At 50.9% G+C, this 57,671-nt stretch carries 46 protein-coding genes, 1 tRNA gene and 1 pseudogene (1 of these 48 cut by a window edge); 10 read left to right on the top strand and 38 right to left on the bottom strand.

Annotated features, from left to right (window positions below; all coding sequences use genetic code 11):
* Nucleotides 1-24 precede the first annotated feature (24 nt).
* From menH to BZG74_RS04055, 3 genes are read right to left on the bottom strand one after another with little or no spacing between them, the layout of a single operon-like run.
* The gene (gene menH, locus BZG74_RS04045) at nt 25-804 is read right to left on the bottom strand and encodes a 2-succinyl-6-hydroxy-2,4-cyclohexadiene-1-carboxylate synthase (protein WP_077771457.1); all 780 of its coding nucleotides are present in this window, start codon (nt 802-804) and stop codon (nt 25-27) included.
* Nucleotides 797-2,563: a 2-succinyl-5-enolpyruvyl-6-hydroxy-3-cyclohexene-1-carboxylic-acid synthase gene (menD, locus tag BZG74_RS04050; RefSeq protein WP_077771458.1), complete on the bottom strand. Its 1,767-nt coding sequence runs from the start codon at nt 2,561-2,563 to the stop codon at nt 797-799. The genes menH and menD overlap by 8 nt, the downstream gene beginning before the upstream one ends.
* Nucleotides 2,563-3,861 carry an isochorismate synthase gene (locus BZG74_RS04055; RefSeq protein ID WP_101494654.1) on the bottom strand — a complete coding sequence of 433 codons (1,299 nt, stop codon included), beginning with the start codon at nt 3,859-3,861 and terminating at the stop codon, nt 2,563-2,565. Before BZG74_RS04055 ends, menD begins: the two co-directional genes overlap by 1 nt.
* Before the next feature lie 271 nt (nt 3,862-4,132).
* Between BZG74_RS04055 and BZG74_RS04060 the strand changes: the two genes are divergently transcribed.
* Together BZG74_RS04060 and BZG74_RS04065 are read left to right on the top strand one after the other, a co-directional pair.
* Nucleotides 4,133-5,353 (top strand): pyridoxal phosphate-dependent aminotransferase, encoded by a 1,221-nt coding sequence (locus BZG74_RS04060; protein WP_077771459.1) that lies wholly within the window; start codon nt 4,133-4,135, stop codon nt 5,351-5,353.
* 46 nt (nt 5,354-5,399) lie between these two features.
* A complete protein-coding gene (locus BZG74_RS04065) occupies nt 5,400-6,041 on the top strand; it encodes a tRNA-uridine aminocarboxypropyltransferase (protein WP_235605704.1) in 642 nt (213 codons plus the stop codon).
* A gap of 66 nt (nt 6,042-6,107) precedes the next feature.
* Here BZG74_RS04065 and BZG74_RS04070 read toward each other — a convergent pair whose 3' ends face one another.
* From BZG74_RS04070 to BZG74_RS04115, 10 genes are all read right to left on the bottom strand, one after another.
* Nucleotides 6,108-7,466: an anti-phage deoxyguanosine triphosphatase gene (locus BZG74_RS04070; RefSeq protein WP_077771460.1), complete on the bottom strand. Its 1,359-nt coding sequence runs from the start codon at nt 7,464-7,466 to the stop codon at nt 6,108-6,110.
* Complete coding sequence (gene yfbR, locus BZG74_RS04075; protein WP_077771461.1) at nt 7,453-8,055, bottom strand: 5'-deoxynucleotidase; 603 nt, start codon at nt 8,053-8,055, stop codon at nt 7,453-7,455. Before yfbR ends, BZG74_RS04070 begins: the two co-directional genes overlap by 14 nt.
* A gap of 107 nt (nt 8,056-8,162) precedes the next feature.
* Nucleotides 8,163-8,465: a ComEA family DNA-binding protein gene (locus BZG74_RS04080; protein WP_077771462.1), complete on the bottom strand. Its 303-nt coding sequence runs from the start codon at nt 8,463-8,465 to the stop codon at nt 8,163-8,165.
* A gap of 161 nt (nt 8,466-8,626) precedes the next feature.
* Entirely contained in the window at nt 8,627-10,507 is a 1,881-nt protein-coding gene (gene ppiD, locus BZG74_RS04085) for a peptidylprolyl isomerase (RefSeq protein WP_077771463.1), read from the bottom strand.
* 169 nt (nt 10,508-10,676) lie between these two features.
* Entirely contained in the window at nt 10,677-10,952 is a 276-nt protein-coding gene (locus tag BZG74_RS04090; RefSeq protein ID WP_077771464.1) for an HU family DNA-binding protein, read from the bottom strand.
* Between the two features lie 188 nt (nt 10,953-11,140).
* Nucleotides 11,141-13,513, bottom strand: coding sequence for an endopeptidase La (gene lon, locus BZG74_RS04095; protein WP_077771465.1), 2,373 nt, complete (start codon nt 13,511-13,513; stop codon nt 11,141-11,143).
* Between the two features lie 138 nt (nt 13,514-13,651).
* Nucleotides 13,652-14,929 carry an ATP-dependent protease ATP-binding subunit ClpX gene (gene clpX / locus BZG74_RS04100; protein ID WP_069362055.1) on the bottom strand — a complete coding sequence of 426 codons (1,278 nt, stop codon included), beginning with the start codon at nt 14,927-14,929 and terminating at the stop codon, nt 13,652-13,654.
* Nucleotides 14,930-15,074: 145 nt separating this feature from the next.
* Nucleotides 15,075-15,698, bottom strand: a complete 624-nt coding sequence (gene clpP / locus BZG74_RS04105) for an ATP-dependent Clp endopeptidase proteolytic subunit ClpP (protein WP_077771466.1) — start codon at nt 15,696-15,698, stop codon at nt 15,075-15,077.
* A gap of 278 nt (nt 15,699-15,976) precedes the next feature.
* Entirely contained in the window at nt 15,977-17,281 is a 1,305-nt protein-coding gene (gene tig, locus BZG74_RS04110) for a trigger factor (protein WP_077771467.1), read from the bottom strand.
* A 337-nt stretch (nt 17,282-17,618) separates the two neighbouring features.
* A tRNA-Arg gene (locus BZG74_RS04115) sits at nt 17,619-17,695 on the bottom strand.
* 312 nt (nt 17,696-18,007) lie between these two features.
* On the opposite strand from BZG74_RS04115, the gene folD reads away from it, so the two are divergent.
* Nucleotides 18,008-18,868, top strand: a complete 861-nt coding sequence (gene folD / locus BZG74_RS04120) for a bifunctional methylenetetrahydrofolate dehydrogenase/methenyltetrahydrofolate cyclohydrolase FolD (RefSeq protein WP_077771468.1) — start codon at nt 18,008-18,010, stop codon at nt 18,866-18,868.
* Nucleotides 18,869-18,899: 31 nt separating this feature from the next.
* Here folD and BZG74_RS04125 read toward each other — a convergent pair whose 3' ends face one another.
* The 4 genes from BZG74_RS04125 to BZG74_RS04140 all read right to left on the bottom strand — a co-directional run bounded on the left by BZG74_RS04125 (nt 18,900) and on the right by BZG74_RS04140 (nt 23,371).
* Nucleotides 18,900-20,141 (bottom strand): response regulator, encoded by a 1,242-nt coding sequence (locus tag BZG74_RS04125; RefSeq protein WP_077771469.1) that lies wholly within the window; start codon nt 20,139-20,141, stop codon nt 18,900-18,902.
* A gap of 216 nt (nt 20,142-20,357) precedes the next feature.
* Nucleotides 20,358-21,581, bottom strand: coding sequence for a GGDEF domain-containing response regulator (locus BZG74_RS04130; RefSeq protein WP_235605705.1), 1,224 nt, complete (start codon nt 21,579-21,581; stop codon nt 20,358-20,360).
* Nucleotides 21,582-21,660: 79 nt separating this feature from the next.
* The gene (gene rfaH / locus BZG74_RS04135; RefSeq protein ID WP_077771471.1) at nt 21,661-22,161 is read right to left on the bottom strand and encodes a transcription/translation regulatory transformer protein RfaH; all 501 of its coding nucleotides are present in this window, start codon (nt 22,159-22,161) and stop codon (nt 21,661-21,663) included.
* Between the two features lie 154 nt (nt 22,162-22,315).
* A complete protein-coding gene (locus BZG74_RS04140) occupies nt 22,316-23,371 on the bottom strand; it encodes a response regulator (RefSeq protein ID WP_077771472.1) in 1,056 nt (351 codons plus the stop codon).
* 511 nt (nt 23,372-23,882) lie between these two features.
* Between BZG74_RS04140 and BZG74_RS04145 the strand changes: the two genes are divergently transcribed.
* Complete coding sequence (locus BZG74_RS04145; protein WP_046075248.1) at nt 23,883-24,482, top strand: Yip1 family protein; 600 nt, start codon at nt 23,883-23,885, stop codon at nt 24,480-24,482.
* Nucleotides 24,483-24,544: 62 nt separating this feature from the next.
* On the opposite strand, the gene purF is transcribed toward BZG74_RS04145, so the two are convergent.
* The 10 genes from purF to fabB form a co-directional block, all read right to left on the bottom strand.
* Nucleotides 24,545-26,059 (bottom strand): amidophosphoribosyltransferase, encoded by a 1,515-nt coding sequence (gene purF, locus BZG74_RS04150; protein WP_046075247.1) that lies wholly within the window; start codon nt 26,057-26,059, stop codon nt 24,545-24,547.
* A 31-nt stretch (nt 26,060-26,090) separates the two neighbouring features.
* The gene (locus BZG74_RS04155) at nt 26,091-26,588 is read right to left on the bottom strand and encodes a CvpA family protein (RefSeq protein WP_046075246.1); all 498 of its coding nucleotides are present in this window, start codon (nt 26,586-26,588) and stop codon (nt 26,091-26,093) included.
* Between the two features lie 61 nt (nt 26,589-26,649).
* Nucleotides 26,650-27,198, bottom strand: coding sequence for an SPOR domain-containing protein (locus BZG74_RS04160; protein ID WP_077771473.1), 549 nt, complete (start codon nt 27,196-27,198; stop codon nt 26,650-26,652).
* A gap of 12 nt (nt 27,199-27,210) precedes the next feature.
* A complete protein-coding gene (gene folC, locus BZG74_RS04165) occupies nt 27,211-28,461 on the bottom strand; it encodes a bifunctional tetrahydrofolate synthase/dihydrofolate synthase (RefSeq protein WP_077771474.1) in 1,251 nt (416 codons plus the stop codon).
* 65 nt (nt 28,462-28,526) lie between these two features.
* Entirely contained in the window at nt 28,527-29,453 is a 927-nt protein-coding gene (gene accD, locus BZG74_RS04170) for an acetyl-CoA carboxylase, carboxyltransferase subunit beta (protein WP_077771475.1), read from the bottom strand.
* A gap of 167 nt (nt 29,454-29,620) precedes the next feature.
* The gene (truA, locus tag BZG74_RS04175) at nt 29,621-30,406 is read right to left on the bottom strand and encodes a tRNA pseudouridine(38-40) synthase TruA (RefSeq protein ID WP_077771476.1); all 786 of its coding nucleotides are present in this window, start codon (nt 30,404-30,406) and stop codon (nt 29,621-29,623) included.
* Nucleotides 30,407-30,542: 136 nt separating this feature from the next.
* Nucleotides 30,543-34,580, bottom strand: a complete 4,038-nt coding sequence (locus BZG74_RS04180; protein ID WP_077771477.1) for a FimV/HubP family polar landmark protein — start codon at nt 34,578-34,580, stop codon at nt 30,543-30,545.
* Between the two features lie 283 nt (nt 34,581-34,863).
* The gene (locus BZG74_RS04185; RefSeq protein ID WP_077771478.1) at nt 34,864-35,877 is read right to left on the bottom strand and encodes an aspartate-semialdehyde dehydrogenase; all 1,014 of its coding nucleotides are present in this window, start codon (nt 35,875-35,877) and stop codon (nt 34,864-34,866) included.
* Nucleotides 35,874-37,028 carry a 4-phosphoerythronate dehydrogenase gene (locus BZG74_RS04190; protein WP_077771479.1) on the bottom strand — a complete coding sequence of 385 codons (1,155 nt, stop codon included), beginning with the start codon at nt 37,026-37,028 and terminating at the stop codon, nt 35,874-35,876. Before BZG74_RS04190 ends, BZG74_RS04185 begins: the two co-directional genes overlap by 4 nt.
* 257 nt (nt 37,029-37,285) lie before the next feature.
* A complete protein-coding gene (fabB, locus tag BZG74_RS04195) occupies nt 37,286-38,500 on the bottom strand; it encodes a beta-ketoacyl-ACP synthase I (protein ID WP_077771480.1) in 1,215 nt (404 codons plus the stop codon).
* A gap of 118 nt (nt 38,501-38,618) precedes the next feature.
* On the opposite strand from fabB, the gene mnmC reads away from it, so the two are divergent.
* Nucleotides 38,619-40,619, top strand: coding sequence for a bifunctional tRNA (5-methylaminomethyl-2-thiouridine)(34)-methyltransferase MnmD/FAD-dependent 5-carboxymethylaminomethyl-2-thiouridine(34) oxidoreductase MnmC (gene mnmC / locus BZG74_RS04200; RefSeq protein WP_077771481.1), 2,001 nt, complete (start codon nt 38,619-38,621; stop codon nt 40,617-40,619).
* 109 nt (nt 40,620-40,728) lie between these two features.
* Here mnmC and BZG74_RS04205 read toward each other — a convergent pair whose 3' ends face one another.
* The 4 genes from BZG74_RS04205 to prmB form a co-directional block, all read right to left on the bottom strand.
* On the bottom strand, nt 40,729-41,007 hold the full coding sequence (locus tag BZG74_RS04205; RefSeq protein WP_077771482.1) for a YfcL family protein: 279 nt from the start codon (nt 41,005-41,007) through the stop codon (nt 40,729-40,731).
* A 4-nt stretch (nt 41,008-41,011) separates the two neighbouring features.
* A complete protein-coding gene (locus tag BZG74_RS04210; RefSeq protein WP_077771483.1) occupies nt 41,012-41,563 on the bottom strand; it encodes an elongation factor P hydroxylase in 552 nt (183 codons plus the stop codon).
* A 77-nt stretch (nt 41,564-41,640) separates the two neighbouring features.
* Nucleotides 41,641-42,702, bottom strand: coding sequence for a chorismate synthase (aroC, locus tag BZG74_RS04215; protein ID WP_077771484.1), 1,062 nt, complete (start codon nt 42,700-42,702; stop codon nt 41,641-41,643).
* A gap of 178 nt (nt 42,703-42,880) precedes the next feature.
* Nucleotides 42,881-43,813, bottom strand: coding sequence for a 50S ribosomal protein L3 N(5)-glutamine methyltransferase (prmB, locus tag BZG74_RS04220; RefSeq protein WP_077771596.1), 933 nt, complete (start codon nt 43,811-43,813; stop codon nt 42,881-42,883).
* A 120-nt stretch (nt 43,814-43,933) separates the two neighbouring features.
* Here prmB and smrB point away from each other — a divergent pair, with 120 nt between their 5' ends.
* Entirely contained in the window at nt 43,934-44,464 is a 531-nt protein-coding gene (smrB, locus tag BZG74_RS04225; RefSeq protein ID WP_077771485.1) for an endonuclease SmrB, read from the top strand.
* A 38-nt stretch (nt 44,465-44,502) separates the two neighbouring features.
* Here the strand turns inward: smrB and sixA are convergent, their stop codons facing one another.
* On the bottom strand, nt 44,503-44,982 hold the full coding sequence (gene sixA, locus BZG74_RS04230; RefSeq protein ID WP_077771486.1) for a phosphohistidine phosphatase SixA: 480 nt from the start codon (nt 44,980-44,982) through the stop codon (nt 44,503-44,505).
* Nucleotides 44,983-45,124: 142 nt separating this feature from the next.
* On the opposite strand from sixA, the gene BZG74_RS04235 reads away from it, so the two are divergent.
* Nucleotides 45,125-47,902, top strand: a complete 2,778-nt coding sequence (locus BZG74_RS04235) for an insulinase family protein (protein WP_077771597.1) — start codon at nt 45,125-45,127, stop codon at nt 47,900-47,902.
* 66 nt (nt 47,903-47,968) lie between these two features.
* Here the strand turns inward: BZG74_RS04235 and fadJ are convergent, their stop codons facing one another.
* Together fadJ and fadI are read right to left on the bottom strand one after the other, a co-directional pair.
* Complete coding sequence (gene fadJ / locus BZG74_RS04240; RefSeq protein WP_077771487.1) at nt 47,969-50,104, bottom strand: fatty acid oxidation complex subunit alpha FadJ; 2,136 nt, start codon at nt 50,102-50,104, stop codon at nt 47,969-47,971.
* A complete protein-coding gene (fadI, locus tag BZG74_RS04245; RefSeq protein ID WP_077771488.1) occupies nt 50,104-51,414 on the bottom strand; it encodes an acetyl-CoA C-acyltransferase FadI in 1,311 nt (436 codons plus the stop codon). Before fadI ends, fadJ begins: the two co-directional genes overlap by 1 nt.
* 463 nt (nt 51,415-51,877) lie before the next feature.
* On the opposite strand from fadI, the gene BZG74_RS04255 reads away from it, so the two are divergent.
* The 3 genes from BZG74_RS04255 to BZG74_RS04265 all read left to right on the top strand — a co-directional run bounded on the left by BZG74_RS04255 (nt 51,878) and on the right by BZG74_RS04265 (nt 54,735).
* Entirely contained in the window at nt 51,878-52,417 is a 540-nt protein-coding gene (locus tag BZG74_RS04255) for a sigma-70 family RNA polymerase sigma factor (RefSeq protein ID WP_077771490.1), read from the top strand.
* Nucleotides 52,404-53,108 (top strand): DUF3379 family protein, encoded by a 705-nt coding sequence (locus tag BZG74_RS04260; RefSeq protein WP_077771491.1) that lies wholly within the window; start codon nt 52,404-52,406, stop codon nt 53,106-53,108. The genes BZG74_RS04255 and BZG74_RS04260 overlap by 14 nt, the downstream gene beginning before the upstream one ends.
* Before the next feature lie 274 nt (nt 53,109-53,382).
* Nucleotides 53,383-54,735: an outer membrane protein transport protein gene (locus tag BZG74_RS04265; RefSeq protein ID WP_077771492.1), complete on the top strand. Its 1,353-nt coding sequence runs from the start codon at nt 53,383-53,385 to the stop codon at nt 54,733-54,735.
* A gap of 83 nt (nt 54,736-54,818) precedes the next feature.
* Here the strand turns inward: BZG74_RS04265 and BZG74_RS04270 are convergent, their stop codons facing one another.
* The 4 genes and pseudogenes from BZG74_RS04270 to BZG74_RS04285 form a co-directional block, all read right to left on the bottom strand.
* Nucleotides 54,819-55,577, bottom strand: a complete 759-nt coding sequence (locus tag BZG74_RS04270) for an MlaA family lipoprotein (RefSeq protein WP_077771493.1) — start codon at nt 55,575-55,577, stop codon at nt 54,819-54,821.
* A 75-nt stretch (nt 55,578-55,652) separates the two neighbouring features.
* Nucleotides 55,653-56,864, bottom strand: coding sequence for a c-type cytochrome biogenesis protein CcmI (gene ccmI / locus BZG74_RS04275; RefSeq protein ID WP_077771494.1), 1,212 nt, complete (start codon nt 56,862-56,864; stop codon nt 55,653-55,655).
* A gap of 98 nt (nt 56,865-56,962) precedes the next feature.
* Nucleotides 56,963-57,427 (bottom strand): annotated as a pseudogene (locus BZG74_RS04280) (cytochrome c-type biogenesis protein); the annotation flags it as partial.
* Nucleotides 57,424-57,671: the final stretch of a DsbE family thiol:disulfide interchange protein gene (locus BZG74_RS04285; RefSeq protein WP_077771496.1), read on the bottom strand. The gene runs 304 nt beyond the window's last position; only the last 248 of its 552 coding nucleotides appear in the window; the start codon falls outside the window, past its right edge; it ends in the stop codon at nt 57,424-57,426. The pseudogene BZG74_RS04280 and the gene BZG74_RS04285, both read right to left, overlap by 4 nt.

Genomic DNA, 57,671 nt, shown 5'->3' on the forward strand with positions numbered 1-57,671 from the left:
AAGGCCCGTCATAAAGATAAAAAGTCAGGCGAGCGCGTGACTTTGCGTCAGTACCTGCACAAATCTATCTGGGTTTTCAACATGGCTGTTGTGCCCCGCTCCTTCTATCGACGTGGCGGGGATGCCAGTGTGTTGCCATAGTGAATGTGCAAGTGAGGTAAATTTGTTGTCGTGCTCTCCACAAAGGTAGTCAATCGTGACGCCTTGTCGAAAGGCTTCACCCAACCCCGCGCGTAAATTGGCCTGGCGACCCAAGGAGGTCGCCATCAGCATTTTCGCCACGGCAGGGCCATGATTATCACGACGCGCCGCGACAAGATTGGCCCGCTGCGCATCGGTTAATGAATGAAACACCGGTTGTCGATACCATTCGGCTAATACCACATCCATTGCTTGATGAGCGAAACGTTCCGCCCAGTTTCTATCGTGCTCAAGCCGCTGCTTACATTGGTTGGAATCCATCAAACCTGGGTGACCTGCCTCCAAGAAGACCGCGCGCCAGATGCTGGGTTGGGTGCAGACAAGATGCATGGCAAGGCGCGCGCCGAGCGAGTATCCAACTAAACACGCCCTTTGGTGCCCCCACACCTGATGACACGTTTGCCGTATTGCTGCCACAGCAGTGGCAAAGTTAACGGCTTGATAGTTCACACTGCCACCATGACCAGGCAGATCAATGCACAGCCAATGACAATGGCACATTTTATCCGTCACCGTGCGCCAATCTTCTCCGCTGCCTAAAAAGCCATGGAGAAACACCACTTTCTTTCCATGCCGATCGCCGCCTTGCTGGTAACTAAGCATGTGTCCCCCTGGCTGCCATGGCAGCTAAGCACTCGCTGAGTGCCTGTCCCGCTTCTCCGGCCGGTGTCACCACTTCAATCACATCGGCGCCGGGGGTGGTGAGTGCCTGATTCACGCTTCGCACGAGATCATGGGCGGTAGCGGGTCGATGGAAACCCAAAGAGAATTGTGCCGCGATGTGTTCAAACCCGAGATCATGCGGCATCCGGTAGTAGGTATCACAAAGGGTTTGATCAACCGGCAGCGCATCAAAAATGCCACCGCCATTGTTATTCAGGATAAGGATGGCGGCCGGCGCAGACGTCTCCCGCCATAATGCAAGGCTATTAAGATCGTAAAGTGCACTGGTATCACCCAGCACCACCAACATCGGATGAGCACGACCTCGCTGCACCCCAGCAGCGCAGGCGAGTAAACCATCAATGCCCGACGCTCCCCGATTGGCAAACACTCGATGGCCGGAAAGATCAGACCATATATCGGCTAAGCGGATCGCTAGGCTATTACCGATAAAAATATCTGCATGTTTGGGAAGCAAAGCAGGGAGCTGTTGAAACACGCTATGCTCCGACAATGCCTTGTGGGAAAAGGTTGTGGCAGCCTGCTGCATCTGATAGTTGGCTTCTCGTATCAAAGTCTGCTGCCATGTCTTGACGCTATCAATACCCTCGCCAGGTGCCGAGTAAGCGTTAGCCACTGACTCAGCCAACTCCTGGAGCCAAAGCAACCAATGAGGGGGCGGCACAACAAATTGCTCTAAAGACAGATGGTTAGGGTCAAGTGCCTGCGAGTGTTCGGTCAGCAACCAATAATGGGCAGTGCTTTGCGCGAGCCATTGGCTAAGACGCTTAGATACTAAGCGCCCACCCAGCTGAATCACCCATTGGGCTTGATTCAACTGCTGGAAAAGATCCGAATGATTAAGCCAAAGATCGTAACCGGGCGCGCTACTTGCCACCCCTGATTGGGGATCGGCCAGAACAATGGCATGAAGAGACTGTGCCACTTGCTCTACCACAGAAGCAACGCCCTCCGGTACCGCACCTAGGACAATCACGGTTCGTGGATATCCATCAACTTTCTGCCCAAAAGACGGTAAATCCGGTACAGAAACACGATGCCCATGATGATGGTGGTGGATATAAGGCTTATCACTTTGCCACCAGCGCGCGATAGGTGCTCGCACTCTTTCCTCTTCGACCATATCGCGTTCGCCATAAAAGGGCTCTCGAAATGGGCAATTAATATGCACGCTTCCGCCCTGCTCTGCTTGGCGAGCAAGTAGCTGATCCACTCTGGTGAGTAACGCCGGCAAAGGGAGCTCAGCGGTCGGTGCCGGAAGCGCCAATTCCGCGGTCACATGGGACGAAAACAGGCCTGATTGGGTAATCGCTTGATTCGCGCCACAATCGATTAATTCAAACGGGCGGTCAGCAGAAAGAATCACTAACGGTTCACCGGTTAAACCACTTTCCACCACAGCAGGCAGCAAGTTTGCCACCGCGGTCCCTGAGGTCACGATCACAGCGATAGGCTCTCGGACACTCTTGGCCAAACCAAGGGCAAGGTAACCTAGCCCGCGCTCATCAAAGTGACGGTGGATTGTCACCGAACGTTGGGGATGCTGACTTTGTTTCACCGCGGCCAGCGTCAACGGTGTGGAACGTGAACCGGGCGCGACACAAATATGCCTGATGCCTAGGCGCGATAGTTCTTCTATCACAACCTCTGCCCAGGTGTGTGTGAGAGAAAGCGACATTAGCAGGCTCCGAGTCTGATGGCGTCTTTTTCAGGCACCGTGCAAGCAGGCAAACACTGACGGAGAGTCGTGAGCTTATTGTCCAGCTCTTGCCACTCAGCATCCGGATCCGACCCAGGGACAATACCGGCGCCGGCATATAAGTCCACGGTATTCTCGGTCACTTGGGCACTGCGTATCGCCACACAAAATTGGCTTTCACGCTGAGACAGATAACCGACCGCACCGCTATAACGGCCACGTGCGATGCCTTGCTCGGCTAAAAAGGTGCGCGCGTTTTCACGCGGCAAACCGGCCACCGCGGCGGTGGGCTGTAAGGCACTGAGCAGCACAGCATCATCGACACCTGGCCCGATGATGGCGCTGATACGACGACGTAAATGCTGAAGATGGCGAAGTACAATCAGATGCGGTTCAGGGTCAACCGTAATGGTTAAGGCATGACGGCGAAGCCCGGCGAAAATATCGTCCACCACCAGCTGATTCTCGTGCACGTTTTTCGTGTCACTTAATAGCCACTCGCCAAGATGGTGATCTTCACTAAAGCTTGCGCCACGACGAACTGTCCCTGCCACCGCTTCTGTGGTCACACGACAATCGCGGCGGCGGTATAGCCGCTCTGGGGTTGAACCAACAAACGCGTCATCAGGACTCGTCGAAAAAAGAAAGTGAAAACTCTCGACATTGTGTTGTTGGCTGTGATTTAAAAGCTGTCCTGCGCTCAACGGTGCATCAAGCGTTAGCCGCGTTTGGCGCGCCAGTACGACTTTTTTGAGCGGCGTCTGCGCCATTTGTGTTAATGCACAGCGCACTGATTGACACCATTGGTGATGGTTGGGGGTGTGCGTTTCATCGCGCACTACCGTTTGCCCTGCCGCCAAAGGACGGCCTTGCCAAATCACCTGATTAAGTACCGCTTGACTGTCGCACTCTGCAGTAAGGTTGATGCTCAATTGCCACTGATGATCACGCCTAATTAGCTCCACCACCGGCAAGAAAAAATCTCCTCTTCCGGGGGCATCATCAAAGGCCACACAGCCCCAAATGCGCTGGTCAGGCAACAGACTGGCTTGGGCCGCTTGTAGCTGAGAAAACTGACGGCCAGCGCCCAGTACCAATACTTCTTCACGACCATCGCGTGATTGCCAATAAGTCTTCGGGTAAACAGGCTGTGCATCCAACCAAGCAACGGGCGACAAATCACCTGGCCAAGTAAACGCCATGGTCAATTGTGCAGGCGCTTGACTGATCGCTACTTGGCTTTGTAAATGATTAGCCGCTTGAATCAAGGTAGTCACGACATCCTCCAACCGCCTAGGCGGCAGTGCTCTTTGCAAGTCAATCCGTACTCTTTTTATGTAGCACGTTATTCTTGCTTGTCAGTCTACCTGTGAGCGTCTTTTGCGAATATGCGCTAGATCAGTTATCTGTCAAACTTGGTCGATTTTTTTGTTCCATTCCTGGCAGTGAAACTTTATCTGCCCAAGTCTTTCGAATTGGCAAACAAATAGTGTAAGTTACCAAAAAAGCCTAATAACAATTTTCACCTTTTTATTTACAGGAACGTTAATGCAACCTATTGGAATGTCCGCCAAGCTGGATGATGTCTGCTACGACATTCGCGGTCCAGTGATGAAAGAAGCGAAACGCCTCGAAGAAGAGGGCCACCGCATTCTTAAACTGAATATCGGTAACCCTGCTCCGTTTGGCTTTGATGCCCCTGATGAGATCTTGGTGGATGTGATCCGAAACCTCCCCACCTCGCAAGGATATTGCGATTCAAAAGGGCTCTATTCCGCCCGTAAAGCCGTGGTGCAGCACTACCAAAAGCGCGGCTTGATGGACTTAGACGTTGAAGACGTCTATTTGGGCAACGGTGCCTCCGAGCTTATCGTGATGGCCATGCAAGCGCTGCTTAATAATGGCGACGAGTTACTGGTGCCCTCACCCGACTATCCACTTTGGACGGCAGCAGCATCTTTATCTGGTGGCAAGCCTGTCCATTACCTTTGCGATGAAGAGTCGGACTGGTATCCAGACTTAGACGATATCAAACGTAAAATCACCCCCAGCACCCGGGGGATTGTCCTGATTAATCCCAATAACCCGACAGGGGCTGTCTATAGCCGCGACTTTTTGTTGCAAGTGGTGGAGATCGCGCGCCAGCATAATCTGATCATTTTTGCGGACGAAATCTACGACAAAATTCTCTATGATGGCGCGCAACACTACTCCATCGCCACCTTGGCGCCAGATGTGCTGTGTCTGACCTTCAACGGTTTATCCAAAGCCTACCGGGTTTGCGGGTTTCGCGCCGGTTGGATGCTGGTAACCGGCCCCAAACAACACGCACGCGGTTACATAGAAGGCCTTGAGATGCTGGCATCAATGCGGCTTTGTGCCAATGTCCCGATGCAGCATGCGATTCAAACCGCCTTGGGGGGATACCAGAGCATCAATGAGCTTATCTTACCCGGCGGTCGGTTGCTGGAGCAGCGCGACAAAGCCTATGAGCTTATCAACCAAATTCCTGGGGTGAGTTGTAAAAAGCCGAAAGGGGCGCTCTATCTCTTCCCGAAAATCGACACCAAGCGCTACAACATCCATAACGATGAAAAGCTCATGCTCGATTTCCTGTTGCAAGAGAAAGTGCTTATGGTCCATGGCACTGGCTTTAATTGGCACCAACCTGATCACTTCCGGCTTGTCACTTTGCCACGCGTCGATGACTTGGAGATGGCTATCAGTCGCTTTGAACGCTTTCTAAGCGGATACAGCCAAGAGGGCTAATCACGTACCTTTAGATAACGCAAGCACGTGCGACACGGCTTGCGTTATGTTATTGATCACCGTATTCGGTTATAGCGCCTTTATTCGTATGTCTCGATACTGCTCTTACTGCCATAAAGCCCATGCCATTTGCATTTGCGATGCCATCACCAAGATTGATAATCCCAATCCCGTGATCCTGCTTCAGCACCCTGATGAAGTCTCGCACCCAAAGAACAGTGCCTGCCTGCTGAGCCTTTCGCTACAACATTGCGTCACCTTAGTCGGAGAAGATTTTAGCCAGCATCCTCAGCTGAATGCGTTATTGGCGGACCCTGACATCACGTATGCCGTGCTCTACCCCGGTGAAAACGCGATGGCACTCAGTGAAATGACGGCCCGAGATGCAAATGCCAAGCAAGGGATTATTTTGCTGGATGGGACCTGGAAAAAAGCCTACAAAATATATCAGTTATCTACCAATTTACAGGTACTTCCGAGTATCAGTATTGACGCCTGTGCGCCAAGCCACTATCAGATCCGTAAAAGCCGAAAGCCCGGGGCGCTTTCCACCCTCGAGGCCGGCTATATGGCACTGAGTCAGCTGGAGGGCAATGCCAAACGCTATCAGCCTTTGCTCGATAGCTTCGACACCATGATTGCCCGCCAACTCGCCTTCCTGCCCGATGCGCGCAAACGCTGCGACTGAGCACGCAAGGTACTTGTTATCTTGCTCGTGGGGGCTAAACCATCAACCTTTTCGCTCTGCCCATGGCTAACGAATCGCGTACAGCGGGCCATTACTGGCAGCGGTAAACATGGTGCTGTGGAGCTTTTGCGCAAAGCTGTCGGTCATCGACGACAGGTAATCAGCAATCACTCGCATCCCTGATTGGCCGTTTGCTCGAGCGGCCAGCCAATCGCGTCGATAGTCGGTTGGCAACAAACGCTCGGGATCAGACGCAAAGGCATCAAACAACTCCATCACCAACTGCTGGCCTTTGTACTCCACCACCTGTAACTCCGGCTGTTTAACCACAAACTCACTGACAAAGCGCTTTAGCACCTCCAAAACACCGGCCATTACCTCGGTTAAATAGGCATTCCACGCCAATAGCGGAGAGATAAAACTGTGGGTGCCATCTTGATTGGTTGGCGCGATCTCCACGGAGGTCAATAACGTATTGACGAGGGCGCCAATCGCGTCTTTACGCTCGTACGGGGGGCCGAACATTTGCTCACTCAATTCACCAATATTGGCCTCGAGCCATGGGTCACCACACTCTGCCAAATGGCTTGCAACTGACTCTTGCCATTGCTCACGGGTGACCAAGCCCATCACGATGGCGTCCTCCAGATCATGGACGCCATAAGCAATATCATCGGCCAGTTCCATGATGGAGCAATCGATTGATTTATAGCGTGTTTTACGGTGTTGGTCCGCTGACGTATTCTCTCGGAACGCTAAAAACAGCGCGCGATCTGCCTCACTTAACGGACTCAGAACCCAGTCTCGCCGACCTTTATCATCATCATAGATCCCTTTAGCAGGCTGCCAATCTCGCGCTTTAAGATGACGAAAATCATTAACGGGTGCTGGCTGGCTTCCCTTGTGTGCAGTATTGATTAATGCCGGATACTTCATCACACCCAGTAAGGTACGGCGTGCCAAATTCATCCCATGATGCTGCGTGTAAGGCTCAAGCAGCGTGACAATGCGAAAGGTTTGCGCATTCCCCTCAAACCCACCTTCATTGCGCATCATGTAATTCAATGCGATTTCACCGCCATGCCCATAAGGCGGATGGCCAATATCATGTGCCAAGCACAAGCTTTCCATCAAGCCGGTCGACGGAAGCAGAGGGCGAAATGCTGGTTGTTTCTCTTTGAGCTGCGCGACAATGCCGGTACCAATTTGCGAGACCTCAAGCGAGTGGGTTAACCGAGTCCGATAAAAGTCGCTGTGCTCGGCACCGAGCACCTGGGTTTTTGCTTGCAAGCGTCGAAAGGCAGCTGAGTGCAGAATCCGCGCACGATCGCGTTGGTACGCCGTGCGTTTATCATGACGACGCTTTTTCTGCTCGTTTGTCATCTGGCGAATTTGCCAGGCGTCAGACAGGTCAAAATCCATCATCACTGATCTCATCCAACGACAGTGTAAAACTATCCACAAAAGTGGCCATAAAGTAATCGCTCGCCGGGGAACGCCTTTTTTCTAACGATGCTTCCAGCCGCTTCTTGGCTTGCTCAAACTCATGGTTACCTGCAGCAATCTCTTCCAAGCATTTCAAATAGGCACACAGGGTGTCGGCCTGTTTAACCAGTTGGTAATCATCCGGCGCGATGTGGTCGGAGTCAATCAGTCCGATATATTCTTCTTGCAGCTCAGGGGGAAGCATGGCGATCAGTTTTTTCTCGGCCATCTTCTCAATTTTTTTGTACTCGCCAGCAATCGAAGGATTGAAGTACTTGACTGGGGTAGGCAAATCACCCGTGATCACCTCACTGCAATCATGAAACATGGCTAACACCGCGATACGTTCCGGTTGGTAGTTGCCATTGAAACGCTTGTTATTGATTAACGCTAACGCATGCGCCACAAAGGCAACCTGTAAGCTGTGTTCAGAGATGTTTTCGGCGGAAACATTGCGCATCAGCGGCCAACGGTAAATTAGCTTCATTCGCGCAAGGTGGGCAAAAAAGTGGCTTTGTTTTTGAGTCATCGCATCCTGCTACCTTACTACACGTCGTTTTCATTGTGTGCATTCAAGCCAGCAGACACAAGTATTATTCGCGCAAAGCACAATGAGCGGCTTTGCGCGAGCATCCTTTACACTTTGATGCGATCCCGGTTTTTATCTAAAGTCGACGCACCAATGCCCTTCACCTCCATCAAGGCCTCTGGCGAGCTAAACTCACCATGATCTTGGCGATATTCAATAATGGCCTTTGCTTTTGCAGGACCAATCCCACTCAATTGTTCTGACAGCTGCTGCTCACTTGCGGTGTTGATATTCACTGAAAGACGCTCAACTTGCTCCGCCGCTTGCGCGGTGTTTTCGTCAGCACTCCACGCCACCGGGGCGGTGATTAGCACCATGGTGAATAACAGACAGGATAAAAGGTATTTCATGGTTGACTCCTTGTAGAAATGTCAGCCTTACCCTAAGTCCACGCGCCCCTATTTGCATGTAAGCTATAAAAGAAAAACGACGCAGGACAAAGTCCTAGCGCCGTTTTTCTTACTCAAGCAAAGAGGGTGCGAGAGAGATCGAACTCCTGCTACGCACTTGCTTACTGGTTATCTGACTCCGCGTAAGTCACATCCACCTCTTCGCGCAACGCTTGTAAGGTTGCAGACAATGACATGTTACTCATCGCGCGTTGAACACGCGCCGCCATCTGGCTTTGCGGGCTAATGTCAGGCACTTCAGGCTCAATAACCTTATCTAGTGCCACCACGACCACATCACCCTCGCGGTTTTGCGTAACGCCATAACTTGCCGCATCAGATTCAGGCTGTGGCAGAGAGAACGCCAATTCGGCTACTGCTTGTTGCTGAGACACACGGTTGAGTGTGATCGGCGCACTGAAGGTGTAATCACTGCCTGCCAACTCACCTGTTTGCTCAAGCTGGGCAATCAAGTCTCCAGCGGTTTGTTTTGCTTGCTCTTGGCCTTTCTCGGCGGCGAGTGTTTCACGAACTTGGTCTTTCACTTCCGCAAAGCTAAGCTGTTTTTCCGGCTTCACATCATCAAGGCGTACAACAATCGCATGCTCACCAGACAATTCAATCAACTCTGAGTTGAGCCCGTTTTCACGAACGTCATAGCTGTCAAGTGCTTGCTGAATTTGAGGGCGGGCCATTAACCCCGTTGCAGCATCCAAGGCAAAGTAGTCAGTGTATTGCACGTCACTGTTTATCGCGGCCGCGGCTGGCCCAAGGCCATTGGCTTCCTCAAAAGCGACTTCAGCCAGTGTGGTAGACTGCGCGTAGAAACGATCCGCCGCACGCGCTTGTTGCAGTTCAGTACGAATATCGTCTTTTACCTCTGCAAGTGGTGTCACATCCGCCAGATCAATATCATCCAAACGAATAATATGATAACCAAAGTCAGATTGAACCAGCCCAGAAATATCACCTTTCTCTGACAGCGCATACGCGGCTTTCTCGAACGCCGGATCCATCACATCAGGTTCAATCCAATCGAGTGATCCGCCCTGCTCAGCACTGAAGGTATCATCAGACACCTCTTTCGCCAGCGCAGTAAATGCTTCGCCTTGGTTCAGGCGCTCTAGCACTTGCTCAGCTTTGGCTTTGGCCTCTTCACCGGTCCCTTCGATCAAGATATGGCTGACTTTGCGACGCTCTTGCGAGCCATATTGGGATTGGTTCTCTTGATAATACGCTTCGATGTCTTGATCAGAGATTTGAATGTCACTGGCCAGCCCTTCGCCTGTGAGCTCCACATAAGCGACTTTGACCATGCGAGGCTGGATATAATCGTCTCGGTTAGCTTGATAGTATGCTTCCAGCTCATCGTCCGTTAGCGATACCTGCTCGGCAAAATCATCCACTGGGAGCGTGATGGTGCGCACTTGGCGGCTTTGCGCCTCTAGGCGATACAAATTCTCTAACTCACTGGGCAAGACAAAGCCTGAGCCTTGTAGGCCATTAACCAGCTGCTGACGCATTAAGTCTGTGCGCATATAATTGGCAAATTCATCGGCACTCATACCCGTCTGGCGCAGAGCGGCCTGATAACGATCGTTATTAAACTGCCCGCCTTGACGAAACTGTGGCATCGCACGAATAGCCGCTTTGACCTGCGCATCACTCACGCGCAAACCGAGTTCGCTAGCCGCCTGCTCTAACAGCAAGTCATTGATCATTCGATCTAAGATGTTTTGACGAAAACGCTTCACATACTCTGGGTTGCCCAGCAGTTGGTTAAACTGCTCTCCGGCTTGTTGCTGCATACGAGCACGTTCGTTTTGATAAGCTCGATCGAGCTCTGCACGGCTGATTTCTTTATCACCGACGGTTGCAGCGGGCGGGTTGGAACCGCCTGCCAGATAGCTGCCGACACCGGCAAAAGCAAAGGAAAAGATGATAAGGCTTAAAATGATCTTCACCGCAAGACTATTGGTGCCTTCGCGTATACGTTCCATCATAACTGGCCGGTACTCCAACTGGTTTGGGCTGGTTGTCTTTCAACTAAAAAGGCGCATCATGTGATGCGCCTTTACGCTCTTGTGTGCCGAATTATACGCGGTTGTTAGTGGCTTTGCAGCTCCAACGCCCCGTCAAACGCGAATAATTCGGCAGCGAGTCACGTGATCATTACTCGTTAACGGCGTCTTTTAACGCTTTACCTGCTTTAAAGCCAGGCACTTTGGCCGCTGCGATATCGATTTCAGCGCCCGTTTGTGGGTTACGGCCCTTGCGTGCGGCGCGTTCGCGTACAGAGAAGGTGCCAAAGCCCACTAGCGCGACCTGGTCACCTGACTTCAATGTGTTAGACACCGCCTCGACGAAGGCATCCAATGCACGGTTTGCTGAGGCCTTAGAAATATCCGCACCTTCTGCAATATGATCAATCAGTTCCGACTTATTCACTTTTTCATCCCCTTAGATTACATCTCCGCAAACCTATCAATGTTGCGGTATTCAATAACAGACGCTTTGTCGACGAAAGACGTTGAAAGCGCGCTTGCCCGCCCCATGCAGGCAATGCGTCAGAGCAACGTTAGCGAGCAAAAAAAACGCTGACAAGCCTTTTACTGCCTGTCAGCGTTTTACGTTGCTTAATTTTGCTGCATGTCACTCTTTTCGGCGTTAACCAGCTCAATACCGAGCGGATTATTCTCTAACGCAATGGTTAAAACTTCATCAATCCAACGCACTGGGTGAATCGATAAGTCCTCTTTGACGTTGGCAGGAATATCCTCCAAATCACGCTCGTTTTCTTTTGGGATAACGACTGTTTTTATGCCACCGCGACGTGCCGCGAGTAGCTTTTCTTTCAAGCCACCAATCGGGAGCACTTCACCACGTAGGGTGATCTCACCAGTCATTGCCACATCAGAGCGGACAGAGTTACCGGTTAAGCTTGAGACCAAGGCAGTACACATCGCGATGCCCGCACTTGGGCCATCTTTGGGCGTTGCGCCTTCTGGGACGTGGACATGAATATCACGCTTCTCGTAAAAGTCGCTATTGATACCCAGCTTCTCAGCACGGCTACGCACCACGGTCATCGCCGCTTGCACTGATTCTTGCATCACATCGCCCAGCGAGCCTGTGTGCGTCAGTTTGCCTTTACCTGGCATTGCTTCAGTCTCGATAGTGAGCAAATCGCCACCCACTTCGGTCCAGGCAAGCCCAGTCACTTGACCCACTCGGTTTTGCTCATCCGCTTTACCATAATCAAAGCGGCGGACGCCTAAGTAATCTTGCAGGTTCTCATCCGTCACCGTCACTTGCTTGAGCTCGCTATTAAGCAGAATTTCTTTGACCGTCTTGCGACACAGCTTAGAAATTTCTCGCTCAAGGTTACGTACGCCCGCTTCGCGTGTGTAATAACGAATAATGCCGATGATTGCCGAATCTTCTATCGTGATCTCATGCGGTTTCAAGCCATTGCGCGCCACTTGCTTGTCAATCAAATGTTGCTTAGCAATGTTGAGCTTCTCGTCCTCGGTATAACCAGAAAGGCGGATCACTTCCATCCGATCCAGCAATGGGCCAGGGATATTCATCGAGTTAGACGTGGCCACGAACATCACATCTGAAAGATCGTAGTCAACCTCTAGATAGTGGTCGTTAAACGCATTGTTTTGCTCAGGGTCAAGAACCTCAAGCAACGCCGATGAAGGGTCACCGCGCATGTCAGACGACACCTTATCGATTTCATCGAGAAGGAACAGTGGGTTTCGCACTCCCACTTTAGACATCTTCTGAATCAGCTTGCCGGGCAATGAGCCGATATAAGTCCGTCGATGACCACGGATTTCCGCTTCATCACGCACACCACCCAATGCCATACGGGTATATTTACGCCCGGTGGCACGCGCAATAGACTGGCCTAGCGAGGTTTTACCCACCCCTGGCGGCCCCACTAAGCAAAGAATCGGACCTTTCAGCTTCTTCATCCGGTTCTGTACCGCGAGGTATTCCAAGATGCGGTCTTTGACACGCTCAAGCCCGTAGTGATCGGCGTTCAAGACTTCTTCCGCCCGGGCTAAGTTTTTCTTCACTTTTGAGCGCTTCGCCCACGGCACGCTGATCATCCAATCGATATAGCTGCGAACCACGGTGGCTTCCGCCGACATCGGAGACATCATTTTTAGCTTCTGCAGCTCTTGCTCGGTTTTTTCCCGAGCTTCCTGCGGCATTTTTGACTCTTCGATTTTTTGCTTCAGCGCTTCAAACTCATCCGGCGCATCATCCAGCTCACCCAGCTCTTTCTGAATGGCTTTCATTTGCTCGTTGAGATAATACTCGCGCTGGCTTTTTTCCATTTGCTTTTTGACGCGTCCACGAATGCGCTTCTCGACCTGGAGTAAGTCAATCTCAGACTCCATCATGGTCATCAAGTATTCAAGACGCTCGGAAATATCGACGATTTCCAACACATTTTGCTTGTCTTCAAGCTTGAGCGGCATGTGGGCGGCAATGGTATCAGCAAGGCGCGCAGCCTCTTCAATGCCGTTTAACGACGTCAGCACTTCCGGCGGGATTTTTTTGTTTAGCTTGATAAAGCCTTCAAACTGACTGATCGCAGTACGGACGAGGACTTCTTGTTCACGCTCATCCAAGCTCGGCGTGGTCAAATACTCCGCTTGAGCGGTAAAGAAATCATCTTCACTAAACTGATCGATGCGCGCACGCTGCATCCCTTCAACCAGGACTTTAACCGTACCGTCTGGAAGTTTAAGAAGCTGGAGGATGGTTGCCACCGTACCAACGGTGTATAAATCTGAGATACTTGGATCATCAGTTGCCGCATCTTTTTGCGCAACCAGTAGAATCTGTTTGTCATTGTCCATCGCCGCTTCAAGGCAGCGTATCGACTTTTCCCTTCCCACGAAAAGCGGGATCACCATGTGAGGATAAACCACCACATCCCGAAGTGGCAGCACCGGAATGTCAATGCGCTCGGAACGCTCCAAGTTCATATGCTTCTCTCTTCCGTTCAATCTGATTATGAGTATATGGGGTCTGTTGGACAGGTTTCAACGGCTCAACCGTCAGAAAATAAAAAAGGGAGTTGTCACTCCCTTTTTCTATCTCGCTGATAACCTTATGTAACGATCTTACTCGCCACCGGCTGCTTGATTATCAGTGTGTTCATACATCAGTAGAGGTGCAGACTCGCCTCGGATCACTGAATCATCGATCACCACTTTGCTCACGTCTTTCATCGACGGCAGATCGTACATGGTATCCAACAACACAGCTTCAACAATCGAGCGTAGACCTCGTGCACCGGTTTTCCGTTCCATCGCTTTTTTGGCGATAGCCCTCAGTGCGTCGTCTCGGAACTCAAGCTCAACACCGTCTAGCTCAAGCAAGGCACCATACTGCTTCGTGAGTGCGTTCTTAGGTTCACGTAGAATTTGCACCAAGGCGTCTTCGTCAAGCTCTCTCAACACCGCGGTGACGGGTAGACGCCCGATAAATTCAGGGATCAAGCCGTACTTCACCATGTCTTCAGGCTCAACTTTGCCAAAGAACTCGTCGGCTGAGCGATCGGTCGCCCCTTTGACCTGCGCACCAAAGCCAATGCCAGAGCCTGTGTCGACACGCTGCTCAACCACTTTATCGAGCCCAGCAAACGCACCACCGCAGATGAACAGAATTTTCGATGTGTCCACTTGCAAGAATTCTTGCTGTGGATGCTTACGTCCCCCTTGGGGTGGAATCGAAGCCACTGTCCCTTCTACCAGCTTCAGCAACGCTTGCTGCACCCCTTCCCCGGAGACGTCTCGGGTAATGGATGGGTTATCGGATTTACGAGAGACCTTATCAATCTCATCGATGTACACGATACCGCGTTCTGCTTTGGCAACATCGTAATCGCACTTTTGCAGCAGCTTCTGGATGATATTTTCGACGTCTTCACCCACATAACCGGCCTCGGTCAAGGTGGTGGCATCCGCCATAGTAAATGGCACATCCAAAAAGCGCGCTAACGTCTCAGCCAGCAATGTCTTACCACTACCTGTAGGGCCAATAAGCAGGATGTTACTCTTGCCTAGCTCCACGCCATCTGCGCTTTTGTCGCCGTTTCGCAAGCGTTTGTAGTGGTTGTATACTGCAACCGAGAGCACTTTTTTCGCTTGCTCTTGGCCAATGACATAATCGTCAAGGTGTGCACGAATTTCACTTGGCGCGGGCAAGGTATCTCCCTCGCGCTTCGGCATCACTTCTTTGATTTCTTCGCGGATAATGTCATTACACAGGTCAACACACTCATCACAAATGTAGACCGATGGCCCGGCAATTAACTTACGAACTTCGTGTTGGCTCTTACCACAGAATGAGCAGTAAAGCAGCTTTCCGCTTCCACCGTCTTTTCGCTTGTCTGTCATTCGCTAACCTCTTTGGGGCATTTGCCCGTCGTTGCCTTATGTTGAGTTTACAACAAATCGGCCACTTTTTCCGACCCAACAACCAACAAGCTTTGCGTTTGTCCACAAAGCTCGCTCGATTTCGATGTCCTACGACATCGTGGGTTTAGTCTCGTTGACTCAATACGGCGTCAACCAAGCCATAGTCCACCGCTTCTTGTGCCGCCATGAAGTTATCACGGTCGGTGTCACGCTCAATCACTTCCATTGGTTGGCCTGTGTGTTCAGCCAACAGGGTGTTGAGGCGGTGTTTGGTTTTAATCATTTCTTGGGCATGAATTTCAATATCAGACGCCTGGCCTTGGAAGCCTCCCAGCGGTTGGTGAATCATCACCCGTGAATTCGGTAGGCAATAACGTTTGCCTTTCGCGCCACCTGCCAACAGGAACGACCCCATTGAGCACGCCTGGCCAGTACACAGGGTGCTGACATCCGGCTTGATAAACTGCATGGTGTCATAAATTGCCATCCCCGCAGTCACCACACCACCTGGCGAGTTGATGTACAGGTAAATGTCTTTTTCTGGATTCTCTGACTCTAAGAACAGCATCTGCGCCACAATCAAATTTGCCATTTGATCTTCCACTTGCCCAGTGAGGAAGATGATGCGTTCTTTTAGCAGGCGAGAGTAAATATCGTAAGAGCGCTCACCGCGCGAGGTTTGTTCCACCACCATAGGGACAAGGGCGTCCATAATTGGCGGCATGGCATTATTGTGTTGATGGCTCATAGCGTAATATCCCTAATCGAATTCGTTATAACTCTTGCCTTAACCAAGGTTTAGCACAAAACGCTGTAACAGGTCACTAAAATCTTAAATCGATGAACGCAGCTTAATGATCCAACGAGATTTTTTGTGGCTAAACGTCTCTCACTATCGACAAACACGTGCACGGCAAGTGCTAACCAGTAGATGGAAAAAATGGCCCAAATGACAAGTCATTAGGGCCATTGTAAGCAAATCCATTTACGCAGTGTCAATGCGACACAAACGTTTTTTAACCTTGATTAAGCTTGCTGAGAAGCATTCATCAGGTCACTGAAGCCGACTTCAGCTTCGGTGACAGTGGCTTTTGCTAGCAGCGCATCGATGGCTTGCTCTTCAAGCGCAACGTTACGCATGTTTTCCATCAGCTTCTCGTCTTTCTCATAGTAAGCGACAACTTCTGATGGGTCTTCATACGCAGATGCCATCTCTTCGATCAGTGCTTTAACACGCTCATCATCCGCTTCAAGCTCTTCTGACTTGATCACTTCGCCCAGCAGCAGACCAACACTTACACGGCGTTTGGCTTGCTCTTCAAATAGCTCACGTGGTAGCTGAGAAGCGCTGTCCATGTTGCCACCAAAGCGTTGTGCCGCTTGCTGGCGCAAGGTGCCAATTTCTTGCTCAATCAGCGCTGAAGGTACGTCGATTTGGTTTTGCTCAACCAAGCCATCAAGTACCTGCTCTTTTACCTTGTTTTTGATCGCTTGCTTGAGTTCGCGATCCATGTTTTTACGCACTTCTGCTTTCAGGCCTTCTACGCTGCCATCAGCAATGCCAAAGCGCTGAACAAACTCTTCAGTCAGCTCTGGTAGCTCTTGTTCTTCCACTGTATGCAGTTTAATCGCGAACTGTGCTGCTTTACCTTTCAGGTTCTCAGCGTGGTAGTCTTCTGGGAAGTTCACATCGATAGTGAATTCTTCACCTGCTTTTTTACCCACAAGGCCGTCTTCAAAGCCTGGGATCATGCGACCTTGGCCCATTTCTAGCTGGAAGCCTTCGGCTTTACCGCCTTCAAACTCTTCACCGTCGATGGTGCCAACAAAGTCCAAGGTGACACGGCTGTTCTCTTTCGCTTCACCGTCTGCTTCTACCCAGCTTGCTTGTTGCTTACGCAGAGTATTCAGCATTTCGTCCACATCGCTTTCTTGCACTTCGGCTTTTGGCTTCTCAACGCTAATCGCGTCTAGACCTTGAAGCTCCACTTCTGGGTACACTTCAAAATCCGCTTTAAAGACCAAATCTTGGCCTGCTTCGTTTTCAACCGGTGTAAAGCTTGGCGCCCCTGCTGGGTTCACTTTTTCTTGAATCATGGCTTCGATGAAGTGACGCTGCATCACTTCGCCCAGCACGTCTTGGCGTACTGTGTCACCGTACATGCGTGACACCATCTTCAATGGAACTTTACCTTTACGGAAACCATCAAAACGACGATTCTTAGCGATATTGCGTAGCTCTTTAGTGACTGCGTCATCAATGTTGGCAGCAGGCACTGTGATGGTCATTTGGCGCTTAAGGCCTTCGGTGGTTTCAACGGTAACTTGCATTATAAATTTAACCTCAAATTTACTCAGGGGTACTGAGTGATGTATACCAGTTTTACTGGTGGCATCATCTGAGCTATGAATCCGTCATAGCCCCTGCGAATCCGGATACACGCAACTGGCGTATCGAGCTATCTCATCCGAGACTGAAAATTAAGACGCGCTATTATAGCGGCACCCGTCAACTGAGTCGAGACAAGGGGCGACCGATGGCGTTTCAATATCAAAATTGGGGTGATATCTCACAATTCAACCGCGTAGGATCACAGTTTTTACGGTTTTATGTGCGTTTGGTTATTTTCAGAGCAATTCGGTGAGAAAAACGGGAAAGGAAGCGAAATGGCGCGCCCTACAGGATTCGAACCTGTGACCCACGGCTTAGAAGGCCGTTGCTCTATCCAACTGAGCTAAGGGCGCACTGTCTTTACGCAGCGTGGATTATAAAGCGACGTTAGGCGTCGTCAACGCTTTTCCCTAAAATCTTGACGTGGTTGCTCAAAACCACATCATTTACTGGCTATGTCTTCATGCCACGCGGTGAGGCGAGAGCGCTTAGTATGTTCTATTGGTGTTTCAGTCCAGCAAAAAAAGCATCGTGCGAGCATGAGGGCTTATTGCTTCTTTTTGCCTTCCCACTCATTAAACTGCATTAGCAAACGTTTGCGTAATAGCTTTTAGATGCGTTTTTTGTCACACTATTGCCAACATTGCTTTAGCCAAAGGATAGTTATGGCCGCACAACTCATTGATGGAAAGCTGATCGCGCAAACCGTGCGTCGGGAGGTTGCCGCTCGCGTCTCCGCACGTACTCAAGCTGGGCGCAGAGCCCCCGGATTGGCGGTAATTTTGGTCGGAGACGACCCCGCCTCACAGGTTTATGTTGGCAGTAAACGCCGTGTCTGCGATGAAGTCGGGTTTGTGTCACGGTCTTACGACCTCTCTGCTTCATGCTCTCAACAAGAGTTGCTATCACTCATTGACACCTTGAATGACGATGACAGCATTGATGGGATTCTCGTCCAACTGCCCTTACCTGCAGGGATTGATGCCACATCCGTATTGGAGCGCATCCGCCCAGACAAAGATGTCGATGGGTTTCACCCCTACAATGTCGGTCGCTTATGTCAACGAATGCCAACCCTGCGCTCTTGCACACCAAAAGGGATTATTACCCTCCTAGACCGCTATAATGTGCCTCTTCGTGGTAGACATGCTGTGGTTGTGGGTGCCTCCAATATTGTTGGCCGCCCGATGACGTTAGAGCTTTTGTTAGCAGGCTGTACAACCACTACTTGCCACCGTTTCACCCAGGATTTAGAAGCCCATGTTCGACAAGCCGATGTGCTGGTTGTGGCGGTCGGTAAGCCTAAGTTTATCCCTGGCGATTGGATCAAGCCCGGCGCCATTGTGATTGATGTGGGCATTAACCGCATGGAAAACGGCAAGCTTATCGGCGACATCGAATATGAGCTCGCCTATGAAAAGGCTAGCCATATTACCCCTGTCCCAGGTGGCGTGGGCCCTATGACTGTCGCGACCTTGATTGAAAATACGCTCATGGCCTGTGAGCAATACCACGATAGTCACTAGCATAAGAGAGGGTCAAACTGGCCCTCTTTTTTCAGGATACTAAATCCGTTTGGCTATCTTGGATGAGCTGGTTTCGTCCACCAGCCTTAGCTTGGTACAAACACCTATCCGCGCGCTGAACAAGTTCATCAATGCGGGCATCGGCATGGACCATCCCTATACTGATGGTGATTGAAAACGCTTTATCGTAGGGTGACCAAACGGTCTTTTCCAACTCTTCCCGCATCGCCTCAAGTCGGCGCACAAAGCCCAGCTCGTCATTGCCATAGAGGATACAGAATTCCTCGCCACCGAAACGAGCGACCATGCCCTCCGGAAAATAGCGTTTCATCATCTTTGCCAGCTCAATCAGCGTAATATCGCCGATATGATGACCAAATTGATCATTGATCTTTTTAAAATGATCGACGTCGATCAACGCTAAACTCCGCGGCCCCTTGTGTGAACGTGTGTGAGGGTGCTCGAAAAAGTAACGTCGATTCCACACTTGGGTTAAATAATCCGTGTTGGCCATATTGAATAGGCGACGCTCAGTATCGAGCGCATTCAGTGTGCTGTGCAAGCGACAATAAAATTCCTCTTGGTTAAACGGTTTGGCCAAAAAGTCATTCGCACCCGCTTTTAAAAATCGCGCCGTTAAGCTGGGATCTTCCTCACCCGATAAGCCTATAATTGCCAACTGGCCGTCTGTTTTCAGTTTGCGTAATGCCTTAACCACACTCACGCCATCCATTTCTGGCATGGTGTAATCGGTAATCACCAAAGAAATTCGCTTATCACGCCGCACCATAGCTAATGCCTCTTGACCATTTTGTGCCTCAAGGACATTGAGGTATTGCCGCTCTAATAAGCTGCGCACGTAACGACGTGCCGTCAGCGAATCATCAACAACTAACACATGGTGCTGATGGTTCTTTTCCAGGCGGTTGAGTAACGGCGCTATCGATGACACGCACGAGGGACTATCTTTAGGGATGTAATCAATCACGGTTTTGGCTAGCACACGCTCTCGAGTCCGTGCATCCATCATCGCAGTGAGTACAATCACTTTTATATCCAATGACAAACAAACATCAATGATTTCACCGTCCTGCCCATCGGGCAGGCAATAGTCGAGGATAGCGCAAAGAAAGTCAGTCTCTTGGTTGAGAATCGTCTCTGCTTGTTCGATTGAGTTTGCTATACATGGGATGTATCCGGCCTTTCGTATCTCGGCTTCAAGTAACCGCCTGAAAGGTCGACTATCTTCCACAACCAACACTTTATATTCCATCTGCAACGCACCACGTCTTCACGTAAATTTTGCGCGGCAAAGCGCGCAACGGGGCAAGAATCGGTACAGGTTAAGGGCAACACGTCGCGCATAGATAGAAACTGCGCAAAATTCTCACCCCTGATACACATCTCGCAGGATTTTGACGCAAAACCGTATCAATATGGCTACTTTTTTACTCAAAAAGACAAAAAATAAAGACAAAAAGAAAGGTTGTTAGTTTTGAGAAACAACCAATTGGTTTCGACCAGATGCTTTAGCTTGATACAAGGCTTGATCTGCCATTTGTAAAAGCTGTGGCACGGTTGTCGCTTGAGCGTCTACCCCTATACTCACCGTAATGTTAAGCGTTTGCCCTAACACTCGGATAGGATTAGCGGCGATAGCTTGACGATAGCGCTCTAACGATTGTTTAAACGTGGTTAAATCACGGCAGGATAAGACACAAAATTCTTCACCGCCCAAGCGCGCAACCATATCTTCCGGGCAGTAATCTGCGAGTCTATGAGCCACTTCTACTAGGACATCATCACCCACATGGTGGCCAAATTCATCATTAACGCGTTTAAAGTAGTCTATATCGATGATAGCTAACTGTTTAGGCTCTTCAGTCGCTAACTGCTCACACCGTTCAAAGAAATATCGGCGGTTCCAAAGCTGAGTCAGGAAATCCGTGTTCGCTAATTTAAATAGCCGCCATTCGGTATCGATGGCATTTAAGCAGCTATGAACGCGACAAAAAAACTCTTCCTGATTAAACGGTTTGGGGAGGTAATCATTGGCACCTGCCTTGAGAAAGCGTGCCGTCAACGCCCCATCATTGTGCCCAGACAAACCAATGATCGCCTGTGAACACTCGGTATCTTTCTTACGAAGCGCATACACAAGCTGAAGGCCATCCATTTTGGGCATTTCGTAATCAGTAATAATCAGCGATATATCTGGCGTTCTTTCCAGCACGTCAAGTGCCTGCTCACCATTTTCAGCCTCCAATACGGTTAGATACTGACGCGCTAACAACGCAGAGATGCGTTTACGTATCGAGGCTGAGTCATCAACCACCAGCACGCGGTGTCCTTGATTGTCAGCCAATCGCTTAATGAGTCGGCACACTGCATCAATACAATGGCTACTGTCTTTGGGGATATAATCGATAATGGGCTTTGATAATATCTCATCACGCGTTTTCTCTGTTTGCGAGGCAGTGAGGACAACCACTTTCAGCCCGGCGGCTAAACAGAGATCGATGACTTCGCCGTGGTGTGCATCCGGCAAATTATAGTCGAGGATCGCACAGAGAAAGGTTGTGTGATGATCTAGCACATCCCTCGTTTCTGCTAGGCAGGTACAGGTCTTAGTGGCAAAACCCGCTTTTCTCACCTGTTGTTCAGCCAGCATGCGAAAAGACCGGCTGTCTTCAACGATAAGTACCGGCTCCAACGACTGCCTCCCCATTTAAAGCTACACTTTGACGAGTGTAGCAGCCAAACAGGGAGATAGCGCTAACTAGGAGGTAATGTTAACTAGAGGCGCTGATATCGGCGTTATTGATACAAAGTTCAGTTTGCTTGCTAAGTATATTTATCAGCAAAATACAGCGCTTCTCGCCGTCTTTTTCTTTGAAGATCGCTTCCGTGCCAGCAAACTGCCCCTGCTCAATCATCACTGACTGTCCGGGCTTGAACCCTTGATAGAGTGCGTCACGCTGTTCGTCACAGTCTTCCACCATCATCAGCTGTTGGATCAACGCCAAGTCGACCTTGATCGGGTACGCGCCTTGGCGAACGAAATCAACCACACCACGTGTGGAACGCACACTGGTATATTGCACGAGGTCGGGATCAAAGCAGACAAAAATATAGTTGGGGAAGAGCGGCTCTTCAACGTGCTGACACTTGCCACGGCGCAACTTTTCCACCGTCACGGTCGGGTAGTAACAATCAACGCCTTGGCGCTTTAAATTTTGTTCTGCACGTTGCTGTTCCGCGCGCTTACAATAAAGTAGATACCAATGTTTCATGTCGTTCTGTCCCTGATGTCTATCGACAGTGGCAACCTGTCCAGAGCCACGTGAGTATACGGATGTTAAGTCCGCACAGCAACAAGGGCGAGCGCTAATCGCAGCCACTCACCTTTGCATAGGGTTAACGATTCGACATGGTATCGCTGAGTTATTAGGCGATTTTTTGAATATCGACGCTGAAACTGTTCAAGCCAACTTCATTCAACGACACACGCGCATCACCTGATTGAAGATCGACACTTTGAAACTGGCTCGAGAAGGCATCGCGCCCCAACCAATGATCACTGTGAACAAGGCTTGTCGCTCCACAGCTATCGACCGTGGCTTTTACCCCCGCCGGTAAAATATCAAGCTGATTGTCGGCGGTGTTTAACACACCGAACATCGCACGAACCGGCGATGTGTAGGCTGAGGCTCGAATCGCATCCTCGATCCGTTTTACCAAGGTGAGAAACCCCCTCTCATTAACATCACCTGAGCGGACGAAATCATTAAAAAACGCACGGATCATTAAGGTGGTCGCGGTGCCGTCTTCCTCTGCAGAGGCAGAGTCGACCACATAAAATGCCATTTTCCCGCCCATCAACCACGCATAATCCAGCACAATGGGATTGGCATCTGCCGATTGCAGTGAGTGATAAGAAAGACGCCACGCACCTTGTTGCGAGTCGGGCTCTGGCATCAGCCCCATTAATAATTCACGTGCGCTACCTGGGTTGTGGCGTAACGCATCAAGGTGCCATTTGAGTTCCGTCTCTGACGCACCGCGATCTGTATCTTCGCTCACCTTAAACCATTGCTGACTAAAATCATCGCTGGCGTGTACATCGTCGTTCGCATCATCAACCACCGCCTCAATGGCTTTTTTAACCACGTTGATATCTTCGATCGGTTTGATCAAAAAGTCTTTTACCCCAAAGCGAAGCGCTTGGGCAACGTCAGCCATCCCTCCGGTACCAGAGATCACAATCATAGGTAGCATTGGATACTCGAGGCTCACCTCCTCAACGAACTCTAAGCCTGTCATCACCGGCATCGACAGATCACTAATCAATAGGTCAGGAATCGACTTTCGCAGCGCTTGCAACCCTTCTAAACCATTTTCGACTTCACGAACTACCGCTCCCTCTCTCTCGAGAAAAGACGCAATCATCCGACTGAAGACGGGATCATCCTCGACGATTAAAATCTCTTTATTATGCAACACGACGCTCTCCTCCAGGACTGCAAAGCAGCGGCTGTTTCATTCTCACTGCACTAATCGTAGTTGAATTCAGACACACCTGTGACCGCTAATGATATTTAATTCAGTAGCGATCTATAAACAGCTGTTTAAAATAATAATATTCTTAGCGTTCAAGCAGGTGAACCGTCAAAGCCATTTATCGGCAGCATAAAAAAGGCTTGAAAATCAATGACACTATAAGAGTACGCTACTCTGTATTAAAAGTAAGACTTATAACAATTAATACATGATGTCTATCACAAGAATGTATATCGGTATTGTCTAAATCTCGAGCCAGTTAGAAGGGCACAGAAAAGCGATTTTTTTGTCGGGAGGAAAACTTGCCAATTGAGACACCAACAACTATTCCTTATTAAAGGAGAGTGTATACGGCATCTGTCTCCGCACGCTAGCAGAGAAGACGTTTTACTTGAGGCGTCGTGCGCCGACCGTTGCACCTGACTTCACTGAGGGAATAACGAGCGGGGTTACTATGATTTTAAGTCATTTATTGGGGTTATATACCCATCCCAAAAAGGAATGGAAAGCGATTGGCGAACGCCATGAGGCCGCCTCAAACAGCATTGGCCACGCGTTGTTACTGGCGTTAATCCCGCCTGTTTGTGCCTATTACGCGAGCGTCCATATTGGTTGGCAGATAGGCGCGGGGGATCCCATATTTATGACCCCGCAAAGCGCACTGTTTATCGCCAGTGCTATGTATCTTGCGTTGTTAGGCGGTGTTGCGGCACTTGCTTATCTCACCCTATGGATGAGCCGAACATTCGGTTCAGCCCCGACTTATACCCAATGCTTGGAGCTTGCGGCCTACACGGCAACGCCGATTTTCATGGTGGGGCTTGCAACCCTCTACCCAGTGGTGTGGTTTGTGATGATCGTCGGCTTAATTGGTATTGCCTACTCTGTCTACCTCCTCTACACAGGGGTACCGATATTGATGGAAATCCCTGAAGAGCGAGGGTTTATCTATGCGAGCTCTGTCGTCACTTGCGGGTTAGTCTTGCTGGTCGCGATCCTTGCAGCCTCTGTCATCCTTTGGAATGTCGGCATGGGACCTGTCTTTACCCATTAATCGACATGCATTCAACGGGCTAACACTGAAAAACGCCGCGATATCTGTCGCGGCGTTTTCAATTAATCCTCGTTATGTATCTCTAAGTTAGCCAGCTCTTGCTGCTGCTCGCGCACCGTTTTCGCATCGTCGTTCCGCAAGCTTTGTATATACTCGAGGTAAGCTTGATCGACATCCTGAGTGACGTATTCACCGCTAAACACCGACGTCTCAAAGCGCTCAATCGCCGGGTTCGCTTCGCCAACCGCTGCCACCAAGTCAGAAAGATCTTGGTAGACCAAGCCATCCGCACCAATCAATTGACCAATTTCATCGACTTCACGACCATGGGCGATCAGCTCATTAACGCTGGGCATGTCGATGCCATAGACGTTAGGAAAACGCACTTCGGGGGCGGCTGACGCCATATACACTTCTTTTGCCCCGGCCTCGCGCGCCATTTCGATTATTTGCTCCGAGGTGGTGCCGCGGACTATCGAATCATCGACTAACAGAACGCGTTTGTCTTTAAATTCAGAACGAATCGCATTGAGTTTACGGCGCACCGATTTCCGACGCATTTGTTGCCCGGGCATAATAAAGGTTCGACCGACGTAACGGTTTTTGACAAAGCCTTGGCGATAAGGCTTTCCGAGTACTTGGGCGATTTCTAAGGCGATGTCGCAGGAGGTCTCTGGAATGGGGATCACCACATCAATATCAACGTCATCCCACTCACGTTGAATTTTAGCGCCCAGCTTCTGCCCCATGCGAATACGGGCACCGTAAACCGAGACCTTGTCAATAAAGGAGTCTGGGCGAGAGAAGTAGACAAATTCAAAGATGCAGGGATTTAAACTCGGCGCATCCGCACATTGGCTGGTATGCAGTTGCCCATCCAGCGTGATATAGATAGCTTCACCGGGTGCCACATCACGGACAAAATCAAACCCGACTGCATCCAATGCCACTGTCTCCGACGCCACCATGTATTCAGTGCCGGCCTCTGTATCGCGTTTACCTAAACAGAGTGGCCGAATGCCCTTAGGATCACGAAACGCTATCACTCCGTGGCCGATGACCATGGCCACGACCGCATAAGCCCCCGACACTTGTCGATGCACCGACGCCACCGCGGCAAACATATCGTCAACCGTTAATGGATGCGATGTCGCGGTTGATAACTGGTGGGCAAGGACGTTAAGAAGGATTTCAGAATCAGAGGTGGTATTAAGGTGACGACGGTCTTTTTCGAATAGCGACTGACGCAAGTCTTGTGCGTTGGTGAGGTTACCATTGTGCGCCAGGGTAATGCCGTATGGCGAGTTCACATAAAACGGCTGCGCTTCTGACGCGCTCGAGCTTCCCGCGGTTGGATAACGCACATGCCCAATGCCAACTTGGCCTTGTAAGCGCTGCATATGCTTAAGTTGAAACACATCCTTTACGAGACCATTGGCTTTTCTAAGCCGGAAACGATTGTCGTCAATAGTGACAATCCCGGCGGCATCCTGCCCCCGGTGTTGTAGCACCGTTAGTGCATCATAAATGGACTGATTGACCGGGGTGTTACCAACGATTCCAACAATACCACACATGTCAGCGATTCCTTGTTACGCGAATATCATCCTAAGATCCGGCGATCTCAGGTAAGAAACTGGAACTGTTCTCGAGATAGTGGAAAAACCATTCAATCACTACCGCAAAGTTAGGAATAAGTTGCGACCGCCCCCATGCTTGGGTGTGAGCCACCGACGTAAAGGCATCCAGGAAGAAGAGCATCGCGGCAATAATGAGTACACCACGCACACTTCCAAACACCATACCCAGCACCCTATCGGTACCAGACAACCCGGTTTTCTCTACCAACTGAGCAATCACATAATTGACCACCGCCCCCACAATTAAGGTGGCAATGAACAACAAGGCTATTGCGCTACCATTACGAATAACGGCATCTTCGATATTGGTCAGGTAAACCGCCAGTTGCGTATAAAACTGACTGGCGATAAAAAACGCACCAAACCATATCACCAATGACAATGCTTCTTTAACAAAGCCTCGAATCACACTAACTAGCGCCGAAAAACCAATGACGCCAATAATGAGGTAATCAATCCAATTCATCGTATTCACTTGCTCGAGACGTGCGCATTCTAACAGAAAAAATGCTCACGCAAACGTTTTCTTATTGGGTGAGTGGGTCAAATTTACGCAATTGACCCTTCAATCCTGTCAAAGATTGCAAATCAGTCAGTTGCGATTCTAGCGCCGATTTGGAGACGTGAGGCCCCACGACCACCTTGGCTAAGTCATCTGGCTGAATGTCTTTGGGTAAGATATGTGCTTGGTAGCCTTTTTCGCGTAATTGTTTGACCAAACGTCGTGCGTTGTCTTGGTTGCGAAAGGTGCCGAGCCGGATCATCCACGCCCCTTTTTGGTCACTGGCTGGCGAAGAGGCAGTTTCACTAGACACCGGTTTAGACGCAGGCTCGCTGTCCGTTGCCTTTGTCTGACGTTCTTTAACCTTGGTGTCTGGCGCCTCCACCTCAACCACTTGTGGTGCTTGAATCGGTGTTTGGCTCACCTCACTGTCAAAATCATCCCGTAGCGGGATACTCTCATAGCTCTCTTGATAATGCTCTTTTTTGCCATCAAGCACATCTGGCAGCACTATCACACCAATAGACACCAACACCAAGGTACCAACGATTCTTTTTTGTAACTTACTGGCCACAATGACTCCGTTTTAGTTAAGCTCGCTCATTACCTGTCCAACGGTATGAAACGACCCAAATACGACCACACAGTCTCGCGCAGGTTCAGCGTGTTTTAACGCATGCTGATAGGCCTCGCTAGGTGACGCAAACTGTTGTGGTGCCGACACAGGCAAGTTATCGGCGGGGGCGCCTCGGGGCACGGATAATGATGCCGGATACCAGTGGTCCACGATACCATCCAAGCAGGCTAAGGTACCCGCCATGTCTTTATCGGATAACATGGCCACCACCGCATGCACGTGCCCGCCGCGTTCAGCTTTGCACTCAGCCAATTTCTCTGCCAAATAAGCGGCCGCGTGCGGATTATGAGCAACGTCAAACACAGTGTAAGGCGCCTTGGCGACAACCTGCATTCGCCCCGGTACCGACACCGAGGCTAACCCGTCAGAGATGTGCGTGTCTGCAATCTCCAGATCAGCAACGCCCAAAGCCATCAATGCAGTGGCGGCATTTTGTAATGGTATTGCTGGGATAGGCAATGCAGTCAGCTCAAACGCCCCTGCCGCCCAACACCAGGTATCATCAGTGAGCGTATAGTGATATTGATAGCCCAGCTGGTGTAGCTCGGCGCCAATACTGTCAGCGTGTGCAGCCACACTCGCCGGTGGAGAAGGCTGACCGCAAACAGCGGGTTTATCCGCTCGGAAGATACCTGCTTTTTCGTAGCCGATTTGGTTAATATCATCACCTAACCAATCACAGTGATCGAGCGCAAGGCTGGTGATCACCGATACGTCATGCTCAACCACATTGGTGGCATCGAGGCGTCCACCCAGACCAACTTCTAAAATCACGACGTCCAGTGCATGCTGCTTGAACAGGTGCAATGCAGCCAAGGTGCCGAACTCGAAAAAGCTCAGGCTGGTCTCACCGCGCACTTGTTCAATCGTCGCGAACGCTTGACTGTGCGCACCATCGTCTAGCCGTTTGCCATTAATGCGCACTCGCTCATTATAGTGAGTGAGGTGCGGGGAGCTATAAACACCGGTGCGATAACCCGCATGCTGCAAAATCGATTCTAGCAGCGCACAGGTTGTGCCTTTACCATTGGTTCCCGCAACGGTAATCACTGTCGGCGCAGGCTTGGTCAGTTGTGCGTTTTCCGCCACAGCCGCAACGCGTTCAAGGCCAAGATCGATGGCACTGGTATGGATGCTTTCTAGATAAGACAGCCACGTCGTTAAAGAGGACGTGGCTGTTGGATGTTGTAGTTCAGACATTGACTTGGTCAGTTACTCCATGATGAGCAAATGATACCAAGGATAGCGCCGTGGGACACGGTCAATTATTGGTCTTGAGAAGGCGATGCCGCTTCAGGCTCAAGATTAGGCTTGTCTTGCTCTACATCGACCACAAGCGGTGAGCGAACATTATTCAATTTGGCAAGCAGCCCCGCCAAGCGTTGACGCATTTCTCGACGGTCGACGATCATGTCAATCGCGCCATGCTCAAGCAAGAACTCACTGGTTTGGAAATCTTCCGGGAGGTTCTCACGCACGGTCTGTTCAATGACTCGGCGCCCCGCGAAACCGATAATCGCTTTAGGCTCGGCCACATTGATATCACCTAACATGGCAAAACTTGCCGTCACTCCGCCGTAAGTCGGATCGGTTAATACCGAGATAAACGGCAGGTTGTGGCGAGAAAGGCGTTCCAATGCAGCACTTGTTTTTGCCATTTGCATCAGTGACATAAGTGCTTCTTGCATACGCGCACCACCACTGGCAGAAAAGCACACCAAACCGCAGTTATTTTCGATCGCCGCATCCACCGCTTTCACGAAGCGAGCACCCACAACGGCTCCCATCGAGCCGCCCATAAATTTAAACTCAAAGGCACAAGCCACCACAGGTACATCAAACACGCTGCCTTTCATGACCACAAGGGCGTCTTTTTCGCCACTCGCTTTTTGCGCCGACACTAAGCGATCTTTGTACTTTTTCGAATCGCGAAACTTCAACACATCTTTGGGTTCAAGCTCACTGGCAATCTCTTCACGCCCGTCTTTATCCAAAAATACGTCGAGCCGACGCCGTGCTGGCATGCGCATATGGTGTTCACACTTTGGACATACTTCCAAGTTACGCTCGACATCTGCGTGATAGAGGACTTGATCACACGACGTACACTTGGTCCACACACCTTCTGGAATCGACGCCTTGCGTGATGAACCAATATTACTTTTGGTTAGTATTTTTTCTAGCCAGCTCATGGACAACCTTTACTTAGTAATAACTATCGCGAACGGACAGCTATCTTGGATTCGTAACAAATTAGACCGAATTAAATCACAAGTCTGTCAGACTTGGGATAAAAAACTGGTACTACCTATTCTCTCTCCGTGCTGTTTGAGTACAGCGTACTTGCCGACACAATCACCTAATCCGGCAAAAACAAGGGGCCAATGGGTGAGCGAGGCAGCCCAAACGTTTCGGGGTAGTCCACCTCAACCAAATACAAGCCTTCAGCTTTCGCGGTCGCAGCAGCCTGGGTCCGATCTTTTTGTGCCAGCAGCCAAGCCATCCACTCAGGAGGCTGCTCTTGACGACCGACCGCCATTAAGCTCCCCACTATATTGCGCACCATATGATGCACAAACGCATTGGCTTTAATATCAATCACGATAAAGCGCCCTTGACGGTTGACCGATAAATGCATCAAATTCCGCCAAGGGGAGTTCGATTGACACTGAGCGGCACGGAATGATGAAAAATCATTCTCCCCAAGTAGATACTGACCTGCTCGGTGCATTAAGGTTTCATCAAGTTCAGCGTGATAGTGACTGACTCCCTTGGCTAAGATCGCCGGGCGCAAGGGATGATTATAAATGACATAACGATAGCGTCGCGCAGTGGCACTAAAACGGGCATGAAACTCGTCTGTCACGGACTTCGCCCATCGCACCGCAATCGGATCCGGCAAATTCGCATTGACACCCATCGTCCAAGCTTTTAAAGGACGTTGATTGTCAGTGTCAAAGTGCACCACTTGTCCTGTTCCATGCACGCCAGAGTCGGTACGTCCCGCACACTGTACGGCGACAGGATGATTGGCAACCGTCGATAAAGCACGCTCTAGGTGTTCCTGCACACTCGTGACTTCTCGTTGCCTCTGCCAACCGTAAAACTGAGCGCCATCATACTCAATGCCTAACGCGAATCTCATGCCCTGCCTTCTCGTTACTCGTCAATAAGGCGCCGCATTATACCCATAAAGCCTTCGAGTTGCAGGTTAAAAGCGCGTGCTTCGCCATCACTGCCGTCATAAAGAAACAGGCAGCTTTCGCTACCTGTTTTTGTCACTACCTCAACTGTTCTAACAACTGACGCGCTTCTTGCTGCAAGGTCTTGTTGCCCGATTGCATCACTTTTTCGAGCAAAGAAATCGCCCCATCGACATCGTTCATTTCCAAATACGCTTTGGCGAGGTCAAGATTCGTTGATGCTTCAGTACTTGCAGTATCACCGTCCACATCAATGGCACTGATATCTTCTAACACATCAGGAAACTCATCTAAACCCACATTCAGGTTCATTTCCGCTTTATCAGGATCGATATCTGGCGTAGAACCATCATCTCGCATGAGCTCTTCAATGCTGATGTAGTCATCTTCTTCTTGCTCTTCACCAATCAGCTCACTTTCTGCTTCCCCCTCACTCAGTAGATCCTCGTCTAAGGCTTCTTCGAGTTCAAAGGTTTCCAGCGAGGCAGGGTCTATTGCGGGTTGCTGACTCCAGTCTTCACTCTCTGCTTCAGGCTCAGGTTCATTATCAGCCTGCCACACTGCCGCTTCTTCATCGGACAGTGAGGAAAGATCCAGAGGCGTGTCATCGTCTGACTCGGAGAGCAGCGCCTCCATGTTTAAGCCACCCACTTGATGATCGTCATCGTCGAGATCGCTGATATCTCGCTCATCACGTTCAGGCGCTTCCGCGTTGGCGTCACCATCGTGCTGCTCGTCTAAATAAGACTCTAGCTCTCGCTGCTCTTCAAGCGCAGCGCTTAGTGCGTCGTCTTCGCCAAACTCGCCAAGTTCATCAAGCGAGAAGGAGTCAAATTCATAGTCACGCTTATTGTTTGGCTCTGGCTCTGGCACGCTATCTAAATCCGCTTGCTCTTGCTCGTCAACCGGTTCAGCGTCCGCCAACGCCGCTTCCTCGTCGTACTCAGGTAGGCTGGTTAAATCAAGTAAGTCTTCTTCGGTAATGTCATCGAGATTGTCACCGTCAGCCGCTGGCGATTCATCTTCCTCGCTAGTCGCTTCTGGCTCAGCCGACTCGCCCGCCGGTGCGTCGTCTTCATTTAACTCGGCTTGCGGCTCGTCGTCACCGTCATCCGCTGACTCTTCATCTTCCTCGCCGGTAGCTTCTGGCTCAGCCGATTCGTCCGCCGGTGCGTCATCTTCATTTAACTCTGCTTGCGGCTCGTCGTCACCGTCATCCGCTGACTCTTCATCTGCCTCGCCGGTAGCTTCTGGCTCAGCCGATTCGTCCGCCGGTGCGTCATCTTCACTTAACTCAGCTTGCGGCTCGTCGTCACCGTCACCCGCTGACGATTCATCTTCCTCGCCGGTAGCTTCTGGCTCAGCCGATTCGTCCGCCGGTGCGTCGTCTTCATTTAACTCGGCTTGCGGCTCGTCGTCACCGTCACCCGCTGGTGCTTCATCTGCCTCGCCGGTAGCTTCTGGTTCAGCCGATTCGCCTGCCGGTGCGTCGTCTTCATTTAACTCGGCTTGCGGCTCGTCGTCACCGTCATCCGCTGACTCTTCATCTGCCTCGCCGGTAGCTTCTGGCTCAGCCGATTCGCCTGCCTGTGCGTCGTCTTCGCTTAGCTCAGCTTGCGGCTCGTCGTCCCCGTCATCCGCTGACTCTTCACCTGCCTCGCCGGTAGCTTCTGGCTCAGCCGAATCGCCTGCCGATGCGTCGTCTTCATTTAACTCGGCTTGCGGCTCGTCGTCACCGTCATCCGCTGACTCTTCATCTGCCTCGCCGGTAGCTTCTGGCTCAGCCGATTCGTCCGCCGGTGCGTCATCTTCACTTAACTCAGCTTGCGGCTCGTCGTCACCGTCATCCGCTGACTCTTCATCTGTCTCGCCGGTCGCTTCTGGCTCAGCCGACTCGTCCGCCGGTGCGTCGTCTTCGCTTAGCTCGGCTTGCGGCTCGTCGTCACCGTCGTCCGCTGACTCTTCATCTGCCTCGCTAGCCTCTGGCGCGGCTGGCTCGTCCGTCGGCGCATCGTCTTCGCTTAGCTCTGCTTGCGGTTCGTCTTCCGCTTCGTTGTCTTGCTCGGTTCGAGCCTGTGATCCTTGTTCAGTGTCAGGTGTTTCTTCTGATTGCTCATCCGACGCGTAAAGAAGTTGCTCGAGCTCCGCTTCGTTCGGATCACTGTCATCTTCCTCTCCCCACAGTGCCGGATCGTCCTCATCAGCAAGTGGATCTGGTTCGTCATCATCCCCTAACACTTCTTCCAGTAAAGCGTCAGAGTCTTCTAAATGAGGATCATCGTCTTTGTCTAAGACTTCATCCAGTAAGGCGTCGCTACTTTCATCGAATTCGCCCTCGGTATCATCCTCTTCATTTAGCCAGCTATCCTCGTCCTCTTCATCACCGACAAGTTCATCAAGCAACTCTGTTGTGTTATCGAGAGAAACGTCATCGTTATCATCATCAGATAAATCAATGTCTTGGCTTAAATCCAGCTCAGGTTCATCGTCGAGCACCGAGTCAAACAAGGCGTCATTAGGCGCTTGCTCGTCATTGTCTTCGCTCTCTTGTGAGGCTTGCTCTTTGGTCTCGGCATTTTCGTCCTCAGGCACATCAGCAGTAGATGCTTCATCGGCGGCCGTGTCTTCACCCGTTTCTCCTGCCAACAAGGCATCGATGTCGTCGACATCACTGTCATTGCCTTCTTCCAGTGCTTTAGCCCACTCAGCGGCAAGTGCTTCGTCAGCACTCATTTCCTCTTCAGGCTGTTCTAAGTCACTCGCGTCTGATTCGGTATCATCTTCTGCGGCCTCTTCCTCCTGCGAGGTTTCCGTATCCGCTGGCGGCGCATCCGCTAATTCATCCAGCGCGCGCTCCATGTCTTCTAGGCCTATTGCATCATCGCTGGTTGGCGCAACACTCGACTCATTGCCAGACATACCATCGAGTTCATCGTCCAGATCCAGGTCGTCGAGGTCGGTATCATCGCCAAAGGCAATTTCCTCATCCCCCATGCCATCATCAGTGATTTCAAGTTCATCACTGTCCTGCTCTTCTTCTGCCTCGCCATCCCCTTCATCAGGATCCGGTACCATGACCACGGGCATATCGTCCATGTCATCGTGATCCAGAGCTGCTGGCTCTTCGCTGTCTTCTTCTTGTTTTTTACGGCGTGCAAGGAAAAAGAAAATCGCCCCTGCGATTAACGCCCCCGGAATGATTGCAAGCATTGCGAGTAATAGTGGGCTATCAAGTAAAGACTCAACCGCAGATGGGGGTTGCGTTTCTTTTTCTACCTGCTGTTGGCGCTGCTGTTCTAAAAATGCACGGATCTCTTTATTGAGCTCAGCATCACCGCTCATCTGCTCTTTCAGTGCACTGAGCTCGTGCTGAACCTCTGAAAGACGCACCTTAAGCACATGATTACTCTCAACCAAACGCGTCATTTCTTGGTCAGACGCTTGCAGCTGAGACTGTAGACTTTGTACTACTTGAGGCTCAGGCGCACTGGTTTGCTGGCTCTCGCCACTTGATGGAGAAGCGTCTTGGTTTGTTTGCTCCGGTTGCGACTGCTCCGGCTGGGTATTGTTTGAGGACGCTGGCGACGTTTGCTGGCTGGGTTGATCAACCTGTGCACTTAGCGGTGCCGTATTTTCTGCCTGCTTGCGTGCCTCATCGATTTCAAGCCGATTGATCACATCTTGGGTACTCTCGCGCTCGATTTGCGTCAACGTCGGCATCACTAGCGTACTACCGGGTTGCAAGCTATGAATATTGTTATTAGCAAATGCGTCGGTATTTAAACGGAAAATTGCCCCCAGCGTTTGGTAAACGCTCACTTGCGTATTAGGACGCATTTGAGTCGCAATCGACCACAAGGTTTCGTTGGCCCCTGTGGGGCCATACTGCTGTGCTGATTCAACCGTTGACGTCGGCTGGGGCGAAGTGGTTTCCGCCACCATTTCATCTTGCGGACCCAAGATGCGTATTGCCGCTTCGACTGGCACCGTTGAAACACTGACAAGCGCAACCGCCACCAACCCAGCAACGGCAACGAGGTGCCGCTTAATGCGATGCGGGGTTAGGTTCAATCGTGTTTGAGAAGAAGACTGTTCACTTTGCTGTGCGTTGGACACACCCGCACTCCCTTATGGCAGAAATGGCCTCACTAAATATCTAACTATATCGGAAGCCATGCTAAAAACTGTAGTTTGGTGATATAAAAGTGTGTTGTTCGATCAAACTGTGGGCGCTCTGCCTCAGTTTTATCGCGATGATACCATCACCACGCTCAATGTATCGCTCGGCGTTGCAAGTTTAATGCCTAAAAAAATACCCCATCGGCGGATGGGGTATCAATCAGTCTAAGGTCGCGGTGCGTCAACTATCACGCTCTTGCCGTCGCTAAAGGCTTTTCGATTAAAGATAATCGCGAACCAACACTTCAGCAATTTGCACCGAGTTAGTCGCTGCGCCTTTACGCACGTTATCTGCCACAACCCAGAGGTTTAAACCGTTAGGGTGACTAATGTCGTTGCGAATACGTCCAACCAACACCTTATCTGAGCCAGTCCCTTCTTTCACCTGGGTGGGGTAATCTTCCCCTTCAAACACTTCAATGTGCTCATGTTGACTCAAGATTGCTATCGCTTCTGTTGCGTCAATTGGTTGACGGCACTCCAGGTGTACCGCTTCAGCATGACCATAAAACACCGGCACACGCACACACGTTGGGTTAACCCCTATCATTTCATCGGCGAGAATTTTCTGGGTTTCCCACACCATTTTCATTTCTTCTTTGGTGTAGCCGTTTTCCATAAACTGGTCGATGTGTGGTAAGCAATTAAAGGCAATTTGCTTACTGTATAACGCAGGCTCCGCATCTTGGCTGTTAAGCAATTTAACCGTCTGTCCGGCAAGCTCATCGACGCCTTCTTTCCCTGACCCCGATACCGACTGGTACGTAGACACATTGAGGCGCTCAATCCCAACGGCATCATAAATGGGCTTTAAGGCCACCAGCATCTGAATCGTCGAGCAGTTAGGGTTAGCAATAATATTACGATTACGAAAGTCACCAATCGCGGCTGCGTTTACCTCAGGCACCACCAAGGGCACGTCGAAGTCATAGCGGAACTGCGAGGTATTGTCGATCACCACCACCCCAGCATCTGCAGCTATCGGCGCCCAATGCGCGGAAGCCTGCGCTCCTGCCGAAAACAAGCCAAGCTGAACCTGTGTCCAATCAAAATTATCGACATTTTGTACACGCAGGCTCTCACCTTTAAAACTGATGGTTTCTCCTGCACTTCGCTCACTAGCAAGGAGATGTAGCGTGCCGATAGGAAAGTCGCGCTCTTCTAAAATCTCGATCATGGTGCGGCCTACCGCACCGGTTGCGCCCAAAATGGCAACATCAAATGCTTGTGTCATGCGTGTTCCTCAATACTAAAGCCCAGCTTAGCCAGCGACTGTAACCCGAAATCTGCCTGCCCGGCTACCGTGATCGCACTGTACTCACGTCGATCCCAGTAATTTTTCCGTAATTGGTCAAAGGCTGTACGCTGAGCTGTTTTGTCGTCGCCTGCAGCATGCATGGCACGACGAAAATCACTGTCATCTCGGCGAATATCATAGACCAGTTGTGTCAACGCCATCAGGTCGCTTTGTTGCCATGGCTGTGCCAAGGCAACGTGTGGAATCGGTGCGGTGGGGAGCAATTCACAGGCGTGTGCACGTTCGGGTAAGCCTAAATGCTCACACAATGCGTTAAACACCATGGTGGTGCCACGTGCTTTGCCTTCCAACCCATAACCGGCGACATGAGGAGTTGCAAACGCCAAACGCTCGATTAAGGCCAGATCGACCTCAGGCTCATGTTCATAAACATCCAACACCGCATCAATATCGCCTCGCGCTAACCGCGCTTTAAGTGCCTGATTATCAACAATCGGACCACGAGCGGCGTTTATCAAAATACTTCCTGATGCGAGCGCATCCAATCGAGCTTGATTCATGAGGTGATAAGTGGGGTACGCACCGGTCGTGGTCAAAGGGGTATGGAAAGTGACCACGTCCGATTGTGCGATCAGGGTGTCAATGTCCACCATATCAGCAAGGTTCTCTCGCGCCTGACGAGGTGGGTCGCAAAGTAAGGTTTTAATCCCAAGTGCCGCAAGCCGCTCAGACAAGTAGTGACCCACATGACCAACCCCCACAATACCGACCGTTCGGTCTGTAATGTTAAACCCTTGCTGTTGCGCTAATACGAGTAACGCGCTAATTACGTATTCCGCTACCCCAACCTTATTGCAGCCAGGCGCCGCCGTGGCGTGAACACCTTGCGCTTGCAGCGCGCTAAAATCGAGATGGTCTTCGCCTGCAGTGGCTGAACCAACGAAGCGTAAGCGCGTCGCACCATCAATCAGCGCATGGTTCACTTGCGTGACACTTCTCACCATTAATGCGTCAGCATCAATCAAATCCGCAGCACGGATTGCGCGCCCCGGTAATGCGACCACCTCACCCAATTGGCTAAACAAGGTTTGGGCGTAAGGCATATTTTCGTCTACAACAATTTTCACGTTCAACGTCCCGTGTGAGTCGGTGCACCATGTATCGGATGCAAAATGTGAGGGGGCTTATTGTATCTACCTGGCCGCAAGAAAACACCCATCATCAACACCAGTAGTGGTGCACAGACACCAGCAAAAGGTATAAAAAAACCCGGCCGGAGCCGGGTAAATCCAGGACCTGAAAAGGCCATTAAAGGCTCTCAACGATAATGGCCCGTGTCTGATGGCAGAGCATCTCTGCATACCTGGAAACAGGGACGATTGTATTAACCGCGATACTTTTCAATCACTAAGGTGGCATTGGTTCCACCAAAGCCAAAGCTGTTTGACATGACACGCGTCAGTGCTTGCTCACGCGGTTGTGTGACGATATCTAGCCCTTCAGCCGCAGGATCCAAGTTATCAACATTGATACTTGGCGCGACAAAACCTTGCTCTAGCATCAGGGTTGAGTAAATAGCTTCGTGCACCCCTGCCGCGCCGAGCGCGTGACCTGTCATGGACTTAGTCGCAGAAATCGCAGGGCTCTTACCGCCAAACACTTCCTGGATCGCGCCAAGCTCTTTCACATCTCCGACTGGGGTTGAGGTGCCGTGGGTGTTGATGTAATCAACGTCACCATCCACATCTTGCATCGCCATATTCATGCAGCGCACTGCGCCTTCACCCGACGGCGCCACCATGTCATAACCGTCGGACGTTGCACCGTAACCGACGATTTCACCATAAATGGTCGCACCACGAGCTAGCGCATGCTCCAGCTCTTCCACGACCAGCATGCCGCCACCACCGGAGATCACGAAGCCGTCTCGGTCCGCGTCATAGGTGCGAGATGCCTTCTGCGGGTCGTCGTTGTATTTGGTTGACAACGCCCCCATGGCGTCAAACATCATGGTCAGTGACCAATCCAGCTCTTCACCGCCACCGGCAAAGACCACATCCTGTTTGCCAAGTTGAATCAGCTCAAGGGCGTGACCAATACAATGCGCCGAGGTCGCGCACGCTGAGCTCATGGTGTAATTCACCCCTTTGATTTGAAATGGGGTAGCTAGGCACGCAGAGACCGTGGATGACATGGTACGTGGCACCATGTAAGGCCCTACGCGCTTCACGCCTTTTTCCCGCAATGTATCAACCGCGGTAACTTGGTTAACCGATGACGCGCCACCTGAACCGGCCACTAAGCCAGTTCGTGGGTTAGAAACTTGCTCAGGTGCTAGGCCCGAGTCTTCAATTGCTTGCTCCATTGCCAAGTAGGCAAAGCCAGCCGCGTCACCCATAAAACGCATTCTTTTGCGATCGATATGGTCGGCTGGGTTGAGTTTGAGATCACCCCAAACATTGCTACGCAGTTTCATATCTGCAAACTGCTGAGAAAAGTTAATGCCAGATTTTCCCGCTTTGAGCGACTCCAGCACTTCTTTGACGTTGTTACCAATACTGGAAACAATCCCCATGCCTGTAATGACAGCTCGTTTCATGATGCTTTCCTAGACGTTAATTTCGCAGTGGATGATAGCGTTTTTAAAGCTGATAAGTGGTCAGCTTTCCTTTGAGCCAGTACAATTTCCCTTTTCCTTTCCTGTGTAAGAGGCATTTGTGAGCACTCCCTCGATCGACCACGCAAAAATCAGCTGGAATGACACGGGCACGCCCGTTGCGGATCAGTTCGATGACGTCTATTTTTCCAATCACGACGGCTTGGCCGAAACCCGCTACGTGTTCATCGAACAAAATCAACTTCCCGCACGTTGGCAAACCGCCACATCGCCCCGGTTTGTGATTGCGGAAACCGGCTTTGGCACTGGGCTCAACTTTCTCGCCACTTGGGCGGCTTTCGATCAATTCCGTCAAGCCCATCCCGACGCGTCTGTCACCCAGCTTCACTTTATCAGTTTTGAGAAGTACCCCCTGACAGTAGAGGATCTTGCCCGTGCACATCAAGCCTGGCCAGAGCTGGCGAACTACGCTGAACAGCTACGCGCCGACTATCCTGTGCCGCTAGCCGGTTGTCAACGGATCGTGTTGGCTCAAGGTCAGATTACACTCGATTTGTGGTTTGGTGATATTAAAGATTGGTTACCACAAGTGCCGACGGGCCCGAAAGGGATCGTGGATGCTTGGTATTTAGACGGCTTTGCCCCGAGTAAAAATCCAGAAATGTGGAATCAAGATTTGTTTAACGGTATGGCAAGGCTTGCACGCGAGCAGTGTACCTGCGCCACCTTCACCGCCGCTGGCTTTGTGCGTCGTGGCCTTATCGAGGCAGGCTTTGAAATGAAAAAGGTGAAAGGTTTTGGCCACAAGCGAGACATGTTGGCAGGCGCACTACCTGTTCGCCAAACCCATGCCAGCTACCAGCCTTGGTATGCGCGCCCGCCCGCCCCAACAGCGGACGACATCGCCATTATTGGTGGCGGCATTGCCAGTGCTGCCTTAATCACCGCATTGCTGCAACGGGGCAAGCAAGTCACGCTGTATTGCCAAGACCCGCGCCCTGCTGCTGGCGCATCAGGCAACCATCAAGGCGCTATTTACCCGCTTTTAAATGGCAATAATGATAACTTAAGTCAGTTTTTTGCCCCCGCCTTTTTGTTTTCACGGCAATTTATTCAACGACAAAACGCCCAAGGCGTTGCTTTTGAACACGACTGGTGTGGGGTGACACAGCTGGGTTACGACGACAAGAGTGCCGCTAAGCTTGCTAAGATGGCCGATGGTGCCTTCCCTGAGGCATTGGTCACACCGTTAGATGTCGATGGCGTGAGTAAGAAAGTCGGGTTAGAAACCGGGCATGCGGGCGTCTATTACCCGTTAGGGGGATGGATAAGCCCGCAACAGTTTACCGCGGGCGTAATCGATAAAGCCATTGCCAGCGGACAGCTACGTGCCCATTTTGATTGCCCTGTGAATGCGCTGACGCAATCGAACAATGGTTGGACACTCGATACCAGCATTGGTCATGTTTGTCACCAAAATGTGGTGATCGCTAATGGTCATCAAGCAGATAGCTTCAGCCAAACACAACCTATTCCGGTCTATCCGGTGCGCGGTCAAGTCAGCCATGTGCCTACCAATACCGACCTCAGTAAGCTAAATACGGTACTGTGTTTTGAAGGCTATTTAACGCCGGTCAATCAAGCAGGAGAGCATTGCTTGGGGGCCAGTTACAGTCGAAATAATGCCGACCTCACTTTCCAAGCTGACGACCAAACCGAAAACCAACAGCGTCTCACCGGTTGTATTGATACCGGCTGGGCGCGTGACGTGCCGGTTGCAAAACAAGGACGTGTGGGCGTACGCTGCGCCAGTCGCGACCATTTACCTTTTGTGGGCAACGTGTGTGATTACGACGCCTTGGTTTCCGCCTACCAAACCTTGCAAAAAGACAAAGAAAGAGCGAATTCCGTTCCCGTTTATCCAGGGTTATTTTGCTTACTGGGGCTCGGCTCTCGCGGCCTCACCTCCGCCCCATTGGTGGCAGAAGTGCTAGCTGCGCAGCTGTGTGACGAGCCTTTGCCTTTACCTCAGTCGGTTCTGGACACGCTGCATCCAGGACGGATGTGGGTCCGTAAGCTGCTAAAAGGCAAAGCACTATAGCAGCCCTCGAACAAGGTCAACAAAAAAGCCATCGTCAAGGCGATGGCTTTCCTTTTGCCAAGAGGTATCGTATGCAATACCTCCTAGTGCCCCATTTTAAAACAGCGAGTTACGCGTCTTTTTCCACTTGCTGCTGCAGTAAATCCCAAAGCGCGCCCACCAAGCGCTGGTCGCCAGGAGACAGCTCGCTGGCATTGTCAGATAGGCTGGCATCGACGCGCGCTTTCAATGCTGATACCTCATCAACGCCTTCCAACTCACAGTCCGCTGCCGCTAAAGAAACGTGGCCACGTAAATAGCCACTGGCAAACAATTCATCGTCTGAGGCGGTTTCTACCATCTCATCGATTAACGCTAAAATGCGTGCTTCGTAGTCTTGAACTTTCATCTTTTTAACCTTGGCTTGGCAACGTAAAGGTATCTGGCGTCAACGGTGCAACACCATAAAAGTCTCGCAAGGTATCAGAAAACTGCTTGGCGCGCACGGGTAAAGCTGGGCTTGCTTCAGTGTCAGAGATATAGGCGATCACTTGCTGGCGGACTTTATCAGTAAACGCGTGGCGATCGGGCTCCACCCCACTTAAGTTGTCGCAGCTTACTTGAAAGCGAAACCCACAGCTTGCAGAGAGAATCCACTCAATCGCTTGTGGCTTCACTTCTACGGCCTCAAAGGCGGCTTGCGTGTCAGCGTCACGACCGTCTGGATGATACCAATAACCATAATCCTCAAGTTGACGACGTTTCTCACCGGCAATGGTCCAGTGCGCCACTTCATGTAATGCGGAAGCAAAAAAACCACGCGCAAAAATCACACGATGATGAGGATGATCTGCATCGGCAGGTAAGTAAATAGGCTCATCCCCGCCACGCACCAGCTCAGTATTGAAAGAGGCAAGAAAGGTTTGGTTAAAAAGTTGGATCAAGTCGTGAAAATCGTGGGTCATAATCTAAAACAATAACAACACCCCATCTATCCAAAACGACAGATGGGTTTAAGGAAGATGAAACGTTTGGGTTATCGCTATGCGCCCATTTGGCCGCGATGACGGAGCAAGTGGTCCATCAGCACAATCGCTACCATGGCTTCAGCGATAGGTATCGCCCGGATCCCCACACACGGATCGTGACGACCACGTGTCACCACATCGGTAGACTCTCCGTTAACGTCAATACTTTTGCCCGGCACGGTGATACTCGAAGTAGGCTTTAACGCTAAATGTGCCACCAATGGCTGGCCTGAAGAGATCCCACCAAGAATGCCTCCCGCATGGTTTGAGGCAAAGCCGTCAGGGTGAATTTCATCGCGATGTTCACTGCCACGCTGATTCACCACATCAAAACCATCTCCAATTTCGACTCCTTTCACCGCGTTAATGCCCATCAACGCATGAGCAATGTCCGCATCTAAGCGATAAAATACCGGCTCGCCAAGGCCGACAGGAAGGTTTTCTGCCACCACGGTGAGCTTGGCACCAATCGAGTCGCCGTCTTTTTTGAGTTGACGAATAAGTGCGTCTAGTTCATCGATCTTATTCACATCTGGGCAGAAAAAGGGATTTTGCTCAACTTGTTCCCAATCCACCGTATCGATGGTCACCTCTCCCATTTGCGCCAGGTAAGCACGCACTTGAATACCGTGCACTTGCGCCAGGTATTTTTTAGCCACCGCGCCTGCAGCCACGCGCATCGCCGTTTCACGCGCTGACGAGCGGCCGCCCCCGCGGTAATCGCGGATGCCATATTTATGGTGATAGGTGTAGTCTGCGTGACCTGGGCGAAACACATCTTTGATTTTGGAGTAATCTTTGGAGCGCTGATCGGTATTTTCGATCATCAGACCTATCGATGTGCCCGTTGTTTGACCTTCAAACACCCCGGAAAGGATTTTCACCGCATCAGGCTCACGCCGCTGAGTGGTGTATTTAGACGTGCCAGGACGGCGTCGGTCTAGATCATGCTGCATGTCCGCTTCGCTCAGCGCTAATCCAGGCGGGCAGCCGTCAATAATAGCGCCCAGTGCGACACCGTGACTCTCTCCAAAGGTCGTAACGCGAAAAATTTGTCCTATCGTGTTGCCTGCCATGCCTTCCTCTGTTTGCCTGATGGGCATTGTTGTGTTTTTGCGTACTTTGTTAGCAATTAACCATAAAGCAATCAAAGACGCAAAGAAAATCCAGGTGAGCAACGGAGCGACTGCAAGCGCTAGATGCTAAAAAGCCAGCACGAGGCTGGCTTTATATCATGATCGGCGGGTACTGCCTCTAATCGCGATAAAGGGCAAATTCATCGGCACACGCAACGAGGTCTTGTCGGTTGATCATAAACACCCCATGGCCACCGTTTTCAAACTCAATCCACTGCAAAGGTAAATGACCGTATTGCTCTTGCATGTGTACAATCGAATTACCGACCTCACAAACCAACACGCCATCGTCTGTCAGATAATCGGGTGCATTGGCAAGCATCCGACGCACCAGTTTCAACCCATCAGTGCCCGCGGCAAGGCCCAGCTCAGGTTCGTGGCGAAACTCGTCCGGCAAATCGTCCATATCTTCCGCATCGACGTAGGGAGGGTTGCTTACGATTAAATCGTATTTATCTTGTGGCACATCTTTAAGCAGATCCGACCGCATCGGGATAACTTGCTCTTCCAAGCCATGATCCTGGATATTGATTTCAGCCACATCCAGCGCATCGGTGGAGATATCTACCGCATCGATCTCTGCCTCTGGGAACGCATAGGCACAGGCAATAGCGATACAACCACTGCCAGTGCACAGGTCCATAACCCGGCGTGGAGGTTGAGGCAAGATGCCAGCGAATTCTTGCTGGATAAGCTCACCTATCGGAGAGCGTGGCACCAGCACACGCTCGTCGACAAAAAATTCCAAACCACAAAAGTACGCTTTGTTGGTTAAGTATGCGACTGGGGTTTTATCGTTGATACGCGCGATAACACGCTCAACGATACGATGTTTTTCACTGGTGGTCAGGCGGGAAAAGCGCGTCTCTGAGGGCACATCAATTGGCAAGTACAGTGTCGGTAACACCAGCTGGACCGCTTCATCCCACGCGTTGTCAGTGCCATGGCCATAAAACAGCCCCGCCGCATTGAAGCGACTGACTGTCCAGCGCAGCATGTCTTGCAGCGTGTGTAACTCGCTGACCACTTCTTCAGTAAAAATCGTATCCACATTGGCCTCCATCGGCTTCATGCAATTTGGGGTCGCCCTTTGACGCGAGGTCAGTACAATAAGCAGCATTTTGAGCTGGCTGAATGTACAATTCAGGTTATCACCTCGGAGACAGTTTTTATGAGCAAAAAACCATCGATGACGGAAGAGGACTTAGCGCTATTCCGCGATGCCGTCAAAGGCGCAAAAAAGTTGGAGCAGGATACCATAAACCCGCCACAACGCCAGACGACCAAGCCGCGCAAACAACGTCAGTTTGAACGGCAAAGTAGCGATCATGCGTTTTATTTTTCCGATGAGTTCGAGCCGCTGCTCAGTGAATCAGGCCCGATGCAATACGCCCGCCAGGATGTCTCTAAATACGAGGTCAAGCGGCTTCGTCGTGGTGTGTATGTGCCCGATATCTATCTCGATTTACACGGGATGACCCAAACAGAAGCGAAGCGAGAGCTGGGGGCGATGCTCGCAGCCTGCGTCAAAGACGGTATTCGCTGTGCCAGCGTGATGCACGGGATCGGCAAACGGGTACTTAAAGACAAGATCCCCCTGTGGTTAGCGCAACACCCTAGTGTAATGGCATTCCACCAAGCGCCAAGAGAATTTGGTGGTGATGGCGCCTTGCTGGTATTGATAGAAGTGCCCGAGCGCTAGAAGCCGTGGTTGGCTCACGCCCCTTTTCCACTCGCCGATTAAAGCTGTCGCGGCGACATATGTGCGCTCATTGATGCCTGCTGGGTCGAGGTATTCACATCAAGCACCGCCATGGCTGACGTGGCAAACATCGGTGGCTGTCCTCCTTGGACCCACTCATTGGTGAGATAACCGACTAACGGTAAGTGCGATATCACCAAGACGACACTGAGTTTTTCTACCTCAATCATCGCGTTCAAATAATCATAAACACGGCCGCTTTGCCCATAAGGGGTGATCTCTTGTTCAGTGATCACCTCCCCTGCATCGGGTAATAAAGGCGCACAGACTTGCCATGTTTGCTGCGCACGTAAGTAAGGACTCACCAGTACTTTATCAATCGCTTGCCCATCTAACTGTTGACTCAGCCAGCTAGCCATCTGCTTACTTTGCTGTTCACCATTAGCAGTTAGCGCGCGGTCACTGTCACTGGCGGCAAATGCTTGCGCTTCACCGTGACGCATGATGATTAATTTCATTGCCTTAATACCCACATTAATATGCTGCGATTAGCTGCATGCTACCAAGGTCAATGCCAAAAGACCAAATAAGTGGTTTGCGACTCTGGTCACTGGTAGTCATACTTACTATTAACTTATTTACTGTGATAGTGAGATGCTTGTGCACGTCAGTCCTAACGACCATAAACACTACCGTTATATCACGCTTCCTAACGCTTTACGTGTCTTATTGGTGAATGACCCACATGCGCACCGCAGTGCGGCCGCCTTATCGGTGAATGTTGGCCACTTCCATGACCCTAAAGAGCGACAAGGGTTGGCGCATTTTCTTGAGCATATGCTGTTTCTGGGCACAGAGCGTTATCCGGTAATTGGCGACTTTCAGCGCTTTATCAGCCAGCACGGAGGGCACAATAATGCGTGGACAGGCACCGAGCACACCACCTTCTTTTTCGATATTCGCCCTCATCAATTTGCAGCTGGATTAGATCGTTTCAGTGCCTTTTTTATTTCACCGCGTTTTGATGCCGACGCCGTGGATAAAGAGCGCCAATCTGTCGACGCTGAGTATCGAATGAAGCTCAATGACGACGTGCGACGGATCTATCAAGTTCATAAAGAGACCATCAACCCTGACCACCCATTTGCCAAATTTTCCGTGGGCAGCGAGGAAACACTCGCCGATCGTGACGCTCATGATGTGCGCGACGACCTCATCGCTTTTTATCGGGCGAACTACAGCGCCAACCTTATGACGGTCGCGCTAACCGGCCCTCAGTCACTGGATGATCTTGAGGCCCTAGCCAACCAACACTTTGCCGCCATTGCCAATCATAGCTACCCTGCGCTGACCATTGAAGCACCATTGGTGACCAAAAATGAGCAACACCAGTGGGTGAACATCGAGCCTTTAAAAGAAGTGAGAAAGCTCACTTTGGCCTTTTCCGTACCCGAAAGCCCCGACCAATACCGAACCAAACCGCTGTCTTACATCGCTCACCTGCTCGGTTATGAGGGGCCAGGCAGTTTGATGTCGCTATTGAAGAACAAAGGCTATATCAACACCTTATCTGCAGGTGGGGGGATCAGTGGGCGAGATTTCCGTGAATTTACCTTGGGGTTTTCTTTAACGCCATTAGGTCTTAGCCACATCGACGATATTATCACTCATGTATTTCAAGCTATCGCTTTGATTCGACGCGAAGGGCTACAACCATGGCGCTATCAAGAGAAACGGCAAGTTCAAGAGCTCGCTTTTCACTATCAAGACTCACACCGGCCCATTGATACCGTCAGTCAGTTGGTGATGAACATGCAGCATTATGCGCCAGCTGATCTGCTTTACGGCGATTATATGATGACAGGATTTGATGCCCACCACATTCAAACCATGCTGCAACATATGAGTGTCGATAATCTCCGGGTTATGTTGGTGGCCAAAGGGCTTAGCTACGATCGAAAGGCCGATTGGTACCACACGCCGTATGCAGTGAAACGCTTCTCTGCTCAACAGCTAGCCAAGTGGAAAACTGACTATATTTCTCCGGCACTGACACTGCCAGACCCCAACCCGTATATTGCCGATGCCCTGCATCCACTGGCTATCGAGCAAGATGCCAGTGAGGTGCCAAGCTTAATTGAAGAGCTGCCTGGTTTTCGCCTCTGGCATGGCCAAGAACCACACTTTCGCGTGCCCAAAGGCCACATTTATATCGCCATCGATAGCCCACATGCCGTGGCGACGGTAAAAAACATTGTCATGACCCGCTTAAGTGTCGAAATGTTACTCGAGGCGCTCAATGAGCAAGCGTACCAAGCTGAGATTGCAGGCATTAATTACAACTTATACGCGCATCAAGGCGGGGTCACATTGACGCTCAGTGGCTTCAATGACAAGCAACCGCTATTGCTCGAACTTATCTTGAAAACCTTCTCTCAGCGCAGTTTCAATCCTGAGCGCTTCGAAACGATAAAAGCGCAGCTGCAACGCAGCTGGGAAAACGCAGAAAAGAACAAGCCGCTGAGCCAATTATATAACAGCATGACCGGGCTACTTCAGCCTAATAATCCACCGTATCACGCCCTTTTAGCGGCATTGGAAACGGTGACCCTGAGTGACTTACCTCACTTTGTCGATGCCATGCTCGCCACCTTGCATGTCGATATGTTTATGTATGGTAATTGGCACCGCCATCATGCCAAGGCCTTAGCAGAAACTGTCAAAGACAGTTTGCGCGTGAAAGGACAAGCGTATCAGGAATCTGTGCGTCCGTTGACCTTACTTGAGGGTGTCGGCACCGTCAGTTTTGAGCGCCCCCTTGCGCATGCTGAGTCAGCGCTTTTAGTGTATTACCAAAGCCCATCAACCGACCCTCAAGCCGTGGCGACCTATACTTTGGCCAACCACCTGATGTCGGCGACTTTTTTCAACGAGTTGCGCACCAAACAGCAGTTAGGCTATATGGTTGGGGCCAATAACTTACCGCTAAACCGCCACCCTGGACTGATCTTTTATGTTCAGTCCCCCATGGCAGGCCCGAACCAGTTAATGGCAGCGATTGACGACTTTCTCAATGCGTTTTTCATGGTGCTGTTAGAAATGACGGAGGCTCGCTGGCAAAGCAGTAAACAAAGCTTATTGGCACAAGTGAGAGAACCAGACAATAACCTGCGAGCGCGAGCCCAGCGCTACTGGATCAGCATCGGTAATAAGGATTATCACTATCAGCGCCGTGAGCAAGTGGCGGAAGCAATGGCGACGCTTACCCGTGCTGACATGGTGCGGTTTGTGGTCAATACCCTCAAGCCGAGAACCGCAGATAGATTGGTCATGCACAGTTGCGGAACCGAACATCAACAAGATGCACACTTAGACGGTGCCTATCCGATTGCAGATATCGCTGCCTTCCGCGCGTTATGTCAGCGTAGTGAGGATTGATCACCCAATCAATAGAAAGGGCAACCACTGGCTGCCCTTTCGCTCATTGACTGGCTAACCTAACGGTTAGCTTTCGGGGTAAAACACCTGCCCTTCTTTGGCCATCACGGTTAATCGCTCACAAGGGGCAAAGCGCTCACCGTAACGATTTTGATGCTCGTTGAGCAAATTGACCACACGGTCGATGCCAATATGATCCATATAGCGGAAAGGCCCGCCCAAGAACGGCGGGAAGCCGATACCAAAGATCGCACCGATATCACCGTCACGCGCAGAGCGAATCACGCCCTCATCCAGGCAACGTGCCGCTTCATTGAGCATCATTAACGCACAACGTTGCGCCACCTCATGGCCAGACAACTGAGCGTTTAGGGTGATATTTAGCAAGCTATAAACCTTCTTATCCACCTGTTTGGCCTTGCTGCCTTTCTTACTGGCATCGTAGCGATAGAAGCCTTTGCCTGTTTTACGCCCTTTTCGATCATCATTCAGCAGCACATCGAAGACATCCGGTGCTTCAAAACGCTCACCCAGCTCTTTGGTCAGGATAGGAGCAATCTTGGCGCCAATATCAATGCCTACCTCATCGAGCAAGGTGATTGGCCCAACCGGAAAGCCAAAGTCCAGCAAGGCGGTATCAATATGCTCAATGCTCTCTCCTGCCAACAACACCCGCGCGGCCTCATTCATATAAGGGGCAAGGATCCGGTTAACGTAAAAGCCCGCGCTATCACCGACCACGATCGGCGTTTTACCTTGCTGGCGCGCCAGCTTAACCACAGTAGAAATCGTCTGATCACTGGTGTTTTTATGGGGGATCACCTCCACCAGCGGCATTTTTTCTACCGGGCTAAAGTAGTGCAAGCCAACAATGTTTTCTGGACGCTGGCTGCCTTCAGCGATTTGGTGGATAGGTAATGACGAGGTGTTAGTAGCAAAAATAGCGTTCTTCTCGGTGATGGACTCCATCTCTTCCACCATGCGGTGCTTAAGCGATAAGTCTTCAAATACCGCTTCTATCACCACATCCGAGTTCGATAGGGTTGTCGCCTGTGTATCACCCGATAGCTGCATCATGGTGGCTTGAAGCTCTGCCTTGCTAAGCTGTTTGCGCTTGCGTTTTTTGTCTAACAATTTGTAGCTATAACGCAGGGCATTCAAAATGCCATCTTCGCTCACATCTTTTACTCGTACGGGGTAGCCGGCCTTAGCGACCGAGACATGGGCAATACCGGCCCCCATCAAGCCACCGCCAAGTACACCAATACGACTGATATCACCCGGCTCTGCATCGGCACCGTTTTCTTTTTTCATCGCCGTCGTCGCGAAGAATATACTACGAAGTGCTTTAGACTCTGACGTCATCACCAGCTCACCAAACTGGCGTGCTTCTTCCTCAAATCCGGCTTTCAAGCCTTTATCGAGGCCCTTTTTCACCACAGATAAAATGGCATCAGCGGCGGGGTAATTGCCACGGGTTTTTGCTCGCGCTTTTTTGCCCGCTTGATCAAAGACGATATTACGCCCAACCGCATTCCCATTCAGCATCCAACTTTGCCAGCTGCGGCTACGTTTGGGTTTCGATTTCTGCGCGAGCTGCTCAGCCACATCTAGCAAAACGGTATCCGGCACGCAATCATCGATCACACCAAGTTTTTTGGCTTTTTTGGCGCGTAACTGTTTGCCCGTTAGCATCATATCAAGTGCGTCAGGCACACCGATAAGACGGGGTAGTCGCTGTGTACCGCCCGACCCTGGCAACAAACCTAATTGTACTTCTGGCAGGCCAAGGCGCGTCTTCTCCCAATCGGTCGCCACACGGCTATGACAAGCAAGCGCGAGCTCCAGCCCACCACCTAGGCAAGGGCCATGAATGGCTGCCACCACGTGAAATGGAAGTCTCTCAATGCGTGAAAACAGAGTCTGCCCTTGCGCGGCAATATCGCGTGCTTGCTCGGCGCTGTCACAAGCTTCGAGCATGCGCACATCGGCACCAGCCACAAAGTTATCGGGCTTACCAGAGTGAATCACTAGCCCTTTGACGCTTTTATCGTTTTCGAGTTGATCTAAAACCGCGGAAACGCCCTCGACAAAGCTCGCCTGCAGCGTATTCATGCTCTCGCCCGGCACATCAATGGTCAGCCAGGCTATTTGGTTATCAGCAACCGTTAAATGAAAGGCTTGATGGGTGTCTGTGGTCATTATTCTGCCTCCAAGATCATTGCTGCGCCAAGGCCACCTGCTGCACAGGCTGTGTTCAATGCTAACCCGCCGCCACGACGTTTTAATTCACGTAAGGTTTGGGTGATCATCCGCGCGCCTGTCGCGGCAAATGGATGGCCGTAGGCGATTGAGCCTCCTAACACGTTAAATTTATCCATATCGATGTCACCAATCGCACGGTCACGATTTAAATGCTCGCGGGCAAATGCGTCAGAGGCAAACATCTTGACATTAGACAAGGTCTGAGCGGCAAACGCCTCATGCATATCAATCAAAGTTAAATCCGCTAGAGAAATGCCCGCGCGATCAAGCGCAAGTGGCGTGGCGTAAGACGGCCCCATCAGCATGTCTTTTTCCACACCAATAGCGGAAAATGCATACGAGCGGATGTAACCCAATACCTCAAGACCCAGCGCTTTCGCACGACTTTCTGGCATCATCAAGACCGCGGCGGCGCCGTCAGTGAGGGGTGTGCTATTCGCCGCCGTCACCGAGCCATGCTTGCGGTCGAACGCAGGACGCAACTTAGCGTAATCTTCAAGCGTGGAGTCAGGACGCAAGTTGTTATCTTGTGCAATCCATGTTTTGTAAGGTTCGGGGTATGCGGTCATCACTTCATCACTGAGCAAGCCTTCATCCCAAGCTTTGCTGGCGAGTTGATGCGAGCGAAGCGCGAGCGCATCTTGCTCTTCCCGTGGGATCTGATGCGACTTTGCCATTTGCTCGGCGGTTTGCCCCATGCTCAGGCCTGTGGAATATTCAGCCACCGCAGGCGGAACCGGTGCCAGATCTTTGACCGACAGCTTACTGAGCAGCTTTAACCGCTTACTCATGGTTTTCGCTTTGCTCAAATCCAATAATGTCCGCGCCAGTTTTTTGCTAACGCCGATAGGCAGCACAGAGGATGAATCCGCCCCACCAGCAATTCCCACCTGGATATTGCCTGCGACCATGCTCTCTGCCACATTCGCAACCGCTTGAAAACTGGTGGCACAGGCACGGGTGACACTGTAGGCATCGGTGTGAATATCCATGCCAGTGCCCAGCACGATTTCGCGAGCAATGTTTGGCGCTTCAGGCATTTGCACCACCTGACCAAACACCACTTGATCAATGTCTTTCGGGGAAATACTGCTTCGGTTGAGCATCTCTTGTACCACCATCTTGCCGAGATCGACCGCTGGCACATCAGTATAAGCGGTCGATTGGCGGGCAAAGGGTGTACGTAGCCCAGACACAATAGCAATGCGATCACCATTGCTGGTTTTGAGGTGTTGCTGAGACGTCATCACTGCTCCTTAGGATGTTCTACAGGTCTGACCACGAGTGTAACCAAATTGTTACCAGCTTAAAACATCCGTTTTAATTGATTGGTAAGATTGCCAACAGGCGCACAGATCCGCTACCAGTGTCACCACAATGGTTCATGGTAAACAACCGGAGAAGCAAAAAGAAAAATAAAAAAAGGGGCCTTGCGCGAACGCAGGCCCCAAAAATATTGGAAAGCAAAACGATAATCTGGGAAGTGTGCAGTGCTTTTCCCGCACCCAGATCCGAACAGAAAGTCATATCATTCAAAAAGGAAACGCCGTTCACTCAACCTCACGAGTGTCGACACATGGCCGATAACGACAGGAGTCACTTTACCGACTTGCTGGGTTCTAATATTGAAACAGATCAAACTTGTACCGATTTTTCACCTAATATGAAATAAAATGACAAATCACTCGGTCTTTATAGGCTGACTAATACATGGATAAAGGCTCATCCGGTATGACCCGACAAGCACGATACGAGGCATTGGTGCGCGCGTGGCACCGCGACCTCTACCGTTATGCCTATTGGCTAGCAAAAGATCCACATATCGCAGAGGATTTGGTTCAAGAAACCTGCTTACGCGCTTGGCGATCGCTAGACAGCCTGCAAGATGACAAGGCAGCCAAAGCCTGGCTAATTACCATCTTACGCCGAGAAAACGCCCGACGCTTCGAGCGCAAACAATTTGACCACGTCGATATTGACGATGGCGAACTGGAAGATAAAACCCGTCCCAGCGAAGAAGCGTCTATGGAGCAGCGCTGGCTACACCGGCAGATTGCCGCTTTAGCACCGGAATATCGAGAACCCTTGGTCTTACAGGTGATTGCCGGCTTTAGTGGCGACGAAATCGCGCAAATCTTGGACTTAAACAAAAACACGGTGATGACTCGCCTCTTTCGCGCTCGCGCTCAACTCAAAGAAGCGCTGGACACCACCGCTACCTCAGGAGGCCAACAGTATGGACGATCTTGAATTTCGCCGCCGCCTACTTGCAGACCCTTATGATACTGATCCTGAGTTGCAAGCCGCCAAGGCCGAGTCTGAACGTCACCAAAACTATGCGGACGATATCGCCGAGTTGGACAGTAAAATCGACCAAGCGCTTCGCGTGGATGTGCCGGAAGACTTAGCCGATAAAATTTTGTTTTCGCAAACCACCGACGTTGAGCAACGAGCCAAACGTCCGCGCTGGCATCTCGCTATTGCCGCCTCTATTGCCTTTGTGTTTGGTATTGCACTTGGTCAGTTTAATTGGGGGCACGCGACGCTCGACCTTAATCAAACGGCATTGGCGCACTATTATCACGAACATGCCTTTATAGAAGGTATTAACGAGGGGGCGACCATTGAGCAAGTCAACGCGAAGTTACAACCCTTTGGCAAAGCGTTTAATGCGCTCCCCGGCGAAGTGACTTACATCAACCATTGTAGTTTTGGTGAGCAACATGCCCTACACATGGTGATGGAGAGTGATGGACAAGCCTATACAGTGTTTGTGGTCCCGTCTGCCAGTCAGGCGCCCGCACAAAAAAGTGACGGAAAAATGCAAGCCGTCAGCCGCCCCGTGCATTCAGCGAGCGTGATTGTGGTCGGCGAGGCGAAAAGCGCCGCCGCCCCCATTGCCGAGCAACTGCAACAGCAACTCACCCCCAGAGCGATCTAACCGCGTATTGTGCGCCCTCTTGACTGGCAGAGAGGGCGCATGCTGTGATTTTTCCTTCCGTGCCAACAACTTTTCGCCTAGTAATGTGTAACAGCTGTTCGCTGAGTTCATCCTTCATAGCTTAAATCTCCGCCAAGACAGTAGATAAAAACACTAAAAATCCTTATTTTTTAGTTTTATTATTTCGTTTTTACCCTTTATCGTAGCGATAAATTGATTTACGCCCGCGAGCTTTTACTCTAGGCCTCCCTTTATACAGCGAACAAGTAAGCAGATGAAAAATAATAAGATCGTTTATCTTGCCGTCGCCACCGCGCTCGGCTCTCTTTCCACCACCGCACACAGTGCCGGTTTTCAGCTCGCAGAAACCTCAGCAACCGGACTGGGCCGTGCTTTCGCAGGGGAAGCGGCAATGGCGGATAACGCCAGTGCGCAATTTCGTAACCCTGCGCTACTAAGCTACATTGCCGATACACAAGTATCAGTCGGTGGTATCTACGTGAACCCTAACGTTGATATTGATGGCGAAAACTCTTCAACTGGGCGCACATCAACCGATGATGTTGCCCATGATGCCGTGATCCCTAACTTTTATTTTGCCCATCAAATCGACGACCGCTTTACCGCCGGCCTCGCTCTCGCGACCAACTTTGGCATGGAAACCGATTTAGGCGACGATTTTACCGGTACCCAGTTTGGTAACGAAGCGGCGGTCACCACCTTTGAAATCAACCCTAATATCGCTTGGAAAGCCACCGAGCAAATGCGCTTCGGCGTTGGTATCCGCTATGTGTTGGGGGAAGGCAGTATTGGCGCGACAAGTAGTAAGGGCTCTCAGCTACCTACTAGCGCAGGTGCACTTGCCGGCAGCCCTGTTCCTGCCCACAGCACTCTAAAATACATGGAAGGCGATGATCGTGCCTGGGGATGGCAATTAGGCGCCGTGTACGATCTCAATGACAAGCACCGAGTTGGCGTAAACTATCGCTCAGAAGTAAACCTGACATTAGATGGACATGCAGAAGGACTGACTTACAACCTAGTAGCCATTCAAAAAGGTCAACTTACTGGAAGTGATTATCTGAGTGGCAACCACTATTCAGGGAGTATGGATCTCACCTTACCGGCCACCGCCGAGCTCTCTTCGCTGCATCAATTGACTGAACAGTGGGCGGTACATACCAGCATTAACTGGACCGATTGGAGCAGCTTTGACAAACTTGAGGCGAACATCCCTTCCCTTTCTAGCGATCCAAAGATGGTGAAAGTGGAAAACTGGGAGGATAACTATCGCTTTGCCATTGGCACCACTTATCAGTGGGATCAAAAACTGACGTTGCGCTCAGGCGTTGCCTACGATACCTCGGCAGTGAGCGATAAAAACCGTACCCTGACCATCCCAGAAACTGACCGTACCTGGTTAAGCGTGGGTGCCGGCTATGACGTGACACCTAAACTCACCCTGGATGCTGCCTTTACCTATGTCTTTGCCAAAGACGCCCCGGTAAAAGAGCCACGTGATGGCATTGAATCCGACAAATCAGGCTCTGCGTTTGGCGGTAATTTTGAAGGCGAGACCACCGGTAATGTGTGGTTAGTCGGCGTGCAAGCCAGCTATCGTTTCTGAACATCATGCCCTATCCAACAAAAACACCACGGCTTTGGCCGTGGTGTTTTTTATCGCGTTTTACCTAACTCGCTTACGCTGATTTACGGTGCAGCATCGATATCATCGATAAAATCATCGAGAAACTCATCATCCAAAGCAGGTTGTTGCTCAAGCGCTTCATCCCCTTTGGCGCGATAGCGACGGTTTTGCAGGTAAGCCTCACGGGCAAACGCATAAGGGTCCGGCGAGTTATCCAATTGCGACTCCTGAGACACTAACGCGGCGCGCGACTCCATCCCATCAAACATCCATTTTAAAACCGACTGCGGCAGGGTAAGTAACGCGAGCGGCGGGTACAAACCATCGACCACCTCCCCAGCCCCTTCACGCACAGAGGTAGGCCCATAGCCAGGCAGCATAATATACGCACCGGTCCCCACATCATAATGCCCCATCGCGTCACCAAATTCGCGCTGGTCATATTTTTGAATATCAGCCGCGGACGCAATATCAATCAAGCCACCCAAACCAAAAAAAGTGTTTATCCAAAAACGGTTAAAATGGGTCGCGGCTTTCTCGCCCTCTAACATGATGAGGCTATTCAAAAAGCTCGCCGGTTCTTCAAGGTTACCGAGAAAGTTAGAGATCCCAGTACGGACAGGGCTTGGCACGTAATCAACATAAGCGATTGAAACGGGGCGTGCGACATAGGGATCTAAATAATCGTAGTTAACCGTCCACATTGCACGGTTGAACCCCTCTAACGGGTCCTCGGGGTGCGGTTCGACACCTGGTGGGCGCGATACACAGCCAGATAACAGGCTAAGTGCCACCACCACCAAACAAAGACGTTTCCACATCAAATGGGATTCCTCTATACAGTGAAAGGCCGGGTATGCCCAGCCTTGTTAACAATATTGGCTATTCTGTCTCGGTTACTGCTGTTTGTCGATAACCAGTTCTGTGTGGTTACCTAGACTCACGGTACCGCTTTGTCCAACCCAGTCACCTTGTTTGGTGGCGACGTTACCATCTCGGTCAACCCGCGCCTTAATCACCACCGTCTCTTGCGAGGATAACGCTTGATTGGGGTTCAGGCTGTCAGTGTCCGCCAACGTCACCGAGAGTGGAAACTTTGACAAAGGCAGGCGTTTGGCTGCAATGGGCATCGGTGAATCGGTCGACGCGTGCGCGGAAATGATCACCACCCCCTCTTTCGGTACCTGCACTTGGCTGCCGAGCGCCACCGTGATGTCTACTTTGGCCCCATCCGCACTATTAAGGGCCAACTTTGCACGTGCAATCGACTGATCTAACGTCTGGTTACGCGGATCGTCACTGCCTATCAAGGTTTTCATCGCCTTCCATGTCGCGATCGCATCTTGATAGCGTTCTTGCTCAAACGCTTGGTAGGCGAGCAATGACATCGCCTGCAAATTGAACGGGTTGTCCTTCACCACAGATTTCAACAAGTTCTGCGCCCGCGTACTGTCTGCCTCATCGCCCGCAAACAACAAGGCTTGCGCCAACCCGACTTGAACTTCAGGTTGCGAAGGTGCCAATGCATAGGCTTTTTCCATTGCTCCCTTAGCCGTCTCACCGTCTCGATTAGCAAGGCCAATACGACCCAGCAACAGCCACCCAGTGCTATCGCTTGGTTCGTGTTGCAAGCGCGTGCGCAGCGCCAAGGTTAAGTCTTGCATCTCTTGTTGCGTCAGCGGCTGTTCATTGTTAAGCAGGCGCTTAGATAACGACGGCAACTGCTGGGCGGTTTGTTGCCACTGCGCCACTTGATTGGCACTGCCCTCAATACCATACAAGCCGAAACTGACCACCGCTAGCACGATTAAACCTGGCACCCACTGCATCGGCGTCAGTCGCAAATGGCGGGCTTGTTTGGCTTTCTCTTTTTCTGGGATGTCGTCTAACAAGGACTGTTGAAGGTCGCGCGTCAGATCCTTTTCATTATCGATTAACCCTTCAGCGCTTTCTGCTTGAATTTCTTCAACACGGTCATAGTAAAACGCTTTGTTCAGTGCATCACGGCTTCCCTGATGATCGTGCTCACTTTTTTGCCAAAGGGGCCACAAAAACATCACCACGCCAAGGACAAAAAACACCAAGGTCGCGCCCCAAAATTCAATCATTTTGGCTCCTTATTTTGCTGGGTTGACGCATGCTCAGATGACATCGGTTGTTCCGCTTGTTCATCGACGCTCGTCGCTGACGAGCCGTTTGACGACACATCGGTTTGTTCTGGCGATGACAACAGTGCATTGAGTCGTTGCTCCTCCTCATCGCTCAACGCGTGATTGACAGTCTGCTTGGCACGTCGGCTGCGCACTATCATCACAACCATACCGGACACCAATACCAGCGCCGGCGCAAGCCACAAAATCAGGGTTGATGCGGTGACGGGCGGATTGTACGTCACAAAGTTGCCGTAACGCGCAATCATAAAGCTGCGAATTTCTTCATCCGTGCGCCCTTGCTGCAGCATTTGGTGCACTTTTTGACGCAAGTCTTGCGCTAATTCGGCGTTAGAGTCCGCGATGCTGTTATTTTGACACTTGGGGCAACGCAGCTCACTGGTCAGGGCACGAAATCGAGCTTCTTGCTCCGCCGAGTCGAACGTATACACGTCAATCGCGTTGGCAAATGCCAAGCTTACACTCAGCCACAACGCGCCAAGCAGGATCAATCGCTTCATTTGTCAGCCCCCTTCAATGCATCAAATTTTGGCTTGAGGGTCTCCTCCCAATTACGTGCATTCACATCACCCACGTGTCGGTACTGAATCACGCCGTTGGCATCAATCAAAAAGGTTTCCGGCGCACCATAGACGCCAAGATCCAGCCCTAGCATCCCATCACCATCATATAAACTGATCTGATAGGGATTACCCAGGTTGTTCAACCATTTGACCGCTTTTTGCCGATCATCTTTGTAATTAA

The organism is Salinivibrio sharmensis (genome assembly GCF_001995985.1).
Lineage (GTDB): Bacteria > Pseudomonadota > Gammaproteobacteria > Enterobacterales > Vibrionaceae > Salinivibrio > Salinivibrio sharmensis.

Coding starts and splice junctions, on each gene's coding strand:
- menH (WP_077771457.1), bottom strand. CDS start 804: ATGCTTAGTTACCAGCAAGGCGGCGATCGGCATGGAAAGAAAGTGGTG.
- menD (WP_077771458.1), bottom strand. CDS start 2,563: ATGTCGCTTTCTCTCACACACACCTGGGCAGAGGTTGTGATAGAAGAA.
- BZG74_RS04060 (WP_077771459.1), top strand. CDS start 4,133: ATGCAACCTATTGGAATGTCCGCCAAGCTGGATGATGTCTGCTACGAC.
- BZG74_RS04065 (WP_235605704.1), top strand. CDS start 5,400: ATGTTATTGATCACCGTATTCGGTTATAGCGCCTTTATTCGTATGTCT.
- BZG74_RS04070 (WP_077771460.1), bottom strand. CDS start 7,466: ATGATGGATTTTGACCTGTCTGACGCCTGGCAAATTCGCCAGATGACA.
- yfbR (WP_077771461.1), bottom strand. CDS start 8,055: ATGACTCAAAAACAAAGCCACTTTTTTGCCCACCTTGCGCGAATGAAG.
- BZG74_RS04080 (WP_077771462.1), bottom strand. CDS start 8,465: ATGAAATACCTTTTATCCTGTCTGTTATTCACCATGGTGCTAATCACC.
- ppiD (WP_077771463.1), bottom strand. CDS start 10,507: ATGATGGAACGTATACGCGAAGGCACCAATAGTCTTGCGGTGAAGATC.
- lon (WP_077771465.1), bottom strand. CDS start 13,513: ATGAACTTGGAGCGTTCCGAGCGCATTGACATTCCGGTGCTGCCACTT.
- clpX (WP_069362055.1), bottom strand. CDS start 14,929: ATGACAGACAAGCGAAAAGACGGTGGAAGCGGAAAGCTGCTTTACTGC.
- clpP (WP_077771466.1), bottom strand. CDS start 15,698: ATGAGCCATCAACACAATAATGCCATGCCGCCAATTATGGACGCCCTT.
- tig (WP_077771467.1), bottom strand. CDS start 17,281: ATGCAAGTTACCGTTGAAACCACCGAAGGCCTTAAGCGCCAAATGACC.
- folD (WP_077771468.1), top strand. CDS start 18,008: ATGGCCGCACAACTCATTGATGGAAAGCTGATCGCGCAAACCGTGCGT.
- BZG74_RS04125 (WP_077771469.1), bottom strand. CDS start 20,141: ATGGAATATAAAGTGTTGGTTGTGGAAGATAGTCGACCTTTCAGGCGG.
- rfaH (WP_077771471.1), bottom strand. CDS start 22,161: ATGAAACATTGGTATCTACTTTATTGTAAGCGCGCGGAACAGCAACGT.
- BZG74_RS04145 (WP_046075248.1), top strand. CDS start 23,883: ATGATTTTAAGTCATTTATTGGGGTTATATACCCATCCCAAAAAGGAA.
- purF (WP_046075247.1), bottom strand. CDS start 26,059: ATGTGTGGTATTGTTGGAATCGTTGGTAACACCCCGGTCAATCAGTCC.
- BZG74_RS04155 (WP_046075246.1), bottom strand. CDS start 26,588: ATGAATTGGATTGATTACCTCATTATTGGCGTCATTGGTTTTTCGGCG.
- folC (WP_077771474.1), bottom strand. CDS start 28,461: ATGTCTGAACTACAACATCCAACAGCCACGTCCTCTTTAACGACGTGG.
- accD (WP_077771475.1), bottom strand. CDS start 29,453: ATGAGCTGGCTAGAAAAAATACTAACCAAAAGTAATATTGGTTCATCA.
- truA (WP_077771476.1), bottom strand. CDS start 30,406: ATGAGATTCGCGTTAGGCATTGAGTATGATGGCGCTCAGTTTTACGGT.
- BZG74_RS04185 (WP_077771478.1), bottom strand. CDS start 35,877: ATGACACAAGCATTTGATGTTGCCATTTTGGGCGCAACCGGTGCGGTA.
- fabB (WP_077771480.1), bottom strand. CDS start 38,500: ATGAAACGAGCTGTCATTACAGGCATGGGGATTGTTTCCAGTATTGGT.
- BZG74_RS04205 (WP_077771482.1), bottom strand. CDS start 41,007: ATGAAAGTTCAAGACTACGAAGCACGCATTTTAGCGTTAATCGATGAG.
- BZG74_RS04210 (WP_077771483.1), bottom strand. CDS start 41,563: ATGACCCACGATTTTCACGACTTGATCCAACTTTTTAACCAAACCTTT.
- aroC (WP_077771484.1), bottom strand. CDS start 42,702: ATGGCAGGCAACACGATAGGACAAATTTTTCGCGTTACGACCTTTGGA.
- smrB (WP_077771485.1), top strand. CDS start 43,934: ATGAGCAAAAAACCATCGATGACGGAAGAGGACTTAGCGCTATTCCGC.
- sixA (WP_077771486.1), bottom strand. CDS start 44,982: ATGAAATTAATCATCATGCGTCACGGTGAAGCGCAAGCATTTGCCGCC.
- fadJ (WP_077771487.1), bottom strand. CDS start 50,104: ATGACCACAGACACCCATCAAGCCTTTCATTTAACGGTTGCTGATAAC.
- fadI (WP_077771488.1), bottom strand. CDS start 51,414: ATGACGTCTCAGCAACACCTCAAAACCAGCAATGGTGATCGCATTGCT.
- BZG74_RS04255 (WP_077771490.1), top strand. CDS start 51,878: ATGGATAAAGGCTCATCCGGTATGACCCGACAAGCACGATACGAGGCA.
- BZG74_RS04260 (WP_077771491.1), top strand. CDS start 52,404: ATGGACGATCTTGAATTTCGCCGCCGCCTACTTGCAGACCCTTATGAT.
- BZG74_RS04265 (WP_077771492.1), top strand. CDS start 53,383: ATGAAAAATAATAAGATCGTTTATCTTGCCGTCGCCACCGCGCTCGGC.
- BZG74_RS04270 (WP_077771493.1), bottom strand. CDS start 55,577: ATGTGGAAACGTCTTTGTTTGGTGGTGGTGGCACTTAGCCTGTTATCT.
- ccmI (WP_077771494.1), bottom strand. CDS start 56,864: ATGATTGAATTTTGGGGCGCGACCTTGGTGTTTTTTGTCCTTGGCGTG.